This is a genomic window from Actinoallomurus rhizosphaericola (assembly GCF_024055675.1).
GTDB lineage: Bacteria > Actinomycetota > Actinomycetes > Streptosporangiales > Streptosporangiaceae > Actinoallomurus > Actinoallomurus soli.
In genome coordinates this window covers 171,698-229,368 of record NZ_JAMXMW010000010.1, presented here as the reverse complement: position 1 = coordinate 229,368, position 57,671 = coordinate 171,698, and the positions used below count along the sequence as shown (strand labels likewise).

General features: G+C 68.2%; 46 protein-coding genes, 1 pseudogene and 1 riboswitch (1 of these 48 cut by a window edge). Of the genes and pseudogenes, 22 read left to right on the top strand and 25 right to left on the bottom strand.

All coding sequences use genetic code 11. The features are described from left to right. Positions 1-246 precede the first annotated feature (246 nt). Together NE234_RS23185 and NE234_RS46040 are read left to right on the top strand one after the other, a co-directional pair. Positions 247-1,965 (top strand): ParB N-terminal domain-containing protein, encoded by a 1,719-nt coding sequence (locus tag NE234_RS23185; protein WP_252782595.1) that lies wholly within the window; start codon positions 247-249, stop codon positions 1,963-1,965. Between the two features lie 23 nt (positions 1,966-1,988). Continuing rightward, entirely contained in the window at positions 1,989-2,948 is a 960-nt protein-coding gene (locus tag NE234_RS46040) for an HNH endonuclease (protein WP_406567054.1), read from the top strand. Positions 2,949-2,990: 42 nt separating this feature from the next. Here the strand turns inward: NE234_RS46040 and dndE are convergent, their stop codons facing one another. The 4 genes from dndE to dndB are packed head-to-tail and all read right to left on the bottom strand — an operon-like array spanning position 2,991 to position 7,989. Then, positions 2,991-3,368 (bottom strand): DNA sulfur modification protein DndE, encoded by a 378-nt coding sequence (gene dndE, locus NE234_RS23180; protein WP_252782594.1) that lies wholly within the window; start codon positions 3,366-3,368, stop codon positions 2,991-2,993. Further along, the gene (gene dndD, locus NE234_RS23175) at positions 3,358-5,352 is read right to left on the bottom strand and encodes a DNA sulfur modification protein DndD (protein WP_252782593.1); all 1,995 of its coding nucleotides are present in this window, start codon (positions 5,350-5,352) and stop codon (positions 3,358-3,360) included. The genes dndE and dndD overlap by 11 nt, the downstream gene beginning before the upstream one ends. Then, positions 5,339-6,862 carry a DNA phosphorothioation system sulfurtransferase DndC gene (gene dndC, locus NE234_RS23170; protein WP_252782592.1) on the bottom strand — a complete coding sequence of 508 codons (1,524 nt, stop codon included), beginning with the start codon at positions 6,860-6,862 and terminating at the stop codon, positions 5,339-5,341. The genes dndD and dndC overlap by 14 nt, the downstream gene beginning before the upstream one ends. After that, positions 6,859-7,989 (bottom strand): DNA sulfur modification protein DndB, encoded by a 1,131-nt coding sequence (dndB, locus tag NE234_RS23165; protein ID WP_308206917.1) that lies wholly within the window; start codon positions 7,987-7,989, stop codon positions 6,859-6,861. The genes dndC and dndB overlap by 4 nt, the downstream gene beginning before the upstream one ends. Before the next feature lie 64 nt (positions 7,990-8,053). Between dndB and dndA the strand changes: the two genes are divergently transcribed. Beyond that, positions 8,054-9,217 (top strand): cysteine desulfurase DndA, encoded by a 1,164-nt coding sequence (gene dndA / locus NE234_RS23160; RefSeq protein WP_252782591.1) that lies wholly within the window; start codon positions 8,054-8,056, stop codon positions 9,215-9,217. Here dndA and NE234_RS23155 read toward each other — a convergent pair. The 6 genes and pseudogenes from NE234_RS23155 to NE234_RS23135 all read right to left on the bottom strand — a co-directional run bounded on the left by NE234_RS23155 (position 9,214) and on the right by NE234_RS23135 (position 15,970). Continuing rightward, positions 9,214-10,650, bottom strand: a complete 1,437-nt coding sequence (locus NE234_RS23155; protein ID WP_252782590.1) for a DNA phosphorothioation-associated putative methyltransferase — start codon at positions 10,648-10,650, stop codon at positions 9,214-9,216. The genes dndA and NE234_RS23155 overlap by 4 nt on opposite strands. Before the next feature lie 257 nt (positions 10,651-10,907). Further along, positions 10,908-12,611, bottom strand: coding sequence for an ATP-binding protein (locus tag NE234_RS23150; RefSeq protein WP_252782589.1), 1,704 nt, complete (start codon positions 12,609-12,611; stop codon positions 10,908-10,910). 500 nt (positions 12,612-13,111) lie between these two features. Further along, on the bottom strand, positions 13,112-13,765 hold the full coding sequence (locus tag NE234_RS23145; protein ID WP_252782588.1) for a hypothetical protein: 654 nt from the start codon (positions 13,763-13,765) through the stop codon (positions 13,112-13,114). Positions 13,766-14,472: 707 nt separating this feature from the next. Beyond that, complete coding sequence (locus tag NE234_RS23140) at positions 14,473-14,856, bottom strand: transposase (protein ID WP_256529238.1); 384 nt, start codon at positions 14,854-14,856, stop codon at positions 14,473-14,475. A gap of 159 nt (positions 14,857-15,015) precedes the next feature. Further along, positions 15,016-15,174, bottom strand: a complete 159-nt coding sequence (locus NE234_RS46035; RefSeq protein WP_406567052.1) for a DUF397 domain-containing protein — start codon at positions 15,172-15,174, stop codon at positions 15,016-15,018. Then, positions 15,171-15,970, bottom strand: a pseudogene (locus NE234_RS23135) (helix-turn-helix domain-containing protein). Before NE234_RS23135 ends, NE234_RS46035 begins: the two are co-directional and overlap by 4 nt. 860 nt (positions 15,971-16,830) lie before the next feature. Here NE234_RS23135 and NE234_RS23130 point away from each other — a divergent pair. Together NE234_RS23130 and NE234_RS23120 are read left to right on the top strand one after the other, a co-directional pair. Further along, complete coding sequence (locus tag NE234_RS23130) at positions 16,831-17,286, top strand: ATP-binding protein (protein ID WP_252782587.1); 456 nt, start codon at positions 16,831-16,833, stop codon at positions 17,284-17,286. Between the two features lie 337 nt (positions 17,287-17,623). Next, positions 17,624-18,634, top strand: a complete 1,011-nt coding sequence (locus NE234_RS23120) for an endonuclease/exonuclease/phosphatase family protein (protein ID WP_406567056.1) — start codon at positions 17,624-17,626, stop codon at positions 18,632-18,634. 129 nt (positions 18,635-18,763) lie between these two features. Here the strand turns inward: NE234_RS23120 and NE234_RS23115 are convergent, their stop codons facing one another. Genes NE234_RS23115 through NE234_RS23100 form a run of 4 tightly spaced genes read right to left on the bottom strand, consistent with a single transcriptional unit; the run spans position 18,764 to position 21,426 of the window. Next, positions 18,764-19,204 (bottom strand): SMI1/KNR4 family protein, encoded by a 441-nt coding sequence (locus NE234_RS23115; protein ID WP_252782585.1) that lies wholly within the window; start codon positions 19,202-19,204, stop codon positions 18,764-18,766. A gap of 4 nt (positions 19,205-19,208) precedes the next feature. Then, a complete protein-coding gene (locus tag NE234_RS23110) occupies positions 19,209-19,610 on the bottom strand; it encodes an Imm7 family immunity protein (RefSeq protein ID WP_252782584.1) in 402 nt (133 codons plus the stop codon). Between the two features lie 11 nt (positions 19,611-19,621). Further along, positions 19,622-21,145, bottom strand: a complete 1,524-nt coding sequence (locus tag NE234_RS45435) for a restriction endonuclease fold toxin (protein WP_252782583.1) — start codon at positions 21,143-21,145, stop codon at positions 19,622-19,624. Then, the gene (locus tag NE234_RS23100; protein ID WP_252782582.1) at positions 21,130-21,426 is read right to left on the bottom strand and encodes a WXG100 family type VII secretion target; all 297 of its coding nucleotides are present in this window, start codon (positions 21,424-21,426) and stop codon (positions 21,130-21,132) included. The genes NE234_RS45435 and NE234_RS23100 overlap by 16 nt, the downstream gene beginning before the upstream one ends. Positions 21,427-21,689: 263 nt before the next feature. Between NE234_RS23100 and mscL the strand changes: the two genes are divergently transcribed. Then, positions 21,690-22,142: a large-conductance mechanosensitive channel protein MscL gene (gene mscL / locus NE234_RS23095; protein WP_252782581.1), complete on the top strand. Its 453-nt coding sequence runs from the start codon at positions 21,690-21,692 to the stop codon at positions 22,140-22,142. Positions 22,143-22,487: 345 nt separating this feature from the next. Beyond that, positions 22,488-22,736: an ATP-binding protein gene (locus tag NE234_RS23090; protein ID WP_252782580.1), complete on the top strand. Its 249-nt coding sequence runs from the start codon at positions 22,488-22,490 to the stop codon at positions 22,734-22,736. A gap of 659 nt (positions 22,737-23,395) precedes the next feature. Here the strand turns inward: NE234_RS23090 and NE234_RS23085 are convergent. Together NE234_RS23085 and NE234_RS23080 are read right to left on the bottom strand one after the other, a co-directional pair. After that, a complete protein-coding gene (locus NE234_RS23085; protein WP_252782579.1) occupies positions 23,396-24,274 on the bottom strand; it encodes a helix-turn-helix transcriptional regulator in 879 nt (292 codons plus the stop codon). Between the two features lie 147 nt (positions 24,275-24,421). Continuing rightward, positions 24,422-25,327: an aldo/keto reductase gene (locus NE234_RS23080; RefSeq protein WP_252782578.1), complete on the bottom strand. Its 906-nt coding sequence runs from the start codon at positions 25,325-25,327 to the stop codon at positions 24,422-24,424. 135 nt (positions 25,328-25,462) lie between these two features. Between NE234_RS23080 and NE234_RS23075 the strand changes: the two genes are divergently transcribed. The 4 genes from NE234_RS23075 (at position 25,463) to NE234_RS23060 (ending at position 29,081) form a co-directional block, all read left to right on the top strand. Continuing rightward, the gene (locus NE234_RS23075; RefSeq protein ID WP_252782577.1) at positions 25,463-25,606 is read left to right on the top strand and encodes a hypothetical protein; all 144 of its coding nucleotides are present in this window, start codon (positions 25,463-25,465) and stop codon (positions 25,604-25,606) included. 24 nt (positions 25,607-25,630) lie between these two features. Beyond that, positions 25,631-25,687: riboswitch (guanidine-III (ykkC-III) riboswitch) on the top strand. 34 nt (positions 25,688-25,721) lie between these two features. After that, entirely contained in the window at positions 25,722-26,036 is a 315-nt protein-coding gene (locus NE234_RS23070; protein WP_252782576.1) for a DMT family transporter, read from the top strand. A 285-nt stretch (positions 26,037-26,321) separates the two neighbouring features. Further along, entirely contained in the window at positions 26,322-27,668 is a 1,347-nt protein-coding gene (locus tag NE234_RS23065; RefSeq protein WP_252782575.1) for a sialidase family protein, read from the top strand. A 171-nt stretch (positions 27,669-27,839) separates the two neighbouring features. Continuing rightward, positions 27,840-29,081 (top strand): PP2C family protein-serine/threonine phosphatase, encoded by a 1,242-nt coding sequence (locus NE234_RS23060; protein WP_252782574.1) that lies wholly within the window; start codon positions 27,840-27,842, stop codon positions 29,079-29,081. Between the two features lie 27 nt (positions 29,082-29,108). On the opposite strand, the gene NE234_RS23055 is transcribed toward NE234_RS23060, so the two are convergent. Further along, positions 29,109-29,612 (bottom strand): hypothetical protein, encoded by a 504-nt coding sequence (locus NE234_RS23055; protein ID WP_252782573.1) that lies wholly within the window; start codon positions 29,610-29,612, stop codon positions 29,109-29,111. Between the two features lie 278 nt (positions 29,613-29,890). On the opposite strand from NE234_RS23055, the gene NE234_RS23050 reads away from it, so the two are divergent. Together NE234_RS23050 and NE234_RS23045 are read left to right on the top strand one after the other, a co-directional pair. Further along, positions 29,891-30,370: an ATP-binding protein gene (locus NE234_RS23050; RefSeq protein ID WP_252782572.1), complete on the top strand. Its 480-nt coding sequence runs from the start codon at positions 29,891-29,893 to the stop codon at positions 30,368-30,370. A gap of 177 nt (positions 30,371-30,547) precedes the next feature. Further along, the gene (locus tag NE234_RS23045; RefSeq protein ID WP_252782571.1) at positions 30,548-30,958 is read left to right on the top strand and encodes a hypothetical protein; all 411 of its coding nucleotides are present in this window, start codon (positions 30,548-30,550) and stop codon (positions 30,956-30,958) included. Between the two features lie 42 nt (positions 30,959-31,000). Here NE234_RS23045 and NE234_RS23040 read toward each other — a convergent pair whose 3' ends face one another. Next, positions 31,001-35,335, bottom strand: coding sequence for an AAA domain-containing protein (locus NE234_RS23040; protein ID WP_252782570.1), 4,335 nt, complete (start codon positions 35,333-35,335; stop codon positions 31,001-31,003). A gap of 225 nt (positions 35,336-35,560) precedes the next feature. On the opposite strand from NE234_RS23040, the gene NE234_RS23035 reads away from it, so the two are divergent. From NE234_RS23035 to NE234_RS23010, 6 genes are all read left to right on the top strand, one after another. Continuing rightward, positions 35,561-36,223 carry a DUF6000 family protein gene (locus tag NE234_RS23035; protein WP_252782569.1) on the top strand — a complete coding sequence of 221 codons (663 nt, stop codon included), beginning with the start codon at positions 35,561-35,563 and terminating at the stop codon, positions 36,221-36,223. A gap of 247 nt (positions 36,224-36,470) precedes the next feature. Then, the gene (rox, locus tag NE234_RS23030; protein WP_252782568.1) at positions 36,471-37,898 is read left to right on the top strand and encodes a rifampin monooxygenase; all 1,428 of its coding nucleotides are present in this window, start codon (positions 36,471-36,473) and stop codon (positions 37,896-37,898) included. Positions 37,899-38,034: 136 nt separating this feature from the next. Then, positions 38,035-38,562 (top strand): EVE domain-containing protein, encoded by a 528-nt coding sequence (locus tag NE234_RS23025; protein WP_252782567.1) that lies wholly within the window; start codon positions 38,035-38,037, stop codon positions 38,560-38,562. Positions 38,563-38,810: 248 nt separating this feature from the next. Further along, complete coding sequence (locus tag NE234_RS23020; RefSeq protein WP_252782566.1) at positions 38,811-39,473, top strand: DUF4097 family beta strand repeat-containing protein; 663 nt, start codon at positions 38,811-38,813, stop codon at positions 39,471-39,473. Between the two features lie 271 nt (positions 39,474-39,744). Beyond that, positions 39,745-40,119 carry an SDR family NAD(P)-dependent oxidoreductase gene (locus NE234_RS44480; protein WP_308206916.1) on the top strand — a complete coding sequence of 125 codons (375 nt, stop codon included), beginning with the start codon at positions 39,745-39,747 and terminating at the stop codon, positions 40,117-40,119. Next, on the top strand, positions 40,085-40,558 hold the full coding sequence (locus tag NE234_RS23010; RefSeq protein ID WP_252782565.1) for an MmyB family transcriptional regulator: 474 nt from the start codon (positions 40,085-40,087) through the stop codon (positions 40,556-40,558). Before NE234_RS44480 ends, NE234_RS23010 begins: the two co-directional genes overlap by 35 nt. Before the next feature lie 60 nt (positions 40,559-40,618). Here the strand turns inward: NE234_RS23010 and NE234_RS23005 are convergent, their stop codons facing one another. The 7 genes from NE234_RS23005 to NE234_RS22975 all read right to left on the bottom strand — a co-directional run bounded on the left by NE234_RS23005 (position 40,619) and on the right by NE234_RS22975 (position 52,359). Beyond that, a complete protein-coding gene (locus tag NE234_RS23005) occupies positions 40,619-41,236 on the bottom strand; it encodes a hypothetical protein (RefSeq protein WP_252782564.1) in 618 nt (205 codons plus the stop codon). A gap of 576 nt (positions 41,237-41,812) precedes the next feature. Continuing rightward, positions 41,813-42,913, bottom strand: coding sequence for a DUF2399 domain-containing protein (locus NE234_RS23000; protein WP_252782563.1), 1,101 nt, complete (start codon positions 42,911-42,913; stop codon positions 41,813-41,815). Between the two features lie 316 nt (positions 42,914-43,229). Then, positions 43,230-47,768: a coiled-coil domain-containing protein gene (locus tag NE234_RS22995; protein ID WP_252782562.1), complete on the bottom strand. Its 4,539-nt coding sequence runs from the start codon at positions 47,766-47,768 to the stop codon at positions 43,230-43,232. An 11-nt stretch (positions 47,769-47,779) separates the two neighbouring features. Further along, a complete protein-coding gene (locus tag NE234_RS22990; RefSeq protein WP_252782561.1) occupies positions 47,780-48,574 on the bottom strand; it encodes a hypothetical protein in 795 nt (264 codons plus the stop codon). Beyond that, entirely contained in the window at positions 48,571-50,058 is a 1,488-nt protein-coding gene (locus NE234_RS22985) for a hypothetical protein (protein WP_252782560.1), read from the bottom strand. The genes NE234_RS22990 and NE234_RS22985 overlap by 4 nt, the downstream gene beginning before the upstream one ends. 126 nt (positions 50,059-50,184) lie before the next feature. Further along, positions 50,185-51,336 carry an NAD(P)/FAD-dependent oxidoreductase gene (locus NE234_RS22980; protein ID WP_252782559.1) on the bottom strand — a complete coding sequence of 384 codons (1,152 nt, stop codon included), beginning with the start codon at positions 51,334-51,336 and terminating at the stop codon, positions 50,185-50,187. Between the two features lie 150 nt (positions 51,337-51,486). Then, positions 51,487-52,359 carry an RNA polymerase sigma-70 factor gene (locus tag NE234_RS22975; protein ID WP_252782558.1) on the bottom strand — a complete coding sequence of 291 codons (873 nt, stop codon included), beginning with the start codon at positions 52,357-52,359 and terminating at the stop codon, positions 51,487-51,489. A gap of 283 nt (positions 52,360-52,642) precedes the next feature. Here NE234_RS22975 and NE234_RS22970 point away from each other — a divergent pair, with 283 nt between their 5' ends. The 3 genes from NE234_RS22970 to NE234_RS22960 all read left to right on the top strand — a co-directional run. Continuing rightward, positions 52,643-54,589, top strand: coding sequence for a hypothetical protein (locus tag NE234_RS22970; RefSeq protein WP_252782557.1), 1,947 nt, complete (start codon positions 52,643-52,645; stop codon positions 54,587-54,589). Between the two features lies 1 nt (position 54,590). Continuing rightward, complete coding sequence (locus NE234_RS22965; RefSeq protein ID WP_252782556.1) at positions 54,591-56,108, top strand: ABC transporter substrate-binding protein; 1,518 nt, start codon at positions 54,591-54,593, stop codon at positions 56,106-56,108. 139 nt (positions 56,109-56,247) lie between these two features. Further along, a protein-coding gene (locus NE234_RS22960) for an acylase (protein ID WP_252782555.1) crosses the window boundary here: on the top strand, positions 56,248-57,671 show its 5' portion. The gene runs 889 nt beyond the window's last position; 1,424 of the gene's 2,313 nt are visible here — the first part of the coding sequence; it begins with the start codon at positions 56,248-56,250; the stop codon falls past the right edge of the window.

Below are 57,671 nucleotides of genomic sequence, written 5' to 3'. Positions count from 1 at the left end.
ATCAGAGTCCATCGATGAGAAGCCTGCCGGGGGTGGCATCTCCAGGCGACAGCAATGCTGCGAGCACCCCCGGAACAGAGTGGTACCAACGTGGAGCCTTAGTACGGTGGTCAAAATTCAGGCATGCCGGTCGGGAGTCGTGAAGCCGTCGGTCTGCGGTCTTCGAGCTCTTTACCATCAGTTACTCACTCCGCTACGCTGACGCTGGCAGCTGTAGGATCGAAGGCGATCGCCCGGGAGTCGAGTGTGGACCAGGCCCAAACTTACCGGTACCAGGTTTACGTCCTCCAGGAGACCGAATCAAGTAAGCCGCTGCTCTTGTTTGCTGCCAATGCGCTTGAAATCAGCGAATGGGCGGGCATCCCACAACGTCGACGCCTCTCCGGTGAGGAAACGGTCGGCTGGCAGCGCGAGGAAAACCCCGGTCGCTTGCGCGAACTCGCGAAGTTTTTCGATGATGGCAGCAACGTAGTTCAGAACCCGCTTCTTTGTGCCCTGCAGGATCCACAGTGTGTCACCTTCAAGCCGTTGGATGGATTGCCGAACTTCGGTGAGTTGGTGATCCGCGCCTCTGTGAAGCAAGACACGCCCCTCCTCGAGGTACTAGAACTGCTGTCTCAACGGCTGGAAAGCCGAGTACCTAGCCTCAAGGATTACCCGATCGACGCCGATCGGCGAAGGAAAGTCCGGGAGCGCGCAAGGTTCGAAGACGGTCTGCATCCTCAACTACTGTCAGACCCAACCGACCTCGCAGTTCTCGAGAGTGACGAAGATCCTTCGACGCCGCAAGTCGAGGAAAATGAGGCTGAAGATGTAGCCTCTGTTGTACTTACGGAAGAGACGCAGCTGGTCGACTTCTATCAGGAGCTACGGATCCGGATAGAGATCCTAAGAGAACTGCCTGTTGATGCCAGGCCGAGCACGCTAGTCGGATTCTCGGCGGATGCAATGCTTAGCTATCTGCAGCCAGTTGTACTGGTTGATGGACAACATCGCCTCCATGGAGCAGTGCTTTCGGCCAAGAAGAAAAGAGATACCGACAAGCTGCAAGATCTCCTAATCGATCAGGTCAACAAAGGGATAAGTCCTGCCGAGGCGGAAAGAGATGCGTTGCATAACTCCGCCAGAATGCTCCCCGTTTCGTTGCTTTTCGACGCAAATCCGGCGGAACACGTATTTCAGTTCGTCGTGGTTAACCAGAAAGCCACACCGATGGGGAAAGCGCTACTCGGGACAATTGTCTCCACCAGCCTCTCCCGCGAGGAGCTTGAGCCCGTAGCGGACAGATTGCGCAGAGCCTCGATCCCGCTCGACGACTCGCAGTCTGTTTCGTACATGACGCGCGCTGAGGAGAGTCCTTTCAGAGGGCTTGTACAGACCGGAATGGGTGGAGATGATCGCCGACATCTTCAATGGTCTGTTCTTAAAGGCCTTACGCAGATTTTCAGGGAACTGAAGGGTGGAAAGGTTTTCGGCCAGACTAACGATTATGCCGAGCTATGGCAGCAGCGCCACCTGGGGAAGTCGGACCTCGTTAGCCAAGGCGAGTCGCTGGAGGAAAAGTACCGAATTTGGAGAGAGCCGGACGGGCCGTGGCGGTCCGTGTTCGTGCGCTTTTTCAGCATTATCCGTGATCGGTTCGGCGACTCCGATCCGGAAGCGCACAACGCGTGGGGGAATTCGAGTAAGAACCTCTACAATAAAATATCGCTCACAATTCTATCCGCAGACTACTTTCAGTTCCTATGCGAAACAAAGACGGTACTCAACGATTTGAATGACGTCAATAAGTCAGTGGAAGACTGGCTAGAAGGCGTCAATAACCAGTACTTCGCGCGTGACTGGCGCATGGATCTGAAGAAGGATCAGCGTCGAGTTCGCGAAACATGGGCCACAGTATGGGTTGAATACCGCAAAAACCCTGCACGTCTTCCGAGGGTTGAGAGGTATACGCCGTCGTCCTAGGAGGGAGAATTGGCACCGGACCGATGAACCCTTATCTTGTTGGTAATTGGGTCCACGTAGCTGGCGAGGCTTTGGAGACGGGATGGTCGCGTAAGGCGCTTACCGATCTCGCAAAGCTCGAAGTGCCTACCGAAATCCTCGGTGATATGGCGTGGGTCATCCGAGGTGATGCCGCCGCCACCTGGGCCCAATGGTTCCTTGAGTCCTTGATCGATAACGCCCCATACGAAAGCCGTGAAAACTTGGGTTTTGCCCATCTTTACGATGAGCTGCGGCAAATCCTCCGTAACGAACTCCACATGCATCCGATGGACGAGGTTTCGGCGCTCGCTTCGCAGATTGCGAAGGTCGCATGGCGTGAAATCTCATTCCGCCGCGAATCCGGGCTGCGGAAGTCTCCGAGTAAGGAGCAGCGGAGGCGCCTATGGCTTAGCAACGAGCCCGATCCAAGATGTTACCTCTGCGGATACAAGTTCTGTGAAGCGGCAAAGGATAAGTTCCTGAATGGTAGCGATATCCAAAATATCGCCCGCCCTTTGCTCTTTGACTTCATACGTCCGCGCGGACTCCATGTTGTCGATCTGACCATTCAAATTGACCACGTGCGACCGGTACGTGCCGGGGGGGCGACAGAAAATGACAATCTAAGGTTCGCGTGTGGCTGGTGTAACAGGGCGAAATCGGGCCATATGCAGCTCTACGGCGCATCGTCATGGGTGAATCATCGGATACAACACCCTCTTCTAGGATGGGTATCGATACCGAGGCCCCTTTGGGTCGTTCGTATGACACAGCTCCGAGCACGCTGCGAGGACCCGAGTGGTTGCTCGGCGACGCTGGCTACGCATGAGCTATATGTAGCACCGAAGCGTACTACCGGTGCGCTCAATCCGAGTAACTGTCGGGTGTATTGCGACGTCCACGATCCTTGGGCAGGTCTCCGGTTCGTCGGAGAGAATGTCCTTCCGACGAAGGTCTCATAATTATCTAGCCTGCAAAGCCCCGCTGAAGTGGCCAGAGCGGCGCTAGTCCAGCGCTATCTGAATTAGGTCATCGATACCTCTAAGGCTCTTGCGGCCAGCAAGGTGTCCGATACCGCGGTGGACGTGGATGAGCAGAGTGTCGGAGATTGTCTCTTCTGTCGGCTCATTCCCGTCTGCTAGGCACCGTTGCTTGAGAAGAGCGAGGTAAATGTCGCCATAAACGCCGGCGAAGGTTTTCCAGTTCATTTCGACGTTAGAGTCCGGGACGATGTCCCTCACAAGTGGCGGGGACGGGTCCTGTAGCGACAAGGCCAGCGCCCAGCGACACAGGGTGTTCCAGTTCTTGATCCCCGTTATACGCTTAAGTTTTATTAGCTGGTCCTTAGCCGGTTGTGATAGCCGGATACTGTCAAGCGACATCTGAAGCTCCTGCAGTCCACCAGTAGCCGCGTTCGATGGTGGTGGTAAAACGCTTGTCGTCGTGAACCAACATATAGGTATGTGCGATAGAGGGACTCAGCTTCGTTAGGAGGTGCTCGTCGATCTCTTCATCGGTGGAAAGCAGCATGACTTGATGACTCGCGAATGGGAAGTAACGCTCCACCAGCTGCTCCCGGTGCCGACTGTCGAGCCGTCCGAGCGGCGTGTCTACCACACTAGGCAAGCGCTTCCCCGCTACCCGGGCGAGCCCCCACAGAAGAGCGACTGCAAGCAGCTGCCGTTCCCCTGCGCTGAGACGGGACGGATCAAGCTCCTCATCATCGGGACCGACCAAAGTAAGAGTGAACTTGTCGGTGTCGATGCGGAGATCCCGTACCAGATCGCTTTTACGCATAAGCCGATTGAAGCTGTCCAATACTGCGACTTCTAGCCGACTTATGTGTCGCTGAAGGAGTGTAGACCCGAACTTCTCCAGTGTCTCGCGAGCTCGGTCCGCGTATGAGACGATCCGAGTTGAAGATTCCGTCTTGGCGAGCTTTTGAGCACGTCGTTTATACGCACGCTCACGATCGAGCAACAACTGTTGCCTGTGCCGTTGAGATTTGGTGAGCTCTTCCTCGATTGTAGCCAGAGCAGACCGAATTCGGGTTACTCGGTCACGAGCAGAATCTCGCTTCTCAATGAGCGCAGCGATCGCATTCTTGTCCGGGACACCGGCGAGTTGTCGCTCCAGAGTGTTGAGACGCTCTCGGAGCTCTCTTGCCTGCCTGACCAGTTCGCCAGCTCGCGTGGCCTCTTGGTCGAGCATTTGGTCCAGCGAAGACAGTTGGGGAAGAGCACTGGGTGGGAAGTTGATTACTTGAGGCGTCTCTGTGGCTATCTTGGTGCGTTCTTGCCGATCTGCGGATAGGTACTTCTCCGCTGCCGCGACGCTCTCTGAAGATCCGAGTGTCTTGAGTGTTTCGAGGAGCAGGCGATCTCGCTCGTTTAGTAGTTCGATCACCTGGGCGCTCTCTGCGGCTGAATGCTCCTTGCCGACTTGCTCACGAAGTGAAGCAAGGTGCGGCTGAAGAAGAAGAAAAGGGAGCGGCCCGGTAGCCAGAGCGTTCGCGAGTGTCTCGTTAACGCTCCTAAGTATGAACTCTGCTTGTTCTGTCTCCGCCTCTAGCTCAGCGCGCCGGCTGTAGAGGTCACCACCCTCTTTAGAGAAGGCGGTATCGACGGCCGAATAGTCGGCTTCAGCTCTGGCTAGACTGTCGCGAAGGGAAGCGACTCTCTGGTTGAGATCAGCGCATTGCTGGTCAGCCTTCCTGATGTCGTCTTCTATCAGTCGAATGCTTCCGATTGTTTCGTCGTCCTCATCCAGCACCTTCTGCCGGCGCTGCAGAGCGAGCAGATCGGTGCGTAGCTTCTCGACAGTATTGACGCCTAGAAGCGAATGAACTGCAGACTCTATGACTGGGGCAGCGCGCTCTGGGTCGGCGAGAGATTCGATCTTCTCTCCGTCGAAGAAAAACAGCGAAGCGGCCTCAAGCGGAAGAATCTCTTCGATGTGGTCTGCCCAGTTTTCGCTTACGACCTTGTCATGCTCGCCATCAATGAAGACATCGAGAAATTCTCGAACAGCTCTGTCGTAGGCTTCCCAGCTACGACAAACTCTATAGATTCGTTCCTGCCCTTCGAGCGTCGTCGAAAACTCGACGACGACATGCGCATGCTTGGGATCTGCTTCCCTGTTGACGCTGTCTTTGAGGTAAGTTTCATAGGGTCGGTTGCCGCGACCGCTGGTACGCGCACGCGGACCATAGAGCGCTAGCTGGATCGCGTCCAGCAAAGTTGTCTTCCCGCAGCCGTTGAGGCCTCCAATCAGGATGATCGGACGCCCAGGTTCTGTGGTGAGGTCAAGAGACTGTTCGCCTGCGTAGGCGCCAAAATTCTTAAGCGTTACCTTATGAAGCAGCATTCACAGTCTCTTCGCTAAAGAGGGGCAGCTCTGGAACTTCCTGCGCTGCGCGAAGTCGCCGGGCGTAGTCCTCGGCGTCGTCCTTGTTCTCGTAATAGCCGCGACGGATTGTCTTTTCCAACTCTTCAAAGAGCCCAGCTCGACGCCGCATCGTTCGGTACTTACGCTCTACTGCGAGAAGCTCCCGCATCGTGGTGAAGTGTAGCTCGTCGTCTCCGCATACCTCTCGAAGCAGCTCCATCTCATCTCCGGCCAGGGTGAGATGCTCATCGAGCGGCTCGCCGGGGAATTCCTCACCGGTTTCTTCCTCGTAGATGCGCGGGAGGAGGTCTTCTATCTCATGCTTTTCGAACACCCATATACGCCGAATCTCGTGAAGCTCATCCATGGTGATGAGTTCAATATTGCGAACGCTTTCTGGAGCGTTCCTTCGGATCCAGGTCTGTGCGTTAAGGAGCTCGCGCAACCACTGCTCGCGTGCTTGCTGGGTGTACGGGCCATGGACAACGCGGTCGTTGAAGAGCTGGATAGTGCCGTTCATCTTCCGCCAGTCTCTAAGATGCTTGTCGTCGCGGTAGCCTTCCTCGTTACGCACGTCAAGCTTGTTCCGCAGCTCGAGGAGGGGGAGCATCCACTCCTTTTCCTCGTCGTTCTGAATCATCGCCGACATCGACTTGTCCTGGTCGACGAGGGTGCATGTCCAGCAGCCAAACCGACTATCACCGCACGAGGGAGTGGTGTTGTCAACGACCAGCGGGCACTCGCCGTCGCTGGATGCCCCTTGGTACATCGTAAGCAGGTCCTTGTTCTCATGCCCCCATGGGTTGGGCTGCTGCATGAGGAACGTCCAGACCTCGTCGTTGGACCAATCCTCGATCGGGCTATAGACAAGAGAGTTCGGCAGATTGCCGTTCGGGGAGAGCCTGTCCCGTACACGTCGTTTTTCGTGCTTGGCCATCGTTTTCGCGCGCATCTGACTCTCGGCCTTGCGGATGCCCAAAACCAGAATCGTCTCGCCATGCTCACGGACGACTTCGCGGATGAAAGAGTTGGACGGCCGAATCTTCAGTCGTTCAGTGCACCAGCGGAACTTCGGACGCGGCGCGGGGTAGCCGCGGCCGATCAGGCCAACCCAGAACGTGTCCTTGACGTCAGGTGTTAGCCGGTGTGGCGTGATCGGTAGTTGCTTGTCTTCGGCCGCCTCACCCATCGTAACGAGAGATTGCGTCACCCAGCTTGCAACGATCGGGTTCTCGACCAGAGTATCGGTGGAAATCACATGCACTGGCTTGTTGCGCTTCTCGGCAGGTAGCCCTTGGAGAGCGAGCCACACCAGCTGCAGCACTGCCGTTGAGTCCTTACCCCCGCTATAGCCCACGACCCAGGGCACGTCATCGGCTTGGTAGAGCTCCCGTATCTCTTCAGTGAGCTCGGTGACGACGGCTGCGAGACCACCTCGGTCCTTGAAGGGAATGGCCCGGCGAGTCGGGACACCCAATGAGATGCTCATCGATCTCCTCGCAGGTAGGTCGCTTCAACGTGAGCTTCTTCAGGTCCAAGCTCAAGGCCGAGTTTGTTCCTCAGATAGTTCACGGTCAGCACTACGTTTGAATGATTTTTCGAGACCCGGCCTCCGACGATGGCCCGACCCTCCCAGTCCGAATTGGTGCGGGACCAATCGACTCGCTTCAAAGGTTCAAGTCGCGGTTGCCAGGTCTGCTGATCAACAGACTCGCGGAGCAGAGTGTTCCCGAGTCGGCCCAGCGCGTGTAGCGCGATCCCATGGCTGTGGAGATACTGACGCCGGACATCGGCAGCGGACATCTTGCGTTGCCGGACGAGCCGCCACTCAGGTATCAGCTGATCGATGGCCGACCAGAAGGCATCCGCCAACTCGGCTGCGGCGTCCTCTCCGTCAAACTCGACGCCTTGGAGAAGTGAGCGTGTTGCGTAGTAGAGAGCGCTTAGGGTGAAGAGCTTACGGGACCGCGCTGACAGCGTGCTGCTCTCCATCTCGACGAACCCCCGGAAGATCGACGACTTCAGCGCCAGGAGGCGGGCTACCGTGGCGTGTTCGTCGCGGTGGTCGTACAGCACACCGATAGATCGGGCCGGCCGTACCGCGTGGCGATTGAGGTCGGCGAACATCTGCTGGCTGCGGGCGAGCCCTGCGTCCTGGAAGAAGACAACGGCGATCGTCTCATCGCCCAGCTCGGGATTCTCGTTGAGCGCCGCCTCGATCGCCGCACGGCGGTGCTGTCCGTCGTTGATGAGGAACCGAGCCGCCATCGGGATGTGTAGCTGCCCGATCCGCATGCCGGGCCCCTTGTCGGAGATTCCGACGAACTTCATCTCGCCGTCGACGGAGGCCGTCAGCGCACTGAACACGTAGTCGCCAGGGTTGTCGATGATGTACGCGGCGAGGGCTGGGATGCGGCCCTTGTTGAGCACCCGCTGCGCCCGTACCTCAGGAGCAAGCTCATCTTCGTCGAACAGGAAGATCTTGGGGATGAGGCGAAGCGGACACATCGACACGTAGAACTCCCGACGCGCCTGAACCCCTCTGATCGCTGGGAAGACGTACTCGAATCCTGCGGTTGTGCCCGTAGCAGACAGCAGTGATGGCGGTGACCCCACTGCAACAAGGTACCGTATGTACGTCAGTGATTTCACGTGCCTACGTCATGATGGGGATAGAGGGGTGCCGCAGCAGATGGCCGCGTACCTGGACTCAGCAGCGACAACGCGGGTTGACCCACGCGTCGCAGAGGTCGTCCTCCACTGGATGGTTGAGGACTTCGGCAACGCCGGCAGCAGGACCCATGAGTGGGGCACCCGCGCTAAACGAGCCGTGCAGCAGGCACGCGACCAGCTCGCCACGCAGGTAGGCGCTAGCCCGTCCGAGCTGATCTTCACCTCTGGTGCAACCGAGAGTAACAACATCGCACTCCTCGGACTTGCCGCTTACGGGGAAAAAGAAGATCGTCGTCACATCATCACGTCCGCCATCGAGCACAAGGCTGTGCTGGAGCCTCTGGAACATCTTGCGTCTCGGGGTTTCGAGGTCGACTTCCTCTCCCCGGGGCCTTCGGGACGGCTCAGCGTGGAAGCTGTTCGAGAGCGGCTACGCGATGACACGCTGCTCGTCTCTCTCATGCACGTCAACAATGAGACCGGGGTGATCCAGCCGATCGCCGAGGTTGCTGATCACCTGCGCGATACGTCCACCTACTTCCACGTCGACGCGGCCCAGGGCTTCGGCAAGCTGACGGAAGACCTGAGATCGCCGATCGATCTCATCAGCATTAGCGGCCACAAGATCGGGGCGCCTAAGGGAGTCGGCGCACTGGTGATTCGCCGGCGCGGGCGCAACACCGTGCCCCTCACCCCCCTCATGTACGGCGGGGGCCAGGAGCGCAAGCTCCGGCCAGGCACCTTGCCGGTGCCACTGATCGTTGGCTTGGCCAAGGCAGCCGAGATCTTCGAGCGCGAACGGGATCAGTGGTGGGGCGAGGCAATTGCGTTCCGCTCGCGCCTTGTCGGAGCACTCCAGAAGACCGACCTCCACATTAACGGAGAGCAGGAACACGTCGTTCCTCACATCCTCAACGTCTCATTCAACGGTGTCGACGCCGAGGCGCTGATCGTCCAGCTCAAAGAACTCGTCGCCGTTTCGACGGGCTCAGCTTGCACTAGTGCGTCCTACACGCCTAGTCATGTGCTCCGGGGGATGCAACTGCCGGACAGCATCGCCGCCAACGGACTGCGCTTGTCATGGTTCCCTGACCAGGTCGCGGACCTGGACATCGATGAGATGGTTGCCGAGATCGCGGAGTTCCAGGTCGGGACCGCTTCTCTCGGCTAACTACGACGTCGAACCAGGCGATGGCCGCGTAGCTCCCGCCCGCAACGCTCTAGTTCGGCCTCCCAACCTTCCTCGGTGCCGATCAGATGTGGGTTCCGATAGAGACCGGCACGCGTCTCGGATTGAGTCAACCGGCGGTACTTCGAGACGTCCGGGTCGTCAGGGGCGAGGAACTCATGCTTGCGATGAAGGAGCGGTCGGTTCGCTGAGTCTTCGTACGACTTGAACGATGTCTTCAACGTCGTCAGATCCACCATGTACGACGAGTGCAGCTTCGGGTGCGGGTCGGTGTCGAACTCCGGATAGTCCAGCCAGCTCACTGCCCGGCCTTGATGACGCAGTTTGGCGACTGTCCAGGAGGCCGGGCGGCCAGCCGCGATTGAAGCGCAGTGCTCGTAAAGACGTAGCACCGTTGGTATCCGATCGATCGCGCGTCTGTGTACGTAAAGCGCTGTAGGCGTCAGCTTCCCGACCTTCGACGCCTGCATCGCCCCTCTGACGTAGGTGTCGTCGCGTAGCTTCAGCAGCAGGCGGTCGGCCCTCATGCAGGCTTCCTTGTACGAGGAGAAGAATGTCCTGACGTCCAGTTGCAAGGATATGGGGAGGCTGCCGTAGGGCCCACGCCCGTTGAACAGCTCGACCGCAAGGAACAGAAGCGTAGACAGGGTCGACGCCTTAACACCAGCCTCGAGCTTTTCGGTGTCGACCGTCTTCTTGACGATGCGCTGTAGTTCGTTCGACCGGAGATGGGCGAGAAGGTTGGCCATCTCCAACGGCATTTCTTCGAGCCTGGGTAGCCGACCGCGTCGTTCGGTGTAGCCCACGACGGCGGCTATCGCCGATCCGGTATCGTCGGAGGCCAGCCAGTCGGCGTGTGGAACGATTTTTCTAGCTAGGTAACGAAGGCGTGCGTCGTCTTTCTTAAAGGCGTAAACGATGCCGGGGGCCGCAGAGACACAGCGGACACTGGTTGTCTCTTCGACATAGGAACGGAGCTCTGCCGGGCTGAACAGATGTTGGAACGTCTGTCTGCTCGTCAGGACACCGTCCTCGTATTGCCTGCCTTGGACCTTCGATCGGTCCCAGGTGAGTCGTGTCGTTACCACGAGTAGGCGTTTGGCAAGCCCCCATGCGCGTTGAAGCGCCTGGTGTCGCTCTTCGGGGTCCTCGATGACGTTGAGGACATAGGTCATCAGTACGACGTCCGCCGGTCGGGGAGTCGCGTCGGGGGCGAAGAAAGGGTCCCACCCCTGCGCTTGAAATTGCATCCCACACAGACCACGGACATCATCGCCGCGGCCACTACCGTAGTCCAAAACGCTGGTGGACGCGTTCACCTCGCCATCGACGACGGCCTGCCGGGCCGCAACCGATAGTGCTGTACGGCCGATAGCTGTGAGGCGGCGATCGCTCTCCCAGTGCAACCCGGACATGGAAACTCCTACTGCTTCAGCCGACGGCACCTTAATCCATACCGTGACTGCCGAGGTCTCGCCCGGCGCTTGCCGAACGAGACCCCAGTACGATGCAGTCGGATCAAGATTCGAAGTTGGCGTTTCTAAGCCGGCGAGCCGCTCTCCGAGGGTATCGTACGCCGTGCCTTCAGGAGACGTTCTGCCACAGGCGACCGGTTGCGCTCCGGGTCACACTAGCGTGGGCCTTGGTTCGATGCCCTGTCCGATGCGGACGTCTAAATCACGTCCTTAATCTTACCCATCAAGGAACGCAGGAATTTACCCCAGTCATCGCGCAGCTCCAAGAATTTTGTAGGATCCGCATCCATTGATTCGGCTTTTGCATAAGCGATTATTAGCAAAGTCAAAGCTTCCAGTGTCCGGCGCGCAGTGCGAGTCGCCTCATCGCCGCTGACGCTCCCAGGGGGAGCCTCGGCGATGACCCTGATCGGCTGCCAGAGTTCTTGGTAGAACGGGTGTCGCTCATTGAGCCGGACGATTATTTGGTGACTGAGATGCTGGATGTCGATGAAGTTCGCGCCGGGGAAGTCAACTGTTTCTACCACGAACGGAAGGTCGGCTATTCCCTTGAGGTATTCGGCCTTATCCTCCGGGCTTTCGCGTCCAGTGTCCTTGGCGAGCCGGTCGAGAATCTGCTGCTCTTGCTCTGCTCCAGGGCCGGCAACCTTGCTCTTTGCCAAGGTTCGGTCGGCTCTTTTAACGGCATCAAGGATTTGGGCGTGCTCTCCCGAACGCTCCTGAGTTTTCCTTGATGCATCTCCCCAGATCTGCTGGATCTCGCCTCGCGCTTGTGGAATCCACTTTGAGAGACGCTCGCGGAGTAGAGCGCGTAGGTCGCCGTGGGGCTCTACCCCGCGCTTAACATTACGCACGCCCATGTATTCGTCGAGTTCGGGCGTGAATTTAACCTCGATTCCGATGAATCGATCGGGATCTTCTACGCCGCCGGGCAAAATCTTCGGGACATTAGTGTAATTAATTTCGCGGTCCAGGCGAACGAACGATAGCGCTCCTTGGTTGTCGGGCACCCTGAGGCGAAGAGCGAGCTCATCGCCACCCATGCCGCGCCGACGGATAACCTCCGGTGGATAGACGGTCACCCGAAGGCGCACTCTCCCACCGGCGAACGTCAGAGGTTCGTCGGCGATGAGTTTTGGGTCGTAATGTTCTTTGGTATCGAACTTCGGTTCGACGTCCTTTCGTCTGTAGTGCCTGCTGAGCTCGCGGTCTGCGAATGTTCCCTCCAAGAGGTAAAGGGGGTCATGTGCTCGGAGATTTGTGTCGTTTACTGATATTTCTCGGCCACCGTCCAGGAAATAGCGGAACATCCGGGAGAGTTCCTTCTCGATGTCAATGCGAAGCTTATTTGCATCCTCCGCGTGGCGACCTTCTTCGAGTCGATCGATCTTTGACCATACGACCAAAGTTCCTGTGCCGTTCGGGAGAAGGTCGTCGAGTTCCTGTGGGACAGGAGTACCTTTGGGAGGCTCGATGAGGTCGTTACCTGCTGCCTGTTCGGCTGCTTCTAGGTCGAAGTAGACGTGCATCCACGGCGATTCGGCGTTAGTGCGGCTCCATACGTCGAGTCGCTCGCTGAAGTTCAGTGCAGCCAGCTTGGCGCCGACACCATACTTCCCGATTGTAGAATTCGACATATACCTTGTCGAGTAGCCGATCTGTGGGTAGTGGTGGAGGATATCAAAATCCATGCCGGTGCCGTCGTCTGCGATGGCGATGCGGTGGATATGCTTCTTGCCTCGCTTATTCTGACCTTCGTCGAGGCGAATCTTAATACTGTTCGCCTCCGCCTCCAGGGCGTTATCCACGACCTCTCCGATCGCCGCCGCGAGGCTGTAGCCAGAGTCGCGTAGCGACCGCAAAGCCTGACCGGTCAAGATCACAGGAATACGATCAGTCATCAGTGTCTCCTTTTCGATTCTCGAGTTGAGATGGATTCGGCGAACGCTTCTTGGAATCTGATAGTCGCGTCATAGGGCGGTGGCGGGGGCTGATGATGCGTCAGAGGGAAGAGCTCGCAAGAGGGCTTCCCGCTCGAGACGGCCGCCGCTGCAGTAGGGGCAGCGTCGCCTTGACCCTGCGGGTCGGGCAGGATGCAGGCGGTTGAGCACATGCCCATCGGAACGGAGCTCGTGGTACCAGAACGCCTCGACAAAGAATGCCCGCTCCGGTGAAGATACCGTTTCCCACGCGACGTGAGTCGCAACTCCAAGAAGGGGGTGGCTACTCAAACGTCGGCGCAGACAGGTATCCGAACGCCCGACATACAGCGGCTGCCCATGCTTGAGCAGCAGATAAGAGCCAATCGACCGATCAGGGACATACAACCGGACGGTGCCGGGGTCGAAGCTGAAGGCGAGACGCGACCAGGTGCCGTTGGCCAGCTTTACCGGAGCCCCCTTCATGCTGCTATCTCGTCCGCTTCGAAGATCGAGAACGCTACAAGGCGGATCTCCCGCCGGGCGCGATCGATCGTCCGGGTCGAGACGTTCAGACGACGGGCCGTCTCTGAGATGCTCTCCCCGTCAATCATCCCATCCAAGACGTGGACACCCACGGCACCGAGACTCGACTTTATGCTCACCCGCAAGCGCCGCTCGAGATCACCTGCCACCGCCACATCCTCCGGCGTAATCGTCGAGACGAGAGCTGTGCCGGCAACCTTGACCGCTGGCCCGTGGGTACGGACTGACGGCGACCGTGTTCCCCGCGCCTCCGCTGCGAGCGAGTATGTGTTCGAGTCGACGCGACCGCCGAAGGCGATGTGGTCCGGGGCGGTCAGTGTGGCAATCGCAGCAAGTGTGCGGGCCTCCGCGTCGGCCGTCCGCCGGCTCGCCAGTTCTGCATCGTGGAGGACATCATGCTCGAGGAAGGCCGGTTCGGACTGAGTACGGCGCGAAGAGAGCGCGTAATCGATCGCGCGCTCAACGATCAACGAGACTCTACTGCCGGGATTACGCTCAGTAACGACGCCCGATGCAGTGCGTCGCGTTAGTCGTGACTGCAGAGACTGGAGGACGGCGACCTTGGCGTCGCCAAGACGCGACTGATCCATGCTTGACCCCTTTAGCCCGCTCGCCCCGTTCGGTGGCAAACCGGCGATGTCGATGATGGAACTGAGGTAAGGGTAAGTCAGACTTTCCCCTGTTTTCCACATATGTACTGGGCGGCAGGAGTCGAGATCGCGACACGAGAAGCCAACGATCTTGGTGTCGCCTTTCGGCCAGCCGTCTGACCTTAGGTTTTGCAGAGGCCTCACCACATCCAGGCTGTCCCTGGCAGGCGTCCATCCTTCCGGCTAACTATGGGCGGTTGGCCCGCTACTGCCCGTCTGTAGCTGCCTTGCCCATAAGTCATCCGGCTGCCGAAGCAGCAACCAGTTGCCGGGACACAGGTCCTGGTAGGACTTTGTTAGTTCGTCATGGTGGTCGCTGGTGGCAGGTGGGGCAGCGGCCTGTCCAGGTCGCGAGCAGCACCTGGAGTTGTTTGAGGATTTGGTAGAGAGTCAGGCCGCCCCAGCCGCTTTTGGGCTGGTCAGACGAAGCTCGGCGAGAAATTGATGGGCGGCGGAGGCCAAGGTGACGTGGCGGTGCCAGCCGGTCCATGAACGGCCTTCGAAGTGAGTGAGGCCCCAGGCCGGTCTTGAGTTCGCGGTCAATCCGCCAGCGGATCTTCGCCAGGCGGACCAGTGTCTTGATGGGCGTGTCGGGTGGGGGGCGTGGATAGCCAGTAGTCGGTGGGCTCGGCTCCGCCTGGCGGCCATTAGGCCAGTAGCCAGCACTCCGGCAGGCTGCCGTCGTCGGCTCGAGGGATGTCGCGGTTCGCGGACCGGGCCCGGATCGCGATGAAGCGGGAGCGCATCTTGGCGGTGGGGTTGCCTTTGGTCTTCTTGCTGGCCTGGCGCCAGGTCACCCGCCTTAGGTTCGTGCGGCCGGCGGCCAGCACCAGGTCAGGCAGGTTGGCGGCGTTCCCCGCGTAGCGTGGTGGCGGGCGGCTTCGCCCGGAATACGGCGGCGTCTGTGGTGCCGCGTCGCCGGGATAGGCGCTGGTGGTGGCCTTGACCGCCATCACATAGGCCAGCCCCCGTTCGGTCAGGCCGAGTCGGAAGGTGGGGTTGTCCCCGTACCCGGCATCACCGACGACCAGCGGCGGCGCATGCCCTCATACGGCCAGTTCATCGAGCATGCCGAGCGCAAGCTGCCACTTGGGGCATCGTGATCATCATAGATGATCACGGCCTAACAAAGTCCTACTAGCCGTTCGGTTTGCTGTGGTACGACTTGCGCCACTGGATGTGGAGCCTGGTCATGGTATGACGCTCGGTGTTGCCGTGATCGGAGTGCTTTTGCCGCTTAGGGGCACCCGGCCACTGGGCGTCTTCCTCACGATTCGTGCTACCTCGACGCACGATGCGTTTGGCTCACTCCGCTTCGACTTGCGCCATCTCGTGGAAGTCGTCGTCATGTATGGAGTCCTACATCGCTAACGATCTGGTCGGCAAGCTCACTGAGGAAGGTGAGGCTGCTTACTTCCGACAGTGCCGAGGACCGTACGTACTCGTACCTGCGTATGTGGCGTGACACTTCGTTGTGGTCGGTGTGGAAGATATCAGCGGATACGGTCTCTGCGACTGCCATCGGAGGATCGCTTGCGTCCGGGAACGTGAAAAGGACCAGCTGTGACCTCGGCATGAGGCTGGTGGCCATGCCGGTGATGACAGGGAAAACGCGTACTGTTAGGCGAGCATAGGTTTCGACAGTCTTGATGACGTGAACTGGGCGTGCATCACGCTGGGCGGGACGCTGAAGCGGCGGAGGCCTACCTCGTCAAGGATGACCTCGTAATCCGGGCCGTCGTGGCGCAGGACAGTGCGCTGTCGCTGGAGTCGGGCTTCGACGAGGCGTTCGGGGATGTAGGTGATCGGGCCTTCGGCCTTCGCGTGCTCGATCAGAGCCCAGGTGTAGTCCGGGGTCTGGAGGAGGCCGGGCATGGCGCCGGGCTGGTACTCACGGATCGTCTTCGCGCCGGACTCGATGTCGGCGTACAGGCGCTGCCGGTCGCCCATTGCGTCGCCGTAGGAGTCCCACCAGCCGCGCTCGGCGGCGTCGCGGGCGATCTCGTGCCACTTCTCGCCGGTGACTCCTAAGACGTCGAGGATCTTCATCACCTCGGCGAGGTCAGGGCGGATGTGCGCGTTCTCCAGCTTCGAGATCTTCATGCGCGACTGGTGGATCTGGCAGGCGAGCTGGTCGGCGGTCATACCGCGTTGTTCGCGGAGCGTACGCAACTCCGCGGCGAGTCGCCGGCGGCGGACGAAAGGGCTGCTCATCGTCGACCTCCCAAGGGCCGTCGATCACCTGACTGTCGAGTCCGATTACAGCAGGTGTTGTTCGAACACACCCCGGAATCGGCGGACATCGGCGCTGGTGAGCGAGCGAGTACCGTGCCGCGCTCGAACGTTCGGCCATCTGACGTTCCGGCATGGAGCTCGCGGACGGGAGAGGTTCCGCAACAGCGCGTGCGAATCGCGTATCTCCGCGCCGAGGCTCGGTGGCTCGCTGTGAAAGGTCGAGCGGCTGGTGTGAACTGACGGCGACCGGACGGAGCCACGGTGGCCTGTCCTTCGAAGCGCTGGTGAGGATTCCATGGTTGTCGGGACGGCAGGAACGGGCCGCCGGAGGGGGCGACGGCTCACGAGCCACGTGCGCGTCCAGCCCGCTGGCGTGCCCCGGCACGTACGCCCGTCGTCGCCCCTCCCCGTGGACGCGTGCGCCGATTCGTGTGTCGGCTGCAGCCGTCCGTTGCGGGTGGCCGTCACGCTCTTCGGCGACGTCGACGCGCCGCACTGCGCGTCGTGCTGGCCTGCGGTCGCGGCGCTGATCGGGGCGCGCGGTGACCGCGTGTGCTACACCTCCGCCGCTCGCTCCGTACTCGCCGCCCATCGCGGGGATGGCGACGATCCGCCCTGCACGCGTCACCTCGACCTCGAAGCGCTGGGTCGGTGAAGCCGTGCCGCAGGTGATCCCGATCAGGCATGCGTACGCCCGCGGCCACCCACGACCTCAAGGACGCCTGTCGCTCCCTGCAGCCGCTCTCGCCTCCGACGAGCCTGTCACGCCCATGTACTGGCGCCGCGCCTTCCCCGGCGAGCCGGTCCAGGTCGGTGCCGCCCGCGTGTTCGTCGCCTACCTGCTGGCCGGTTTCCCGCCGCTGGACGATGTCCTCCTCGCCCTGGACGAACTCGCCGTCAACGCGATCCGGCACACCGGCTCCGGGCGTCCAGGCGGCGCGTTCGCCGTGGCGGTCTACCGCGACGCGGCGGGGGTGACCGTCAGCGTCACCGACCAGGGCGCTTCGACCGAGCCCCGCGTAAAGGGCCTCGCCGGCGCCATCGACCCGGTCGATCTCGCCGAGTGCGGCCATGGGCTCCTCACCGTGACGGCCCTCGCCATCACGTGGTACTGGAGCGGCGCTCCCTGCTCCCGTACCGTGCACGCGACCTTCGCCGTGACGCACCTCCGGCGCGACCACACCGCCACTCCGGCAGACCCGCTGCCTCCAGAAGCGGCGCTGTGAGCATGGTCGGCAGCGGTGTGCATGAGGATGGGCATGCCGCCGCCGATGGCGACGATGCGTTCGGTGATCTCGTCATCGGAAGGGCCGGAGGTGTGTACTCGACGACCAGACACGCATGCTCTCGAAGCCAGGAGCGGGCGCATATCGTCGGCATATCGAAAATCGCATACGTGCTCGCAACACCACGCTGTCTTGACTAGCGGTATGGCTCGAACCCGAGGATGCCGCAGTGACCGGCAGTGAGCGAGAACAGACGATCGCGCCGGTGGACCCGGCGGAGGGCGGACAGTGCGGCACCGTCCGCCGGGATACCGGCTCCGGCACCCGGCGCGCGGGCATCCGCCGGGCGATCCGCGCCGGCTGCCGGCCGGGGCCCTGGAAGCGCGGCCTGGTCCTCGCGGCGCTGGCGCTGCTCCTCGGCCTGGTCATGCTGCTGCACGCGCAGATCCCGAACCGGATCGGGAACCTTGGCAGCCTGGTGGAGACCTTCCTGCCGTGGTTCGGCCTGTTCGTCCCGGTGCTGCTGGCCGGGGCGCTGTGGCGTCGCTCTGCCTCCGCGGTGGCCGCATTGCTGCTGCCGGTCACGGTGTGGCCGGCTCTCTTCGGCGGGCTGCTCAGCGACAAGTTCCACCCGGGCGGCGACCTTACCGTGGTCAGCCACAACGTCAGCGCCGATAACCCCGACCCGGCCGGGACCGCCCGAGACCTGATCGCGTCCGGGGCGGACGTCGTGGCGCTGGAGGAGCTGGCACAGAGCGACGCGCGGCTGCTGGTCGACCCCACCGAGCTGCGCGCCCGGCAGGCCACGGTCACGTACGAGAAGGCGTTGGGGAAGGTGTACCCATACCACACGATGCAAGGCAACGTCGGGCTGTGGAGCAAGCTGCCGCTGTCGGACACCCGGCCGCTCGACATCGGCGGCGACCCGGCGACGCACGCGGTCCGGGCACTGCGCACCACGGTGACCACGGACCAGGGGCCGCTGGCGGTGTACGTGGCCCACCTCGGATCCGTACGGGTGATGCCCAGGCGCGGCTTCTGGACGAGCGAGCGGAACGCCGGCGCGCACGCGCTCGCCAAGGCCGTCGCCGCCGAGCAGAACAAGCGGATCGTGCTGCTCGGCGACCTGAACGGCGCCGTGGACGACCGCGCGTTCGCCGGACTCACCGCGCGGCTGCGTTCGGCCCAGGACGTGGCCGGGGACGGCTTCGGCTTTACCTGGCCGGCGAGCTTCCCGATGGTGCGGGTCGATCAGATCCTGGTCCGAGGTGTGCGGCCGGTACGTTCGTGGGTGCTACCGGCCACCGGCAGCGACCACCTCCCGGTCGCGGCCGGGATCAGCTGGTGAACTCCTTGGAAGCGCCGGCTCTCTGAGTCCTCACACCGGCCTTTGCCGCGGAACGGGACCGCGCGACGGGCTGCGGCGAGCCGGAGCACGCTGTGTACGGTCCCGTCCCGAGGTTCGAATCCTTTCGAATCAACCGAGCGAGCGCTCCGCCTGGAGTTTGGCCTGGAGGTAGCGAAGAAAGTCTTCTGCGATCTTCTGCGGCTTCTCGTCTCCCTCGGTGTACAGGTAGACCGCAGGTGAATTCGGCTCGAAGAAGTACAGTTGATATCCCTGGTGGTGCGCGAAGAAGAAGCGATCGTCAACCTTCAGGTCGACCTCGTTCTCGAGGGCCACCTCGCGCGCGTAATTGTTGGTCTCCAGGGGCTGGGGGAAGAAGATATCGGTTCCGCGAAGCAGGCGCCCGGCGCCATGCCCGAATGCGCGCAAGAATGCGACGTAGTGTGCGGGCGGCTCGAACGGAGCGGCCTTGATGACCAGCTCGACCTCCGCTTCGGTGCAACCGCGAAAATCCCGTGGGGCTGCCAGTCCATCAGCGATCAGGGCGTCGGCGACAGCGGAAACCTCTCGCAAGGGATCAGTCGTCCGTATCCTCGATCACTGGAACGCAAGGAGAGAGGAAGGGGTCGGATTGCTGTGAGACCTGGCCACGGCGCATGACCAGGACCTGGAACTCGTTGCCATTCCCGGCCGGGTCCTCATCGTCGAGAATGTAGAGCAGACCGTAGGAACCGGGTGCGACCTCGCCAACCCGATTGAACGCGTCGATCACACTCTGACCCTCGCCGGCTCGACGATTGAGGAGCCCTGAGATGTGAAGTTGGGACATGCCGTTGACCCAGCGTAGGTCCACGAGGCTGGTCCCGCCGCGCAGTAGCTCTAGTTGCTTCTCGACGCGAGCATGTGCCGCCTCCAAATCGGCGAGGTCTTCATCGCCGGCGGAGCTTTGGATTGTTATCCAGCCATGGTACTCGAACATTATGTAGCTTCCTAGTGGAAGGGGTCGGTGTCGATGGTGACCTTGATGCCATAGCGTTCAGAATACTCTTGAAGTTTTTGTATCACCATGGGGTCTGGCGGTCCATTGAAATGATAATAAACAGATCTCCCGCTTTCTTGGGCGGCGTCGAATGTTGCCTTAGCCTGCATGCGGAACTTCTTGTTCACGACAAAATCGGCGGGCTTGGCTTGGGCGATGTATTCATCACTCACTGCATCGAACTCTCGGCCGCTCGGATCGTTCTCGAACCTGACGCGTGACTCGCCACCGATACGTTGTGCGAGCATGTCGGCGTCGGGATCCGGTTTGCCGACCTTTATTAGGTTCCCCGAGTATATGGAACCGGACTGCCCCGCCGCCGCAGTCCCGGCCTCGGTCGCAGCCATCTCTTCTTCGAGAGCGGGCTCGAGCTCTTCTTCGACCTCGGTCTCGATCAGGGTGATGGTCGGAATGGTGCTTAACGCGATGGTGAGGGCGCCGATGATGTCGCCGGACAGCAGGGACAGCATCATGGCGGTGACCGAGCTGACCAGTTCATGGGCGGTGGGCGAGAGGACCGCGGTGACCTCGGCGGCGTCCGCGACGCCGGCCGCGGCGTCGGATCCGCCGCCGGTGGGCGCGGTGAGGATGAGGCCGCCTGCGGTGGTGAGTGCGACGCCGATCCCGGCGCCCACCAGTTCCCACTTCATCTTGGTGCGGGCGCCGCGAACCTTCCCGGCGTACTGCTCGCACGCGTCGGCCATGGCGGAGCAGGCGTCTTCGAGTTTGCCGAGCACGCCACCGCCGCCCGGGGTCCAGATCTTGTCGTAGTAGTCGTACATCGCATCGATGTCCGGACCGCTGCTGGTGTCGGTGATCGTGCCGATCGTCCAGTTCAGCCAGTCACCGATCGAGTGGATCTCCTTGGCCGCCGCTCTCCAGACCCCGGCCGCGGCCTTCAGCCGGGCGACCGAGGCGTTGGGCCACAGTTTCGCCAGCGGGCCGGGCAGCCCCGACCCGCCCCGGCCCATGGCCGGGGCCGGCATGGCCATCGACATGCTCGGGTACACCCGCGCGAACGGCAGCTTCACCGCGCTGCCGCCCGGCCGGTCCGCACGCGAATGATGGTCGGCCTTCAGATGGTTGTTGGCCATATGGGTCAGTCCTTTGGACGTGCCGCCCAGGTGGATGATGCCGGCGCCGAAGCCCTTCCAGATCGTCTTAAGCGCCGCATCGTACTTTCCGGCGAACGCCTTGGCCGGTTCGCCCGTCCCGGCCATGCCTGCGTTGGCGTCCAGCCCGGACCGCAGCCGCATCCAGGCGTCGGCCAGGTGCTGCTGGCCGGTCGCGAAGTTCTCCGCCGCGTGCTGCACCGACTCGGGTGTGATGTCGACGCGGGCGGCGATTCCCGGCGGCAAGGGCGTCGGCCGCCCCTCCACCAACCGGGCGAACTTCGGTGGCGAACCCGGCACGGCACCGGAACCGGGCGCGGAAGGCGGCACCGGCGGTCGCGGAGGCGTCATGCGCCGCGCCACATCCGTACATTCGCCGACAGCGACCGGCCGTAGTTGCGGTGCGCGACTCCGATCACTTTCTTCAGTCCGTCCAGCCGGTGGGCCATGTCATCGGCCGCAGCCCGCCATGCTTCGCGGCTGTGCTCGTACGCGTGCCGGGCGTCCCCATCCCAAGAGTCCAGATCGGACGACAGGTCGCGCTCCAGATCGGCCAGCGTCTTCCGCAGGGACTTCAGAACTTCCGCGAAGGCCCTCTCGCCCGCTTCCAAGGCCGCCAGCTCGGCGCGGATCCGGTCGCTCATCCACCTCACCCCGCCGCAAAGCGACATGTCCCGCCCAGAACTTACAAGCCCTGACTCGGGATGTCGACGGCCTGCAGCCCGTCACTCCGGCGGCGGGCGAGGCGATGAGCAGCCCCGCCGGCGGAACGCCGGGCCGCGCCGTCGGGCCACGCGACCTGCAGGTCCGCTCGGCAGAACGCCTTGACCTACGCCATACCGAACCGCCAACCTGTAGCGCGCCGGTCCGGTCACGGGTACACCGCGCTGTCTGGGAAGGTAAACAGGTGCTCAAGGGGTTCAAGGACTTCATCTCTCGCGGCAACGTCATCGAGCTGGCCGTCGCCGTGGTGATCGGCACGGCGTTCACGGCGATCGTCACCGCGGTCACCAAAGGCGTCATCCAGCCGATCATCAACGCCCTCGGCGGCGCCCACGCGGCGCAGGGGCTGGGCTTTCGCGTCTGGCACCACAATCCGTCGACGTTCGTCGACCTCGGCTCGGTGATCAACGCCGCCATCAACTTCCTCATCGTGGCCGCGGTGCTGTACTTCATGTTCATGCTGCCGATGAACGAGCTGCGGGAACGACGCAAGCGCGGCGAGGAGCCCGGCCCGGCGGAGCCCCCGGACGTCGAGCTGCTCCGGGAGATCCGGGATCTGCTCAAGCAGCAGCGCCTCGACGCCACGGACCACGGAGGACCCTCCACCCCTCCGCGCAGCACCCTGCCCCCGCGCTGACACCGTCAGGGCCGAGCGTTCGGCCCGGTGACCGTGCGGCCGGGTGACGCGCCGGCTCGGCACGTCGCACGGCCGCGCGTGTGAACCGCGGGTCACCGTGCCTTCCGCCGCGTACGGACTGCGGGAGATGCGTCGCCTGCGGTTGAGCCGAGGAGCGTGCCCGCGGCCCGGCGACGGGCGCCGACGAACTCCTCGGTGAGGTACCCGATGCCGCTCGCCCTCTGAAGTCCGCCGAGCCCGTCCTGTACTGGCGGCGGACCTTCCCCGGCCGTCCCGACCAGGCCCGCGCCGTACGGCGGTTCGTCGCCACCCTGCTGCCGCTCCGGTCACGGCGGGTCGTTCACGGTGGGCGTTCGCCACGCCGCGGGATGCACGGCCGTCTCGGTCGCCGACGAGGGCGGCCCGGCCGCGCCGGTCGTCACCGACGCCGGCGATCTCGACGAATCCGGGCGCGGCCTGCGGACGGTCGCGATCCTCGCCGACAGCTGGGGCCGGCACGGCGATCACACCGGCCGTACGGTCACGGTGATCTTCGCTCCGGCTGGTCGCCTCAGGACTTCACGGTCAGAAGGTCCCTGCGCCGATTCCTGGTAGAGCGGGCCACCCGGCGGACCTCATGGGTGCACCCGTGGGGGTGGAGGCGGGGGTTGAGGCAGGTGTCGCGCTCGTACTCGTCCGCCTCCCAGCTCTCCGTCACATACTGGGGGGCGGTTAGGGAGCCGGTGGACTCCTGCTCGGTGGCGGCCGAGCTGAGGAGGCTCGCGAGCCCGTCGCCGAGACCGGAAATGTCTTTATGGCCGGGTTTGTGCTCGAGGCGGTTAAAGGCGAGGACGGCTCCCCCCAGCACAACCGTCGCGCCAACGACGGCACCCACTTTGCCAGTGGCTCCGAGGCCGTTCCATCGGTCAGCGATGCGCTGACGGATGGACCTGTCGCTGCCTTCTGGTGTCGGGGCGGAAGGGTCAGGATCACCATTAGCAGGGTGGGGTGTCTCGTCCGGTTCTGCCATCTGACAAGTCGTCCTCTCTGCTCGCGGAATCGGCAGTCTAGATGCTGGTCAACCTCGTGCGGCCCGGAATCGTCGGACCCGGCTCCGCCGGCGACTACCAGCCAGCGGAGCGACTCCCGGCATGGCTCGGAGACCAAGCCGGGTCGTGCACTCGTAGCCGGCGCGCCAGCCCCTATGCCGCCGCAGTCCGGGTCGCCAACGCTTCATCGCGGAGCGTCAGCGCTGTACCACTGATCGCGTCGACTCAGTGTTCGCCGGGAGTAGCGCTCGGGTGCTGCTCCTGCGTCGCGGCCCAGCTCGCGAGCATGCGCAGGGCGTCCTCGGAGGTGGAGCCGGCTTCGGCGGTGTAGGCCAGGAGCGTGAGACCCGGGTCCGAGGCGAGGTCCAGGGCCTCGAAGGACAGGGTGAGATCGCCGACGACGGCGTGGTGCAGCTTCTTCGTGCCGGTGCGATGGAACCGGACGTCGTGCGCCGCCCACCGGGACCGGAAGTCCTCACTGCGCGTCGAGAGTGCGCCGATGAGGTCGGACAGGTCACGGTCGTACGGGTTGCCGCCGGCGGCGGAGCGCAGGATCGCGACGGTGTCGTCGGCGGCCGTCTCCCAGTCAGCGTAGAAGTCCGTGCTGCGGGGATCGAGGAACGCGAAGCGCGCGAGGTTCGCGGGCCGGCCGGACTCGCTGAACGCGTCGGCGTAGAGGGCGCGTCCAAGCCGGTTGGCCGCCAGGATGTCCATCCGGTCGTTCAGGATTCCGGCCGCGGCCTCCGTCATCGCGTCCAGCAGCTGCTGGAGGGCCGGACGGACACCTCGCGGGGTCGTGCGGCGCCGCTTGGCTGGGGTGGCGTTCGCGGCGCGAGCGAGGTCCCGTAGGTGTGCGTGCTCCGCCTCGTCGAGCCGCAGGACACGTGCGATCGAGTCCAGCACGTTCTCGGACACGCCCCGGAGGCGGCCGCGTTCGAGACGGTTGTAGTAGTCGACGCTCACGCCGGCGAGCAGGGCGACCTCTTCACGGCGCAGTCCCGGCACCCGGCGTATCCCGCCATAGACCGGAAGACCGGCGTCGTCCGGGGTGATCCTGGCGCGACGGGAGGTCAGGAAGTCGCGTACTTCGTTCTCCAGGCCCATGGATCGAGGCTAGATCAGGCGTGACCGCGTGCGGGAGGTACTGGCAGTACACCCGAACGCGGCCGCTGCGGCCCCGGCGCCGCGCAGGGGGCGCACCCTGAAGGCGAGCCCTCCGCGCGGCGCGGCTGACGTGGACGGGTGCGCCGGTCACGCCTCCGGGATCGGCCAGTCGCCGGTCTCGAGCGTGACGGCCGCCGAATCGGGGCCACTGCGAACGCCCTTGTCGAGGGCGTCGAGCGCCGCCAGTTCCTCGGCGCTGAGCTTGAGGTCGAAGACGTCGAAGTTCTCGGCGATGCGCGCGGGCTTGACCGACTTCGGAATCACCGAGCGCCCCTGCTGCAGATGCCAGGCGAGCATCACCTGAGCGGCGGTCCTGCCGTGCGTTTCGGCGATGCCGAGGATCACGGGCTCGGCGAGCGTGCTGGTGCGGTTCTCGGCGGCCCAGCCGAGCGGGTCCGGGTAGAAGGTGACACCGCCGATGGGCGACCACGCCTGCGTCAGGATGCCGTGTTCGGCGTGCGCCTGCCGCAGGTCGCGCGGGCGGAAGTATGGGTGCAGTTCGACCTGGTTGACGGCGGGCACGATCTCGGTGCGTTCGAGGAGCGCCTCGAGGTGGTCGGCGGTGAAGTTGGAGACGCCGATCGAGCCAACCCTGCCGTCGGCGAGGAGCTTCTCCAGCGCCCGGTAGGAGGCGATGGTCCGGTCGAAGGCCGAGGGCAGCGGCTGGTGCAGGATCAGCAGGTCGATTCGGTCGACACCCAGCTTCCCCGCGCTCTTGTCGAACGCGTGGAGGGTCTGCTCGTAGCCGTAGTCGGTGATCCAGATCTTCGTCTCGATGAAGACCTCGGACCGGTCGACGCCTGAACGACGAATGCCCTCCCCGACCTCCCGCTCGTTGAAGTAGACGGCCGCGGTGTCGATGTGGCGGTAACCGGTGGCGAGCGCGGCCTCCACCGCCGCGATGGTCTCCTCCGGTGCGCTCTGGTACACGCCCAACCCGAACGCCGGCATCGTGACACCGTTGTTCAGGGTGAGCAGAGGTGCAGCGGTCATGACGGTCCTTCTCTCGTTCCGGGATCGGGCCCCAATGGAGGAGCGGAGCCCGCACCTCCATTGGGCACCGCGGCCCGCACGCCGCGGAAGGTCGTGCTCATCCAGGTACTGCGAGTCCACCCCACGGCCGCGTCGATGACCGGTCGGACGGTCCTGGCCGGCGATCTGCCCTGCGAACGCCGCGAGCTGCGGCCGATCGACGGACTCGCGGCGGTGCGCCTGTGGCCACCGCCTGAGCAGGTGGCCGGCGGTGGCAGCACCTACGTCCGTGCTTGCTAGCCTCGGAAGTGGCCAGCCCCTCGCATGTCCCGGCCGGCCCCGGACGAGCACGTCGTACCCGGCAGGACAAGACGACGTAGTCACTAGTCAGTCTTCTCCCCGGAGGTACGTCGTCGTGGCATGGATCGTCCTCATCGCTTCAGGTCTCATGGAGACCGTCTGGGCCGCTGCCCTGTCGTCCTCGCACGGCCTCAGCCGCGTACGGCCCAGCGCGCTGTTCTTCGTCGCGCTGATCGCCAGCATGGCCGGCCTGTCGTACGCCCTGCGCGGCATTCCGATCGGCACCGGGTACGCGGTGTGGGTGGGGATCGGGGCGGTCGGCACGGCCGTGTACGGGATGGCCGTCCTCGGTGAGCCGGCCACCGCCGCCCGCCTGGTCTGCCTGGCGCTGATCATCGGTGGCGTCCTGGGGCTCAAGTTCCTGCACTGACACACCTCGCCGCGAGCGTCCGCAGGGCGTCTTCGTCGATCACGCTGAGCCAAGACGGAGACGAAGATGATCTTGAACCTGTAACGTCGGTCGCGCCGTTCGGCGCGTGCCGGCACCACGTTGCCCGGTCAGGTGGCGCTGCCACCTGCGCAGACACTCCCATCGAGGATGAGGAAGGCACCGTTGAAACGACGTTCCAGGTCAATGATGGTGACGGCGGCCACCGTGTTCGCCTGCGCCGTTGCGACCCAGCCCGCGTTCGCGGATGGTTCCGACCCTGCCAGTGTGGTGCGGGTATCGGGCACCAGTGCGCTGCCGGCGGGTTGCGGGCAGCCCGAGGGCGACGGCTACGTCCTGAACCCGAACACCGAGGTCCAGCCCATGGTCGCGCGGGACCCGAAGCGGCCGTGGCATCTCGTCACCCTCTACCAGCAGGACCGCTGGAACCGGTACGGCAGCAATGGAGCCGTCGCCGCCGTGTCCGACGACTACGGCGCGACGTGGCATCCGTCGGCGAACCAGCCCGCGTTCTCCCGCTGCAACGGCGGCACCGCGGCCAACGGCGGGGACTACGACGTCACGACGGACCACTGGGTCACGATGACACCGTCCGGCGCGGCGGTGGCCGCATCGTTCTCGCTGTCGCGTACCGGTGAGGTGACGGCGATCCTGGTGTCGCGGTCCGGGGACGGCGGCAAGCACTGGGACGCCCCGACGACCCTGCAGCGGGACGACAATCCCGAGTTCTTCAACGACCGCCCGTCGATCACCGCCGACCCGTACCACCCGGGCGTGGTCTACGCGGTCTGGGACCGGGTCGACACTCGGTCGGACGGGAGCTGGGTCCAGCCGGTCTACCTGGCGAAGTCGACCGACGACGGGCGCACCTGGAGCACGAAGAAGGTGTACGACGTCCCCACGAACAGCGGCGCCATCGGCGCCGAGCTCGTACCCATGGCGGACGGGACGCTGCTGATCGGCATGCACGACGAGACCGACACCACCGCCGCCACCCAGGTCATTCGCTCGACCGACGGCGGCGTCACCTGGTCGGCGCCGACGCTGAACGTCGCGGCCCCGTTCACCGTGGGCACCAAGATCCCGGACCCCGACAGCTCCGGTGACCCGGTGCGCAACGCGACGCTGCCGTTGCTGGCGGCCCAGCCGAACAGCACGGTCGTGAACGCGGTCTGGCAGAGCCAGGACGCCGACGGCACCTTCCACGTCGCGTACGCCCGGTCCACGGATGACGGGAAGACCTGGTCCAGCCCGGTTCGCGTGGACCGGACGCCCACCGGTTCGGCCGCGGTACCGGCGGTCGCCGTGTCGCCCGGCGGCACCGTGGCGGTCACGTACTACGACTTCCGGAACAACACCTCCGCCTCCGGCCTGCCCACCGACTTCTGGGCCGTGACCTGCGCGAAGGACTGCACGACGTCCGGATCGTGGCGCGAGCAGCACATCGAGGGCTCGTTCGACGCGCGGAAGGTGCCGTCGACGAGCTCCGGCCGGATGCTCGGTGACTACACCGGCCTGGTCTCGACCGGCTCGGCGTTCGTGGCCGTGTACGGCGTGGCCACCGGCGACACCGCCAACCCGGTGGACCTTCACAGCGCGACCTTCTACAACTGATCGGCCGGTGCGGGCCGCCGGAGCCGGAGACGCCGGCGGCCCGCACCTCCCGCCGACCCGATCACCGGTGGTGTCGGGGGTCTGAGGGAAGGAGCAGGGGCTCAGAGGATCACCGCACCGTCTGAATTAGCATTTTCTGTGGGTGCAGTCGTCGGGGACGGGCAGGACTCCGTGAGCACTGCGAAGATCGATTTTGGAGCGATGTTCGCCGTCGCTCCGACTCCTTATGCGGTGCTGGACCCCCACCTGGTGATCGCGGAGGTCAATCAGGCGCTTCTCGAGGTGACCGAACGGACCCGGGAGGAGTTGATCGGGAAGGACCTGTTCTCGGTCTTCCCGGCCGATCCCGCAGGTCCCTCCGGCGGTGGGAAGCGCAGGCTGGAGGACTCGCTGCGCTGGGTGGCGATGTCGCGCCGGCCCGACACGATGGCGCCGATCCGGTACGACGTCGCGGTGCCGGGGCGGTCAGGGGAGTTCGAGGAGCGCTGGTGGTCGTCGACCATCACCCCCGTGGCCGGCCCGGACGGCACGTTGGCGTGGTTCCTGATGCGGACCGTGGACGTCACCGCGTTCATCGACTCCTGCGGCAGCGGTGACCGGCCGTCGTACGAGAACCTGAGCGGGCGGGAGCAGGCGCTGGCCGCCGAGCTGTTCGACCACGCGCTGGAGTTGCAGCGGCTGAACGACGAGCTGCGCCGGTCGTACGCCCGCGAACGCCAGGTCGCCCTCGCCATCCAGGACCGCATGCTGCACGCCCCGGACCTGGCCCGGCACCCGGAGATCGCGGTGCGGTACGAGCCGGCGACCGAGTCACTGCACGTCTGCGGCGACTGGTACGACGTGGCGGACCTGGTCGACGGAGTCTTCTCCATGGCGGTCGGCGACGTCGTCGGCCACGGGCTGGAGGCCGCCGCCATCATGGGCACGCTGCGGTTCGTTCTGAGCGGCGCCGTCCGGAACACCCACAGCCCCGCGCAGGCGCTGCAGTCGCTGGACCAGTACGCCGGTTCCGTGGAAGGGGCGCTGGGCGCGACCGCCGTCAAGGCCGTGATCCATCCTCGCAGCCGTGTCATCGCCTACAGCAGCGCCGGTCATCCGCCGCCGGTGCTCGCGCATGCCGGCGGCGGCCACGACCTGCTCGATCGGGCGACCGACCCGCCGCTGGGCGTCCGCGCCGAAGCCGTCCCCCGGCCCCAGGCCACCCTGCAGTACCGCCCGGGCGACACCCTCGTGCTCTACACCGACGGGCTCATCGAACGCCGCGGTGAGGACATCGACATCGGGCTGGCCCGGCTGACCGCCGCCCTCACCGAGTACCGGGAACTGCCGCCGCAGGAGCTGGCCGACGCACTGCTGGACCGTCTCCGCTGCGGCGCCTCCGATGACGTCGCCCTGGTGGTCGTCCGCCTCTGACACACCGGCCGGAGGCCGGTCCACCGATCAGGGGATGACGTCGGCGGCGATCGTGACGGTCGAGGTCCGGCAGGTGGACATCCGGCCGGTGAGGTTCGCCTGGGCGGCCGAGTTGCTGGCACAGCGCCAGCCGCGAACGGTCGCGACGCCCGCGCTGCCCTGCTTCGGAGTGTCCCTCCGGTAGTAGGTGCGGAAGACGGTGACGGCCGCGGCGCAGTCGACGTGTCCCTTGAGCACGCCGATCACGGCCGCCGGGCCGTTGCCGGGCGGCTGAACGGTGCCGCAGGTCTTACCCGGCCCGGCGAGTGCCGGCGTGCGGGCGGCCCGCGAAGCAGAGGCGTGGTGCGACTTCGTGGGCGCCGGGCTCGGGGCGGGACCGTCCGTCGTCGGGGTGGCCGTGGCGCTCGGCGCCGGCGAGGTGGCGGCGGACGACGGCGATGCCGACGGGGCGGCGCCGGCCCCGCCGTCGTCCCGGCAGGCGCTCAGGGCCAGCAGAACGAGCGGGAGACAGATGACGGCCCGACGATGCATGCGAGAACTCCGGAGACAGACTTCAAGATCCACATAGTCTCCCAGGCGCGCGGTCCGTCCCGTTCCGTCCAGTCCGAGCGCGAGCCGACCGCCGAACGTTCGACGCGGTGACGCTCGGACACGGTGCTCGCCGTACGGCGGCGTGTCCCGGCCTGACGTGCGAACTCCCGTTCCGGACGCCCGCGTCGGCCTACCGAATGCGACGACCCATGTGCCTCGTGTGAGCTGAGAAGCACTCCGGCGGTACGCCGCCGATCCTCCACCCCCACGAGGTGTCCATGCTTCTCCCGCAACCCGAACCGGCCACCGCCGCGCCGGTCATGTACTGGCGGGCGGTCTTCCCCGGCACCCCCGACCAGGCCCACGCCGTACGGGCGTTCGTCGCCACCCTGCTGCCCGAGCGGCCGCGGCTCGACGAGGTCCTCCTGGCCGTCGGTGAACTCGTCGCGAACGCCTTAAGGCACACCCGCTCCGGGCAGGGCGGCTCGTTCACCGTCGACGTCTACCACGCGGCCGGCCGTACGGAGATCTCCGTGACCGACCAGGGCGGCCCGGCCGAACCGGCGGTCACCGACGCCGACGAGCTCGCCGAGTGCGGACGCGGCCTGCGCACGGTCGCGCTCCTCGCCGACGGCTGGGGCTGGCACGGCGACGACCAGGGCCGTACGGTCACCGCCGTCTTCACCGCGGAACCGCCCGCGGCGGCCGGCCACTCCTGCCCCGAGTCCGGGTCCCACGCGACGGCCGGGGGGAGGTGAAACCATGGAATACCAGCTCAGCGGCGTGTCATGGCGCAAGACGACACGGTGCGGCGGCTACACGGGCGAGGACGGCGAGGCATGCGTGCTCGTCGCCGTCGTCGAGACGGGCCGGCCGTGAGCGACGGGTGGCGGCCCCGGGGCTCGCCTCGGGCCGCGCCCACGGGAGGGGGCGCCGTGCACTTCCACGCGTACGGCTACCGGGGACCCGGCGAGGCCGTCCGGCCCTACGACACCGTACGGTCGCCGAGCGGGAGCGGGTTCGAGACCTCGCCCGTCCCGCCGGAGCGGACCTCCGCCTGGCTCGCCAAGCCCGCCCGCTTCATCAGGGGCACCTGGGACGACCCGGCCGACGCGGTCGCCTGGCTGGAAGGGCAGCACGCCGAGCTCGAGCCGCTGATCGCCCATCCCGACCTGCGACGGCACGCCCCGACCGTACGGGCGATGGCCGCGACCGCCCTCGACACCCTCCGACGCGGCAACGACGTGGTCTGGGCCTGGTGGCTGACGGGGGGCAACTTTGCGAGCGTCGCCGTCATCTGCTGCCCCAACCGTGACCTTGAGGCACGCTGCCCGCTCGACCGATGATGATGCGGGGCGTCGCGCGGTGGTAGCGGCGTTCGGTCTCGTTCATTGTTCGTCTCCGTCGTCTGCGGGCCGGATGCCCAGCTCGTCCAAGAGGGGCCACAGGGATGCCATCGCGGTCTCCGGTGAGCGGTGGAAGGCGCTGCCACGGACGCGCCAGAAGCGCCAGCCCAGGCGTTCGAGGACGCTCTGGCGGCGCAGGTCGTCCTCCCACTGCTCCGGGCCGTGGTACTTGTCGCCGTCGCACTCGATGGCGAGCCTGCGGCCGCCGCCGCGGACGACCAGGTCGATGCGCAGGTTGCCGACGTGGTGCTGCGGGGTGACGAGGTAGCCGCGAGTCAGCAGCATGCGCAGGACGCGGCGCTCGAAGTCGGACTCGCAGCGGGCCTCGAGGTCCTGGCCGAGGTCGCGGGAGCGCTGACCGTCCTGGGCGTACCGGATCAGCGCCGCCCGCTGGTCGTCCGGGTGGAGCTGGTCGGGCTGGACACTGTGGAACACCCACATCTGGTCGCGGGCGCGGCTGGCGGCGACGTTGATCCGCTGCTCGTACGCCCGGGAGGTGAACGCACCGCGCCTGTCGTCGGCGACGACGCTGATGAAGATGACGTCGCGTTCGTCACCCTGGAAGCTGTACGCGTCGCCGCAGCGCAGCCGGCGGCGCTCGTACTCTTCCGGGCCGAGCTTGTCCAGCAGTTGCTGGTCGATGTACTGCGCCTGCCTGCTGGTGCTGCCCAGCAGAGAGATGACACCCATGGTGCGGCCTTCGTAGACGGGGTCGGCGCAGCATTCGACGAGCTTGTCGACCAGGGCGTTCGCCTCGGCCTCGTTGACGTTGCCGATCGCGAAGTCCTGGCGTACGCCGTCGGGGACGTGGACGGCGCGGACGACCGGGCCGGGCAGGCGGTCGGCGGACTCCTCCCGCAGCGGCTGGATCTCGCCGCCGTAGTAGTGCTGGGAGGAGAACTCGATGATCTGCGGCAGGCAGCGGAAGTGCTCACGCAGCCGGACCACGCCGGGGAAGAGGCGCGCGGACGCGTCGTACAGGCTGGATTCGAGGTCGAGCAGCAGCGCGTTGGGGAAGCCGTCCAGATGGTTGCGGATGAGCTCGTCGACCCGTGCGCGACCGGTGCCGATCGCGGACGGGCTGATCTGCCGGTCGTCGCCGACCACGACGACCTTGTGACCGAGCCCGAGCAGGCCCAGCGCGAACGTGTCGCACTGGCTGCTCTCGTCGATGATGACGACGTCGAACGGCGGCGTGACCGTCGGATCGAACGACTCGACGACGCGGTAGTACGGCATGATCCAGACGGGGACCGCGGTCATCGCCAGGGGCATGAGCCGCTGGGCCTCGGCGCGCCACTTGTTCGCGCCGGCGCCGGTGCCCTTGCCGATCTTGCGGAGTGTCTGCAGCCAGCCCATGAGGGCCTGACGCTGCGTGTGGCCGAGGCCCTGTTTCATCGCCAGCCAGGCCGACCGGCGGGTGAGCTCGAGCGTGAGCCCGCGCTGATTCTCCTGTGCCTCGTCCAGGCGCCGCTGCACCTCCGCGAGGTCGTCGGCGTCGATGATCTGGGCCAGCCAGGTCTCGGCGCGCCGCCACTGCCACAGCTGGGCGAGGCCGCCCGGGTCACCGCACTCGGCCTCGTCGCCGCCGGTGTCCCGGATGCGATCGGCCCATCGGGGCGCGACCGTGGCGAGCCTGCCGTGCAGCTCGATGAGGCGGGCGACCTCCGGGCGGAGCGCGGTGAGGCGCGCGGCGGTGGCCAGGGTCGCGTCCCAGCGCTCCCAGTCGCCGGCGCGGAGCGCGGTCAGCAGGTCGGTCCACAGCGGGCTCGCTCCCGTACGGGCGGCGGACGCCGAGAGCGACTCACCCAGGCGGGCCAGCTCGTCCAGGAGCGACCGCTGCCGGTGCCGGGCGCGCAGGCCGCCGAGCACGCCCGCGATGCGGTGCAGGTCATCGGGTGACGGCCGGGCGGGTACGGCGCCGGCGGTCAGGAGATGGGAGAGCGGCTCGCGCAGGCGCGGCCACGTCTCGGCCTCCCAGCGGAGTGCCTCGGTGATCTGCTGGACGCGTTCGTCGATCCACGTCTCGACCGCGGTCAGGCCGGCGGGGACGCCGGGAGCGGACAGCGCCGCGGCGAACTCCTGGCTCCACAGCCCGGCCAGGGCTCCGCGCAGCCTCCGCAGCTCGACGTACGCGATCAGCTTGTCGACGTCCTCGACCGTACGGGGCTCGTCACCGTCGACACGGAGTGTCCTGAGGAACTGGGCGAGGGACCGGTTGACGAGGGGGGAGACCTTCTTGTTCTCGGCGTAGCGGCGACGCAACTGCCCGAACCGGTCCAGGGCATCGCGGTACGCCAGATCGGAGGGCACCTCGATCTGGGCGCCGGCGAGCGTGGCGCGCAGGCGCGCGCACTGGTGAGCGTCCTGCCGGAGCTTCTCCGTGTGCCCCGACCAGAGGATCAGCCACTGGCGGTCCTGGGCGACCTGCAGACGGAGCCGGGCCAGCCATCCGTCCTCCAGCGCGGCGAGCGTCGTGGCGGCACGGCCGAGGTCCTCGGCCAGCCGGTCGAGGACCTCATCGGCGAACGCGTCGATCCGCGCGGGATCGGCCACGACGTCGCGGTAGCCGGCCAGCACCTCGCCCAGTCGGCGCAGCTCGTCGTGCCGGTGCGCCAGCTCGCTCCCGGACGGCAGCCCGCCTGTAGGCGGCAGCTCGGCTCGGCAGGCGACCGCGTCCGCGGCGCCGATCCGGCGGGCCAGGGCGAACAGCTCGGTCAGCTCGGCGGCCCCGAGCGGGCAGCGCGCGTCGACCGGCAGGGCGTCGGGGATGCGGGCCAGCGCGTCCTGGTGCCGGGCGAGCCAGTCGGCGACCTCGCCGGCCCGGCGCCGGTGGCCGTCCAGCTCCAGCGTGGTCTGCTCGCGTTCGAGCCCGTCACGCAGGCGCTTCCTCAGGACCAGCACCTCGGCCCCCACCTCGTCGAGACGCCGGCGAAGGTCCCCCACGGCTTTTGTTTCGCGTACCTCGTCCACACGGTCTGCGGCCGACGTGATGGCCTGGACGGAACGCTGCAGGTCGGTGAGGTGGGCCGACGAGGAGCCCAGCACGGCCAGGGACAGGTCGCGGAGCTCCTCGGGGATCTTGTCGCGCAGCACGGTGAGCGCCTGGTCCTTCTGCGCCGTGACCAGCACGCGCTTGCCGTGCGCCACGAGATGGGACACGAGGTTCGCGATCGTGTGGCTCTTCCCCGTGCCGGGCGGGCCCTGCACGGTGACGCCGCTGTGCGTGGCGAGCTTGCGCGCGATCCGCTCCTGCTCGTCGTTGGCGGGCAGCGGCATGAGGAGGCGTTCCGCGACCGGCGCCCACTCGTCCGTACGGTCGCCGAGCTCCCGCCGGGCCGCGTCCTCGCCCGCCGCGAGGGCGACCATCGGGGCGGGGAGCGTGTCCCGCTCCGCCACCGCCGTCTTGAGCTGCTCGAAGAACCTGAGGAACATCACGCGGCGTTTCCGGACCACCAGCCGCCAGGTGTCGCCGATGACCGGCGAGTCGGTGACCTCGGGCAGCTCCGGGCCGTCGTCGAGCCGGTCGTCCAGGCCCAGCGGCGCCGCGATCCTCCGGTACAGCGGGCGCATCTCGTCGGGGGACCAGACGTCCACCGGCGCGCCGCGCAGCTCTTCACCGATCCGGGTGATCCCGGTCAGGTTCGGGACGCCGAGACCCTGCAGGCAGTCGAGCTCCAGGGCGGGCACGCCGTCGGGGACCACGGACAGATCGCCCGACTCGTCGTCGAACACGATGCGCACCCGAGTGACCAGCAGCGGGTGGCAGATGCGGTGCCCGCCGAACCGCCAGCCCAGGATCCCGTGCCCCCAGACCAGCTCGTACGTCGCCTCGTCGGTGCGCATGCGCTGTCTGAGCTGGAACAGCGTCTCGTACAGGCGGCGTGCGGCGACCGACGGCCGCGCCCGCTCCGCCCAGGGCTGCCACACGTCGGCCACCCAGGCGGAGAACGCCGCCTCCGCGCGGGTACGAGCGCCGTCCGTGTCATCCTCCGGCAGGCCGAGGCGCGCCGCCAGGTTCGCGGGCGGCCGTGGCGGTGCGTACGGGTCGTCGACGGTGACGCCGCGGAAGCACGGGGCCAGCGCGCGTGGCACGGCGGGAGCCTCCGGCCTGGGCGTCTTGGCCACCCGCAGCCACGCGTCACCCGCCGCCGGGCCCAGGCGCACCGACGGATGCGACGGGACGTCGGCGGGGGCGATCGGCACGTCGTAATCCCCGACGTGCCGGATCGGTTTGGCGTAGACCTCCTGGGCCAGCGCGCCCAAGTAGTCGTAGAGCCGCGTGATGCGGTCGCGGGTCTGCGCGCCATCCGTCATAGGCTCCCCCGTCCGTGTCCTCGACCTCCGCGTCCAGCTTCGCATCGGTCACCGACACCTCTGACGTTCCAGACCGCCCATCGGTGCACAGTAAGGCGTGAAGCGGGCGCTGATCGTTACGAATTCGAACGCCGGAACGGGTGAGAGCGGTTCGGCCCGTCGTGCCGACAGGCCCGGACCGTCGGCCTGGACGCGGGCCGGACGGCCCAGGTCACCATGGAGGGCATGAGCTTCCGCATGCCGCAGACACCCGAAGAGCTCGCCCTGGTCCGCCGGTACGTGATCTGGTCCGAAGGTCCTGGCGCTCCTCGTTACCTCAACCTCCTCCACACCAACGCGCTGCGGGAAGACGAACCCGATCGCGATGCCTTCATCGCTGCGCTGGCCGAAGACGCTCAGGACATCAGCGACGCCGAACTGACCGAACTGCTCGGATTCGAGTGGCGTGCCCGGCTCACCGCCGCATGGCTCATCGGCATCGACCGGCGAACCGGATTCCGGCGAACACTCGGCGACCTTCTGCTCGCCAGCGAACTCGTCTACGCCGGTCAGGGGTACTGCTTCGCGCTCGCGCGTTTCGGTGAACCCGAGGACGCGGAGATCCTGACCGCCTACCTGGACCGGTACCTGCCGAGAGAGGACTGTCACTACAACCAGGACTCGGCCATCGGTGCGCTGCTCCATCTCGACGCGAGACTCGGAACGACCCACGCCCGGCGGTATCTCGGCGCCGACGGTCTTTGGAACCGGTCATCGTTCGCCGCACAGGATCCGCTCGACGCCCGGCGCGACATCGAGCGCCTTTGCCTGTTCGCCGAACGGGTCACCGATCGTGTCGAGGGAGACCCGGGCCCTCTCGAACGACCGGTCGCCCGCGAGGTCGAGTAGGTCATCCTCAGAGAGACGGAGCGTCGGCCATGCGACTCATCACGTCGAATTCGGCCGAGTCCGGCAGGCGAATGGGCGGAATGTCCGCGATGTGGGAAGGGATTTATTCACTCCCCTCCAGTTTCAACGTATAGCGCACAGGGGGGCTTGCGGCAAGACCCCCGTCGCACCGCAGAATCGTCGACCGAGACCGGAACCTGCGGCAATTCGACGTCGCACGTCAGGTCCGATTGGACGGGGGGTTTCCATGATCGATGTGATCGTGGTCGGAGGCGGGCCGACCGGTTTGATGCTGGCCGCCGAGCTGCGGCTGCACGGTGTGCACGTGGTCGTGCTGGAGAGGGACGCGGAGCCGACGAAGATCGCCCGCTCGCTCGGTCTTCATGTGCGCAGCATCGAGGTGATGGATCAGCGCGGCCTGCTGGAGCGGTTCCTCGCGCACGGCAAGCAGTACAAGCTCGGCGGTTACTTCGCCGGTATCAGCAAGCCGTGGCCCGGACGGCTCGACAGCGCCCACGCGTACATCCTCGGCATCCCGCAGCCCATCACCGATCGCCTGCTGGACGAGCACGCGATCGAGGTCGGCGTCGAGATACGGCGCGGTTGCGAGGTGGTCGGGCTGAGCCAGGACGACCAAGGGGTGACCGCGGAGCTGGCCGACGGCACGCGGCTGCGCTCGCGCTATCTCGTCGGGTGCGACGGTGGCCGCAGCACGGTGCGCAAGCTGCTCGGCGTCGGCTTCCCCGGCGAGCCGACCAGGGCCGAGTGGCTCCTGGGTGAGATGGAGGTGTCCGAGGATCCGGAGACGGTCGCCGCCGTCGTCGCGGAGGTCCGCAAGACCCATCATCGGTTCGGCCTCGGGCCCACCGGGGACGGGGTGTACCGCGTGGTCGTGCCCGCCGAGGGGGTGGCCGAGGACCGTACGGTCCCGCCGACCCTTGAGGAGGTCAAGCAGCGGCTGCGGGTGTTCGCCGGCACGGACTTCGGCGTGCACTCACCGCGCTGGCTGTCCCGGTTCGGGGACGCGACGCGGCTGGCCGAGCGTTACCGGGTCGGCCGGGTGCTGCTGGCCGGCGACGCGGCGCACGTCCACTCGCCGCTGGGCGGGCAGGGGCTCAACCTCGGCGTCCAGGACGCCTTCAACCTCGGCTGGAAACTGGCCGCAGAGGTCCGCGGCTGGGCACCGGAGGGGCTGCTGGACAGCTACCACACCGAACGGCACCCCGTGGCCGCCGACGTACTGGACAACATTCGCGCGCAGTCCGAGCTGCTGTCCCTCGAGTCGGGTCCCCAGGCGGTGCGCCGGCTGCTGGCGGAACTCATGGACTTCGAGGAGGTCAACCGGTACCTGATCGGAAAGATCACCGCGATCGACATCCGCTACGACTTCGGCGAGGGGCATGAGCTGCTCGGCCGGCGGATGCGGGACGTGGGGCTGAAGCGGGGCCGCCTCTACGAGCTGATGCGCGGTGGTCGTGGGCTGCTGCTCGACCAGACCGGGCGGCTGTCGGCCGCCGGGTGGGCCGACCGTGTCGATCACGTCATCGATGTCAGCGAGGAGCTGGACGCGCCCGCAGTGCTGCTGCGGCCGGACGGCCACGTGGCCTGGGTCGGCGAGGACCAGGCGGATCTGCTCGGCCCGATGACGAGGTGGTTCGGCGCACCCGTCGGCTGAACGGGCGGCTCTGCTTTCACGGTCATGGAGAAGGTGTCCGTTGTTCCGAACGGCCCGGCCGGGCTCGGCCGGGCCGTTGCGGGGGCCCGCGGTCTTTCGCTGATCGCTCGGAGACCGGGATCGTTATCGTGGGCGGGTGAGCGAGTCGTACCTGCTGATCCTGGGGGACCGCCAGGCCATCGCCTGGGTGCTGCGGGAGCAGCGGATGGCGTTTCCCGCGACCTATCGCGCCGAGGTGAATCGGCTCGCCGTCGGGGACGAGCTGCTGATCTACACGACGCGCGGCGCGTACCGGAATCCGACGCGGGATCGGGGCCGGGTGATCGGGACGGCGACCGTGGCCTCGGCCGTCGAAGCGCTCGACGTTCCGGTGAAATTCGGCGGCCGGGAGTTTCCGCGCGGTTGCGGGATAACGGTCACGTCGCTGGCCTCATGGGGGCGAGGTGTGGAGCTCCAGCCGCTCGTCGATCGGCTCGCCGCCTTCCCCAATGCCAAGGCATGGAGCATCCAGCTGCGCCGGCCGCTCCTGCACCTTCCGCGAGAGGACGCCGAGCTCATCGGGGAACTGCTCCGGAAGCAGACGGGGGACCGCCGGGAGCACCTGGATGGCTACCTCGCCCACGATCGGCCGCCACTGACCCAGGCGACATCGACCCGCCGCTGAGCGGCAGACCGCTTATCGGGGTCCTGCGTGGACGAGTACATGAACGCCGTCCGGCCCCATAGCGTTCACGGACACTTCATCGCAACGAACGCGTGGTCCTGGTGTTGCGTTAGTCGCAGCTCTATTGCAATGATTTCAAGCCAGTGAGCTGCGCTGATGCATCGAAGTCGCAACGAGCTTGTTGAGGAGATCGGAAAAGCAACGTAGCGTTTGCGTTGTTCGAAACAACGAGCCGCACGGAGCACACCATGCAGAAGTACGACACCCCCACCCCGATCACCACCGCCATCGACATCCCCGCCGGACGCCTGCAGATCATCGCCGCCGACCGCACCGACACCACCGTCCAGGTCCTGCCCGCCAACCCCTCCAAGAGCCGCGACGTCAAAGCCGCCGAGCAGACCACCGTCACCTACGCCGACGGCGTCCTGCGCATCCAGCTCCCGGCGAACAACCAGATCCTCGGCCCCTCCGGATCCATCGAGGTCACCGTCCAACTGCCCGCCGGCTCCCGCATCGAAGGCAAGGCCGCCGCCACCGAACTACGGACCGTCGGCCGCCTCGGCGACGTCACCTTCACCGGCGCCTACCGCCACACCAAACTCGACGAAACCGCCAGCCTGCGCCTCACCGCCACCGACGGCGACATCCAGATCGGCCGCCTGAACGGCCCCGCCGACATCACCACCGCCCGCGGCGACATCCACATCACCGAAGCCACCGGCGGCAAGGTCATCCTCCGCACCCACTCCGGCGACATCACCATCGGCGCCGCCACCGGCATCTCCGCCGCCCTCGACGCCGGCACCCCCAACGGCCGCATCACCAACACCCTCAAGAACGACGGCACCACCGAACTCGACATCCACGCCACCACCTCCAACGGCGACATCACCGCCCGCAGCCTCTGAGGCACGACCATGCGCGTGCCGGCGCGGGGCGAGCGCGACAACGACGCGCTCGCCCTGCGAGGGCGCTCGGTGACGGCGGCCTCCGCTCACTGAGGACCTTGATCGGCCCGCTCCAGCCGCCCATGCCGCCCCTGCTCGCGAGACGGCGAGCCCGGCCATCGGTACGGCTCCACACGCATCATCAAGCCGATCGGCGCGACGGTCGCCCGGGCGATGGCGGCGCTGAGCAGTTTCTACGGCGGCGCCCACGACGCTGAGACGGTGCGGCGCAATGGACAACTCGCAACGCTTGATCGCGAGCGCGCGATGTTATAGCCACCGATGCGAGGTGTCCAGGGAGCATCACTCCGCGGACAAGGCCGCCCTTCTGGTCCGGCGGTGGCCAGGCGATTCTGACCTCATGCCTCGAACCTCGATAGATATCCCTGTCCCCGACCTCAGCGGAAAGATCGCCCTGGTGACCGGCGGGAGCGACGGCATCGGCCTGCACATCGCTGCGCGCCTCGCACGTGCCGGCGCCGAAGTGGTCCTTCCCGTGCGCTCACAACCCAAGGGGGCCGCTGCGATCCGGCAGATCCGCACGCAGACGCCGGATGCGAAGCTGTCAGTGCGTGCCGATCGGCCGCGAGGGCGATCTGCGTGGTGATGCGAGCGCCGCCGGCTCGCAGCAGGGGCAGTCGCGGATCGCCGCATACCGGTGGTTCACGGATCCCTCGGCCCGCGACGCATACCCGCCGGAAGATCACGCGAGGCAGTCCGGGATCCTCACGGCGGACCTTCGCGCCGCGTACGGCGCCCTCGGGCCGTCGTCCGTCGTGGGATCCGTCGTTGACGCTCTGCTCATCGAGAGCGGCGAGTTCGCGGACCTGTGGGCGAAGCACGACGTGACGACGGCGCACTCCTATGAGAAGCGGCTCCAACACCCCGAAGTCGGGCTGATGACCCTGCACTGCCAGATCCTGCATGATCACCAGCAAGGACAGTCCCTGATCGTGTTCACCGCACTGCCGGGAAGCGATAGCCAGCAGAAGCTGGACCTACTCGCCGTGCTCGGGGGCCAGCGATTCGCTCCGGAACCTCATTGAGCGTCACGCGCCCGCCCCTCCGTACGGTGCCGGCGGCGGCGTCGACCTCGGCGTCCGGCTCTAGCCGCGCCAGGGCGGTGCCGCGTGGAACGCCGGATGCACCTCGATCGTCGGGGCCATCCTCTGGAGCAACCGGCGGGCGCGGGACAGCGGATGGTCCGGGAAGTGCTGGTCCCACCACGGGTCCTCGGACCAGTTGCGAGGGAGACCGCCCTGGACCTCGGGTGCGTACGGGTGCTGGGCCCAGTACCGCATCATCTCCTCAGGGGAACGGCCCTTCCCGTGCTCGGTCATGAAACGGTCGAGCGCCATCGCGTCCCGCATCCCGGTCACCCCCTGTTCGACGCACAGGAACTTGAAGACCAGGCTGCGGTCGGCCCGTGGCAGGGTGAAGGACGGGATGTAGGCCACGCCGGGCCGGTCGGGCAGCGGCAGCTTCACGATCTGCTGGAACGCCGGCAGGCCGTGCAGGGTGACCGGGTCCAGCTCGATCAGGCCACCGCCGGAGGCGGCAACGCGTGCCACCGCATCGCGCCGGAGCGCGTCCAGGTCCTCCAGCGGCGCCGCCAGGTCGGGCGGGATGTCGAAGACGTGCAACTCGGCGATGTCGCCATCGGAGTTTCGGTAGGCGCCGGGCTGCAACTGCTCCCAGCCGGTCTGGTCGAAGCGAATGGTCATGCGTCGGGAGCTTAGAGGTATCGACAGGACGCTCAGCGTACGAAGCACCCCACCGTTGAGGGCGGCAGGCCGCTCGCGGACGCTTCAAGGCCAGCGAACCGAGCTCGATGTCGCGACGTCGTCCCTGGCGAATACTGCGTCCTAAGAGCAGCGTCCGCCAAGGATCACCGCGGCGTGGCGTGCGCTGGTCGTCCGGGCCCCCGGCAAGGCCGCATGCTTTCCCGCGGGCCTTTGCTCTGCTCACGCCGGGTATGCAGTGGACCGCTCCAGCTGCATACCCGGGGTGAGCAGAGCAAAGGCGGTTGGAAGGTGGGCCGGTGCGCTGCGCTGCGATGCGGTGTGGACGGAACGGTGAGCGGTGAGGGCGCCCAAGCCGGAGTCGTTTACGGGAATCGAGCCAGAATCAGAACTTCTCGCCTGGGTAGACGGCGCGAAACGCGGTGGGGGCACCCGGCGGGCGATAGCGGTGCCGAGGTCGGCTCAGGGGCAGAAGCGCCGTCCACCGCTGATCGCTCGGCCGAACGATTCGGCGGCGCGTGGGTGTGGCGGAGCGGCAGGGGTGGCCGCCGGTGCGTCTCAGCGGGGGTACAGGTCGGTGGCCCAGGTGTCGGTGGCCGTGAGGTATTCGCGGCCGACGGCCTCCTGGGCGGCACGCTCGCCCGCCATAAGGAACTCGCGGACCCGGGCGCGGTGCGGCGGGTCGAGCCAGGCGGTGACCTCGTCGGCGGTCGCGGCCGTGAGCTTGCGCTGCCCGCCCTGCGGGCGTGCCCGCTCCAGCAGCGCGCCGTACAGGCCGGTGGCGGGACGGACGGCGGGCAGGCCCTCGGCGGCGGCGAGCGCGGCGGCGTTCGCCGGGATGCGCAGGCCCTTCTCGTCCAGGTCGCCGAAGTAGGCGACCTCGGCGACGGGGAACGACAGCCGGGCGATGGACAGGACGGACGCCTCGAACGCCGCGCCGGCGCCCCAGGCGACCGCGCCGACGCGGTGGCCGGCGCGGGCCCGGAGCGCGTGGACCAGCGAGTCGAACGTGTCGGCGTTCTCCACCACGAGCAGCAGGTCGCCGGAGCCCACGGTCTCGCTCGTGAAGCGGACGGCCGCGCGGTACGTGACGAGCAGCTCCAAGTCCAGCTTGCCCGGTCCGAACAGGCCGGTTCGCAGTAGCCGGTCCAGGACCTTCTCGTCGCCGAAGACCTCCAGCGAGCGTTCGCGCAGCGGGGCCGGAGAGGCATCGCGCCGGGCCGACTTCAGCCACCGGTCGACCGCTTCGAGGCGGTCCCGCTGCGCGGGCGTGATCCGGGTCTCGGGGACCCAGTTCAGGTCGTGGTGCCACACGACCTGGTGGCGTACGGGCGCGGGCGTTCGCGGGGCGGGCAGCGTGACGAAGCGGGGGAGCGGCGGGTGCTCCGTACGGTCGTAGGAGCGTTCGCCGGGCAGGGTGAGCAGCCCGGCGCCGGCCAGTTCGGCCAGGACGTCGGCGAGGACGGAGCGGCGGCGGGCGTCCGTGCCGAGGGCCGGGTCGGCCTCGTCGAGGATCGCCCAGAGATCACGCAGGTAGACCCGGCGGCCCTTACGGCCGCGCAGCAGGCCGGCAAACCGCTGCGCACGAACACCGACCCCACCGCTGCCCGCGCCGACGCCGCCGCCCGTGCCAGCGCCGGCCCCGTCCGTGCCGTTCACGCCAGTCCCGAGCCCGTCTGTGCCGCCTGAGCCGGTGCCCGCGCCGAGCCCGTCTGTGCCGCCTGAGCCGGTGCCCGCACCGAGCCCGTCTGTGCTGCCCGAGCCGATGCCCGCACCGGCCGTGCCGCTCGCGTGGGGCCTGTCGGCGGCGGAACCTTGCGCTCCTGCCGTCCCGCTCCGTTCCGCACCGGAACGCCGTGCTCTGGCGGTCCCACTCCGCTCGGCGCCGGAGCCCCGCGCTCCGGCGTTCCGCCGCGCTCGGCACCGGTGGTTTCGCTGCGGTCGGCGCCGGTCGTGCCGGGGCGGTCGGGGGTGGTCATCGCGCGTCCTCGGCGGCGATCGGGTCGGGCGCGCCGGCGCCGCTCTCGCCCACGCCGGCATCGCCGGGTCGGCCGGCGTCGGGTGTCGGCGGGCGGGTGAAGCCTCGGGTGGCGGTGACCTCGCCGGTCTCGTCGGGGGCGGGGAGGCCGTCCAGCGAGCGGCGGATCGTCTCGTCGACCGACAGGTACTTCAGGCCGGCGCGCAGGTCGGCGTCGTTGCGGAGCCGGATGATGAGCGGGAACACGCTCAATGCCCCGGTGTCGAACAGCCCGGTCGTGTAGACGAGCTGCACGCCGAGCGCCTCGGCGACGGCGATCTGCAGTTCCAGGAGGTAGCCCGCCGACGCGCGGCCGATCGGGTTGTCCAGGAACAGGACGCCCGCGTGCTGACGGCGGGTGTGGCCGCGGTCGTTGGCGCGCAGGGCCGCCATCGTGCAGTAGAGGATGATCGCGGCGGTGAGGAGCTGGCCGCCGGAGAAGACGTCGCCGATCTCGGCCACCCGGACGCGCTCGGTGCGCAGGACCGCGTCCGGTTTGAGCATGTCGACGCGCACCCCCTTCGGCATCGCCGCCCGTACGCCGCGCAGCAGCAGCGTGCGGCCGTCGCGGCGGCCGGCGCCCTTCGCGCGGGCGGGGTCGGCGGAGGTGGCGTCGTCGATGACGGCGCCGAGCGCCTCGTCGAGCAGGTGCGGCTCGGCTGTCTCGAAACGGATCCGGAGGAACTCCTGACCGGACCACTCGCCGAGGCCGTCGGGCAGGGTGGACAGCCGCCGGGAGGTTCGCAGGATGGCGAGGGCCTGGTCGACCATGCCGCGCAACCGGTCGACGATGGCGGAGCGGTGCCGGTCGATCTGGGCGAGCTCGTCGGTGAGGCTGCGCAGGCGGGGGCGGAGCGCGGGCTCCCACTCCTCGGCGTACTTCGGGAGGCTCTCGCGTTCGACGCCGACGATCTGGCGGCGGACCGGGCTGTCGACCTGGGCGAACCTGTCGTCGGCGGCGTACTTGGCCAGCGCGTCCGCGGCGTTGCGCACGGCGCGGCCGGCGTCGTCGGCCGCCTGCGCGGTGTCGCGGACCTTCCCCATGACGTCGTCCAGACGGGTCTCGGCCTCGTCCATCGTGCCGCGGAACGGCGCGGTCCCGGCGTCGATCTCCTGCGGCACGAGCTCGCCCAGCCGGTAGGCGTACGCGGCGAGCCGCTCGACGGTACGGCCCGCGGACTCCACCTGGCCGGCGAGGCGCTCCTGCCCGGACCGCAGCTCCTCGTGGGCGCGGCGGGCGGTGTCCCATTCGGCCTCGGCGCGGGCGACCAGCTTCTCCGCCTTGCCGATGGCGGTCGGGCGCTCGTACGGGGCTTCGAGCGTGATCTCCTGCGGCGGGAGCCGGCGGTACTCCTCCTTCAGGCGGGCGTGCACGCCCACCTGCGCCTCGTGCTCCTCCTCGCGCGCCGTGATGGTGCGTTCGGCGCGGCCGGTGGCGGCGGCGCGGGCGGAGGCGTCGGCGCCGTCCGGGCCGGCGAGCAGGCGTTCGGCGAGGTCGCGGACGCGCGCGTCGATGTTCTTGACCTCGGCGCCGGTCTCGCGTTCGCGGGTCTCGGCGTGGGTGAGGTCCTCGCGGAGGTCGTGGCCGATCCCGGCGCGTTCGTACGCCCGCGCGGCGGACTCGTACGCGTCGCGCAGCACCTGCACCGGCTCCTCGGGCGCGGGGGCGGACGTGTCGAGGGTGCCCGCGCCGGGGATGCGGCTGAGCTCGTCGCGGGCCGTGGTGGCGACCCGCCGCTGGTCGTCGCCCTCGCGGCGGGCCTCGGCGGCGGCGGCGCGCAGGCGTTCGGCGGTCCGCCGGTGTTCCTCGGCGGCCTGGTCGTGGGCGTCCGCCGCCGCGCGGGCGCGCTGCACGGTCTCGCGCCACTCCGGCAGGCGGGCGGCGGTCTCGGCGAGCCGGGCGAGCCGCCCGGCGGCGCCGGCGGCCGCCGACTCCTCCTCGCGCCAGGCGGGAAGGCCGCTCTGGATCTCGTCCTCGGCCTGCTCGATCGAGGCGATCCGGCCCTCCAGGGCCTCCAGCCGGGTCTCGGCGGTCGCCAGGGCCTCGTCGGCCTCGGCCTTGTCCGTGCGCAGGCGCTCCAGCGTGCCGGCCGGGTGGGCGTGTTGCCACTGGCGCAGGCGTTCGCGCAGGTCGCGGTCGCCGTGCAGGCGGTCGGTGAGCGCGGCGAGGCGGTCGGCGCGTTCGCGCTGCCGGTCCGCGATGGCCGCGCGCTCCTCTTCGGCGCGTTCCTCGTCGTACATGGCCGGGTTCGGGGGGACGAGGAACCCGACTCCGGCGGCCGGGGGCGCGTCGGGGTCGCCGAGGTCCGCGGTGGTGCCGACGGCGACGAGCCCGGGCGGCAGGATCCGCGCCGCGGTGAGGACCTCCTCGGCGCGTTCGAGGTGGGCGGGGTTGTTCAGGACGATGCCGTCGACCAGGTGCGGGTGGGCGGCGAGCACCCCCTCACGGTCCTGCGGCGGGAGCGTGGAGAGGTACCGCCAGCCGGACCAGGCGGTGATCTTCTCGTGCTCCAGGACGGCGAGGGCCTCGGTCACGTGGGCCGCGGGCGGCAGCAGGCCGCCGGCGCCGAGCGCGTCGAGGACGCGTTCGTCGGCCGCCGCCTCCATCCGCAGGTCGGCCTGCTCCCGCTCGGCCTCCGTGATCGCGCCGTCGAGCAGGTCCAGCAGCACCGGCGCGTCGGTCTCGGGGTCGATCGCGTCGGCGCCGAGCAGCTCGGCCGCCCGCCGGTCACCGGCCAGCGTCCGCGCGGCCGTCTCGGCGCGGTCGAGGGCGTCGGCGGCGGTCTGCGCCGCGCTCTGCCGTTTCCGTCGGTCCTGCTCGGCCGCGCGGACCTCCGTGCCCAGGCGCTTGCGGTCACCGGCCATCCCGGACAGGTCCCGCAGGGCCGCCGCGACCCGCTCGGCGGCGTCGGCCGCGCGCTCGCGCGCCTCCTCGGCGGCGGCGCCCACGTCGGCGTCCGCGCCGGGCAGCAGCCCCTCCTCGACGGCGGTACGAACGTCGGCGAGCGCGGCGGTGACGCGCTCCTCGGCCTCGGCCGCCCGGCCGCGTTCGCGCGTCGCCTGCGCGATCGCGTCCTCCAGCGCGGCCTCCTCCTGGCGGGCCTGGCCGGCGCGTTCGCCGGCGGTCCGGTCGAGCCGGCCGGCCTCGTCCTCCGCTGCGGTGGCGAGCGCGGACAGCCCGCGCGCGAGACGCCGGGCGGCCTCGTCCCGCTCGGCCAGCAGCGGAGCGGCCTTCGACTCGCCCTCGGCGACCAGGCGGCGTACGCGTTCGGCGTCGTCGTACGCGCGGCGGTAGGCCAGCAGCGTCTCGGCGGCCCGCCACGCGGTGAGGGTCTCGCGGGCCTCGTCGCGCCGCGTGCGCAGGTCCTCCAGCTCCGCCGTCGCCGCCTTCAGGCGCAGGCCCGCGAGCTCGCGGCGGAGCTCGGCGTGGATCCGGCCCAGCCGCCCGGCCCGGCGGCCGGCGTCCTGCTCGCGGTCCACGGCCGTGCGCTCGCGTGCGGTGAGCTCGGCGAGCCGCTCGGTCTCCTGCCGGTGCCGTACGGTGATCGCGGCGCCGAACGTCTCCGCCGCGCTCCGGGCCTGATCCCGCGCGGACTCGGCCTCCCGCCGCGCGCGAGCGGCCTCCGTCAGCGGTTCGAGGCGGTCGAGCGCGCCCTGGACGAAGTCGCGCTCGGCCATCAGCCCGTCTCGGCGCGCCAGGCCGGCGGCGTACTGCTCGACGACGTCGCCGAGGCTGCGCAGGTCGTCCTCGTCGAACACGGCGGTCAGCAGCCAGTCGACGAACGCCTCGTCGCTCTTGAACGCGAACGCGTCGGCGGCCTCGCCCTCCCCGGCGTTCATCTTGCGCTGGTAGTCGAACAGCTCCGGGTCCAGCCCGAGGTTCGTCAGCCGCATCCGCCACTCGCCGTGGTTGGTCTCCCAGACCACCTGCAGGTGCGGCTCGGCCTTGCCCGCCTCGCCCAGCCGGTCGCGGAACCCGCTCATCGACACGACCCGGCCGTCCTGCGTGAAGGGCAGGGCGTCCAGGCCGAACGACGCGGTCGGGCTGAAGGAGTACCAGGCCTCGTTCAGGCGGTTCGGGTCCGTGGACACGACGTGGTCGCGCCAGGCCGACACCTTGCCGACGACGACCCGGCGGCCGGTCCGTACGTGCTGCCACTCCAGCGCGACGTGCGCGACGTCCTGGGCCAGCACGAACTTGTCCAGCACGCGGGTGCCGCGCGCCCCGACCACCTGCCGCCGCCCCGGCAGCATCACCGAGAAGATCAGCTTGATGAGGACGGACTTGCCGCCGCCGTTCTCCAGGAACAGCACGGTCGCCGGGCTCGGCCGGCGCGGCACCGCGCGGCCCGGCTCCTCCGCCATCAGGTCGAACAGCGCCTCCCGCTCCGGCCGGGCGACGGGCGCGCCGACGTCCCGCAGGTCGAGCGTGACGTTCTGGTACCGGGCGCCTTTCGGGCCGACCGAGAACAGCCGGACCCGTGCGAGCTCGTACACCAGGACTCCGTTCAGAGAGTGTCGGGGGAGACGGCGCGCAGCGTGCCGTGTCCGTCGGTGACCGTGACGACGCCCAGGTCGAGCAGCTCCGCGAACGCGCGGTCGGCGGCGAGTTCGCGCACCTGGACCTGGTAGCGGGGCGTGGTGCGGTACGTGCCGCCGCCCTCGCCGCCCACCTGCGACAGGAACCCCTGCTCGGCGAGGAACCTCAGCGCCTTGTTGACCATGGACCGGGTGGCGTCCGGGGCGAGCCGGCCGTCCTTCGTCGCCGCGGCGGACGGGCGGCGCGCGTAGACCCGCCAGGTCTTCTCCAGGTCGGGGGCCTCCTCCAGCGGGTCCAGGCTCTCCTCGGCCGCGGCGGCCTTCTCGTCCAGGACGCGGCACGCCTCGCGTACGACGGCGTCGACCTGCTCGACGCTGACCCGGCCGATGTAGGAGTCGTTCGCCAGGTCGGCCGGGCGCGGGTAGGCGACCGCCGCCACCGCGAGGTGCACCAGCCCGTGCAGCATCCTCTCCCGGCGGTCGCGCGTGGCCGCGCGGCGGGAGTAGTCCTCCATCTTGATCTCGAACAGCGATCCGTCCGTCGCGGCGAGCACGAGGCCGGTCTGCTGGGAACAGGCGAGGACGGCGAGGCCGAGGCCGTTCGCGACGGCGTTCGTCAGCTCGGCGAACGTCTCGTCCTCCCGGTACCGGCGCACGTAGTCGCCGTAGGCCAGGTCGCGGGCCGGCAGCAGCCGGGGCCGCATGCCGAGGGTGATGAACTTCGCGGCCTCGGCGGCGTCCGCGATCGGAACATTCACGCTCACGCGACCGCTCCTTGCTGAGACTCGTCGGATACGCGGGCGAGACCGACCAGCAGGTCGGCGCCGCCGAACTCCGGGTCCTCCAGCCGCGTGCCGTCGTCGACCGCGACCAGCACCCGGTCGTCGCCCTGCCGGACCGCGACCCCGATTTCGGGGGACACGGCGTGCAGCACCCGCAGGAGGAGCAGGTGCGGTAGCGCGGGGTCGTCGGCGCGCGCCTCGGCGAGCAGCGCGGACAGCCGCCTTGGGGTGTCCGCGAGGTCGAGCAGGTCGTCGGCGCGCGTCCACTGCTCGTCGCTGAAGACGTCCGGGTCCGGCGGGGGCATCAGGTCGGGCTCGGGCAGCGCCCCGGCCAGGTCGTCGCGCTCGGCGGCGGGCGCGATGAGCATGCGGACCACGTCGCGCAGCCGGACCACCGTGGGCGTCGCGAGCCCGGCACCCCCCTGGAAGAACGCGCCGGCGGGGCCGGCGGCGTCGGCCACGCTCAACTGCAGCGTGGGGCCGAGCAACTGCCCGAACAGGTCGACGGTCGCCCGCTGCGGCGGCCCGGAGAACTGCTGGCGGTCCTGCTCGGCGCGGAAGATCGCGTTCGCCTCGATCAGCCGGGCCTGCAGCTGGGTGTGCCGCTTCACGCAGTCGGCGACGATGTCCACCAGGATCGCGGCCCGCCGCTTGCGCTCCGGCTCGGTGGCCTCGTCCCGGGCACGGCGGATGTTCGCCAGGATCGCGGTCTCGGCGCGGTACCGGGCGGTGACGTGGGTGAGCGCCGCGTCGATCAACTCGGGAATCTCCTCCTCCCAGTCGACCGACCGCACGTCCCGGCGGGTCGCCTCCAGCTTGCGGCGCAGCCGCTCGGCGTACTGCACGGTGGCGTACCGGGCCTGCTGCGCGGCGGCCTGGGCGTCCGACAGCTTCCCGCGCTCGATCAGGTTGCCGAGCTTGATCTCCGCGGCGATCTGCGCCGACTCGACGTCGGTGTCCAGCGCGCCGATGAGCACGTTGATCGCCTCGTCCGAGGCACGCAGGTACACCTCACCGTCGGCGTCCGCGAGCTCGGTGAGGAGCTTGAAGTCGAACGCGAGCCGCTGGTACGCGCCGTCGGCGGCGAACGTCCCGTAGAACACGCGGAAGCCCCGGTCGACGCTGCCGACGTTGATGAGGTTCTCCAGGACCCAGCGGGCGACCTTCTCGTGCTCCTGCGGCGCGCGGTCCGGCGCCTGCGCGGCGATGAACGGCAGCACCCGCGCGATCACGGCGTCGTGGTTCGCGCCCCGGTCGAAGTCCATGGTGATGGTCACCTGGTCGATGATCTGGAACGCGATCTCCGCCATCGCGTACACCGAGGCGTCCGCGAAGTCCAGCCGCGTCTTGCGGGTGTCCAGATCGTGGAGAGGCCCGGTGCACGCGAGCGCCTTGAGCCGCCGGACGAGACCGTCGTCGAGCAGGGCCGCGGCGGCGACACTCCCGGAGTCCGATTCGTCACTCACGAAGAGTGACTCTAGTGGCGACGAGTGACACCGGTGACCGGCTTGCCCCGCCCCGTCATCCCGCGAGGTCGGCCCCGCGCCCCGCGCCGCCTCACCCTGCGAGGTCGGCCCTCACCCGGCGCCGCCTCATCCGGCGAGGTCGAGCCGGTCGCGGGACGGGCCGCCGCCGGGGGTGAGGGCGACGAGGGCGGGGTGGCGCTGGGCGGCGAGGGCGCCGCGGACGATGGCCTCCTTGTACAGGGCGGCGATCCGGCCGGTGAGGACCAGCCCGACCGGGCTGTCGTCCGCCCGTACGTACTGGATCAGGGCGTCGCGGCGCCCCAGGCTGATGCACTGGTTGACGTACCGGAACCGGAACGGGCTCGGCGCGCGCCGGCCCAGGCCCTGGCGGATCGCACGGGCGACGTGCTGGGCGGCGGGCAGGCCGGTGGCGCACGCCATGCGCAGCTCCTGGCCGCCCTGCCGGTGCATCGCCGCCGCGTCACCGATCCCGTACACCTCCGGGTGCGACACCGAGCGCAGTGCCGCGTCGACGAGCATCCGGCCGTGCTCGTCCACCGCGAATCCCGCCTGCCGCGCCAGGTCCGGCACGCGGAATCCGGCGGTCCACACGACCGTGCCGGCGGGCACGAACTCGCCTCCGGTCAGCAGCACGCCGTCCGCGCGGACCTCGGTGACCCGCGCGTCCTCCCGGATCTCCACGCCGAGCCGGTCGAAGACGCGACGCAGGTGACGGCGGCCGCGTTCGGACAGCGCCGCGCCGAGGCGGCCGGCGGTCAGCAGCCGGACCGTCAGGTCCGGCCGCGCCTCGGCGAGCTCGGTCGCCGCCTCGACGCCGGTCAGCCCGCCGCCGACCACCGCGACGGCGCCGCCGTCGGCGAGCCGGTCCCGCAGCCGTACGGCGTCGTCCGCGGTGGCGAGCGGGCGGGCGTGCTCGGCCGCGCCGGGGACGCTCTCGACGTCCGACCGGCTGCCGAGCGCGTAGATGAGGGTGTCGTAGCCGAGCCGCCGCCCGTCGGCCAGCTCGGCCTCGCGCTTCGCGGCGTCGATCGCGGTCACCCGGCCGACGACGAACTCGACGGGCGCTCCGCCGAGCAGCTCCGCGATCGGCCGGGTCCGTACCTCCTGCCCCGTCGCGACCTGGTGCAGCCGGACCCGTTCCACGAAGCGGTCGCTCGCGTTGACCAGGGTCACCCGGGTGTCGCGGTGCCGTGCGGTCAGCTGTGCCGCGACCAGCCCCGAGTAGCCTGCGCCGAGGACCAGAATGCGTGCCGCCATCTCAGTCATCCCTTCGCCGACGGTGTGCCGTCGAAGGGGTGACTCGGCGGCGCCCCTGGTTCGTGACGGTCGGCGCGGTGACCGTGGTCACACTTCCTGCGCCGCCCCGGTGGCCGTGGTCGAGTTCCCGCGCCGGCCCGGTGACCGTGGTCACCGCTCCTGCGCCGCCGCGTAGGCGAGCTTGTCCGGGTTGAGAACGGCGTTCACGGCGGTCACGCGGTCTCCCGCGACGTCGAACGACACGATCATGCAGAGCTCACCGGCCTCGTACAGGACGAGCGCCGGTTCGCCGTTGACCGTACGGATCGCGATGTCCATGCCGGCAATGCGCGGCTGGGCGGCCAGGCCGACGAAGAAGCGTGCCACCTGGGAGGGGCCGACGACCGGGCGCCGGGCAGCCGTGACCTTGCCGCCGCCGTCCGACCAGGCGACGACGTCCTCGGCGAGCAGCTTCTCCAGGCCGGCGAGGTCGCCCTCCGTGGCGGCGGCCAGGAAGCGGAGCACGATCTCCTCGCGGTGGGCGGTGCTCGGGGCGAACCGCCGCCGGGGTTCGCTCACGTGCGCGCGGGCCCGCCGGTACAGCTGCCGGGCGTGCGCCTCGTCGACGCCCAGCACGTCGGCGATCTCCGCGTGCCGATAGCCGAACGCCTCCCGGAGGACGAACGCCGCGCGCTCGGGAGGGGACAGGCGTTCGAGCAGCATGAGGACGCCGAGTGAGATCGACTCGCGCTGCTCGACGGTCTCCAGCGGGCCGAGCCGGCCGTCCTCGGTGAACACCGGCTCGGGCAGCCACGGCCCCACGTACCTCTCCCGGCGGGCGCGGGCGGAGCCGAGGCGGCTGAGGCAGAGGTTCGTGACCACCGTGGTGAGCCAGGCCGCGGGGACGTCGACCGGTCCGCTCGTCTCCCAGCGCAGGTAGGCGTCCTGCAGCACGTCCTCGGCCTCGGTGGCCTCCCCGAGCAGCCGGTACGCCAGGCCGAACAGCCGCGCCCGGTTCTCCGTGAACTCCGCCAACTTGTCCATGACTCACCCCGTACGACGCTAATGGACCGTATTATCCACCATTCGCAAATATTTGGACAACGTGACCGGCGATTTCTAGCCCAACCGAAATATCGCCGAGCGAATTCTCGGAACCGAGTGAACGATCCGGTATTCGCGGCCGTCTTATTGATGTCCAACAAAGCCGACAGTTAGGGTGTGGCCACTCTACGGGGATGTGCGGAAGAGGAGGATACGGGGTTGATGATGCTGCAGTGCGCGGCCGTGCCCTCCGGCCCGGCCACCAGGTCGTCCGGGGGAGTCGGTGCCGGGTAGGGGAGCGCGGCTGTTCGGGCGCGACCGGGCCGTTCTCGTCGTACGAGAGTTCATGGAGCGGCCCGAGCAGGGGCGCAGGCGCACAGCCCGCGAGACCCCGATTTTGATCTTCGAGGGGCCTGCGGGCAGCGGAAAGACCGCGCTGCTGGATTGCCTCGAGGACGCGCTCGAGAACCGCGTTCCGTACGCCCGGGTGGATTTCGCGAAGATCGGCAACATGGCCGTGTACGAGGTGCTCGCCGCGCTGGCGTTCGAGCTCAATCGTCGATGCGGCGACTACGGCCGGCTCGGGTTCCCCCGGTTCATCGTGGGCCGGGCGGTCATGGAGGATCAGGCGATCGATCTCACCAACCGCGTGCGAGCCCGCGCACAGGTCAAGGCACTCCTCGAGAAGTACCGGAACATCGCCGCACTGCGGGCGCTGATTCAGCGCGTCGCGCCTCCGCTGCAAAAGATCCTCGGCATCCCACAGCAGATTCCCGTCACGAGCTTCGCCGACCTCCTCGTCGACGGTCTCATGGCGAGCGGGCGGTGGGGCCGCCAGATGCTGCTCGGCGCCGGCCAGGACTGGTACGGCGACCAGGACCTCGGACTCGGCGCCGATTCCATCGACGAGCTGGTCCAGCTGAACGCCCGGTTCCGCGCGTACGAGACCGACGGCAACCGGGGGATGGTCGACGGGCTGCTGCTGGCGGCGTTCACCGCCGACCTGCGGGAGGCCTTCAAGAAGGGACGTGCCGCCAAGCGACAGTTCTCGGCCGCCGTGCTGCTGGACAACGCCGACCTCCCCGACGGCCAGCACTTCCTCGTCGAACTCGCGCGCATCCGCGAGGCGCGGGCGGCGGGCGACTCCGCCGTGCCGCTGGTGTTCGTGGCCACCAGCCGCGGCCTGCTGACCGCCCGAGTCGCGCGGAAGGCCCGTCCCTACGCGCAGCCCGAGACCGCCGGCTGCACCGACCATCTGAACCGGGGGCCGACGGCGCGCTGGTGGTACCCGATCGTGCTGCGCGACCTGAGCGAGAGCGAGGTCGAGACGATGGTGGCCGCCCTCGGCCTGCACGGCGCGCCCGACCGCCGCATCGCCGCGATGGTCTATCACTTCACCGGTGGCCATCCCGGCGCGACCCGGTCCCTCCTCGACGCGATCGCGCGGCAGCCCGAGGGCCCGTACGACGTGCGCGCCCTGCTGGACCGCACGGACGACCACGGCGGCACGCTCGGGGAACGGCTGCTGGGCGACCTGCTCGCCCACTGCACCAAGCGGCAGGCGGACAAGCTCGTCATCGCTGCGGCCGCCCGCGACCAGGACGAGTCGGACCGGCTGATCACGCCCCGCGGCCTGCTGAGGCCGGCCGACGTGGCGAGCCTCTACACGCCGGACCTGTGGGGCGGCGGCGACCCGCCGGAGCCGGCGGTCCTGCACCCCGTGCTGCGGCGCCTGATGAGCCGTCGCCTGGCCGGGACGGAGGGCCAGGCCAACTGGGTCACCGTGCACCAGCGCCTCCGCGTCGCGGCCGAGGCCGAGGCCGACGAGGCGGGGGAGCTGTACCACGCGCTCGCGCTCGGCGAGATCCCGATCGTGACCCGGCGGCTCGCCGCCCGGCTGACCGCGCTCGACGGTGACGCCTGGCTGGCGCTCCTCGACGCGGTCGTCGCCGCACCACGGGCGGCGAGCCGCACGGACGACCCCGCCGACGAGGCGCAACTGCTGGCCGGCTGGGCGGACGCCGAGGCGGACACGACAGTCCAGGCGCTCGCCCCGCTGGTGACCGGGCTCTGGGTGGTGACCGACCCGCTGACCGGCGCGCACCGCCGCGACCTCCACCTGGACATCGCCGCGGGCTATGACGCGATCACGCGCTTCTCCCCGCGCCGGCGTCAGGCACTGCGCCAGCGGGCGCAGGACCACCAACAGCAGGCGCTCCTATGGGACTGACATGAGCACTGACGAAAAGAAGCCGATTTTCCCGCCCGCGCGCCGGCACCGGCGGGCGTGGCTGATCGCCGGGGCGGTCGCGCTGGCCGTCATCGTCGCGGTGGTCGTCATCGCCGTCGTCCTCAGAGACGAGGGGCGCTGCTCGGGCGACGTGGCGCGCGTGCACGACGAGTGCATCGGCGTGTCCGACGGGCGCGACCACGAGCACCCGTGGTTCGCCACGCACGGCCAGGAGAAGGCCTGGAAGCCGATCCTCAATGCCATCTGGGCCGAGAACGAGCGGGTGCGCCGCAGCGGCAAGCAGTACGTCACGGTGGCCTACCTCGGACCGCTCTCGTTCACCCCGGACCGGGACCTGACGACCGGCCGGACCATCCCCGAACTCGAGGGCGCCTACGTCGGTCAGCTACGGGCCAACCGCGGTGAGGGCGGCGGTGACCACCCGCAGATCCGGCTCGTCCTGGCCAACGAGGGAAGCGACCAGAGCCAGTGGAAGCGCGTGGTCGACCGGCTCAAGGACATGACCGGGGCGCCGGACCACCTCGTCGCCGTGGCCGGGCTGGCGCTCAGCACCCAGGCGACCGTGCAGGCGACCCTCGCGCTGTCCAAGGCGGGGATTCCCATGGTCGGGGACGTCGTCACGGCCGACGGCTTCGACAGCACGGGCGCGGTACGGGCCGCGGTCGGCCTGGGCGGCGGCCGGATCCCCGGTCTCACCCGCGTGAATCCCCAGGTCGGCGACGAGCTGGCCGCGGTCGGCCAAGTGCTGGCCAAGCGGCACGATCTGCGCACGGCGACCCTGGTGACCGACCAGCGGGCCACCGATCTGTACGCCAAGTCGCTGCGGGACGACTTCACCAAGGATCCCCTGCTCGCCTCCTATCTGCAGCGGCAGCACGCCCTGGAGGAGACCTTCACCGCGGACCGGCCGGACGAGCCGGGACTGCCGAACCAGTTCTCCGTGATCGCCAGCAACATCTGCGGCTCGAACCAGCCGGACATGGTGTTCTATGCCGGCCGGCAGAAGTTCATCAAGGCGCTGTTCGGCTACCTCGCCGAGCGCTGCCGCCGGCCGATCACGCTGGTCACCGGCTCCGACGCCTCGGCGATGACGACCTACCCCGGGCCCGGCTCGATCGTCTACGCGGCGCTGGCCGACCCGGACGTGCTGGCCGGCGACCGCAACCCGTCCCGCGCCGCGTACCTCGGCTTCCTGGCGGAGTTCCGGCGCCATTTCGACGTCGCGGATCTGCGCAGCGGATGGGCGATCATGGCGCACGACGCGATGCTCACCGCGGCGCAGGCGATCCGCCGCACCACCGGACCCGCCGCGAAGGACGATCCCGTCCCGGAGAACGTCCGGAACATGCTCTACGCCATGCACGCCGCGAACCGCGTGCTCGGCGCGTCCGGCGACATCGACCTCGGTCCGGACGGCGACCCGGCGCACCGTCTCATCCCGGTGCTCCAGATCGCGCCGGACGGACGGCGCACCGTGCTCGACGTCCACCGCTCCTGACGCGTCCCGGCGCGCCCGAAGGTCTACGCCTACGGGCGTACGGCCGCCCGCGGTCATCCGTCCGGCGGACGCGCGGACCCGCCGGAGGGCCGATGCGGGGCCGCGATCCGGGGCGGAGCATGAGCCCGAGGTGATCTCCATGAAGAGATGGAAGCTCGTCACATGCGCGGTGGCGTCGCTCACCGCGCTTCCCCTGGCCGTCGCCGTACCGGCGGGTGCCGCGCCCACCGGGCGGTACCGCGCTGAGATCCGGCGGACGGCGTACGGGATCCCGCACGTCAAGGCGGCCGACTACGCCGGCCTGGGATTCGGCGAAGGGTACGCGTTCGCTCGGGACAACGTGTGCGTCGAGGCGTCGCGCCTGGTAACGCTGGCCGGGGAGCGGTCGCGGTACTTCGGGCCGGACGCCGCGAACGACGACCCCCTGACCGGCACGTCGAACCTCGACAGCGACGTGTACGAACAGGCCGAGCTGCGGTCCGGCGTCGTACGCCGGCTGATCGCACAGCCCGCGCCGCTCGGGCCGACGCGGGAGGTGCGGGACGTCGTCCGCGGGTACGTCGCGGGCTACAACCGCTTTCTCCGCGACACCGGCGTCTCACGGCTCCCGGACCCGACCTGCCGCGGCGCGGCGTGGGTGCGCCCGATGACGGAGCTGGACGTCTACCGGGACCTCTACCACGTCGTTCAGCTGGAGGGCGCCGAGCAGGCCATCGCGCCGATCGTCAACGCGACCCCGCCCACGGCGGGCGCGCCCGCGCGGGCGAAGCCGCCCGTCCTGCCGAAGGCCGACGCCGGCAGCAACGCGTACGGGCTGGGCCGGGACGCGACGCGCGGCACGGGCGGCATGGTGCTGGCCAACCCGCACTTCCCGTGGAACGGGATCGGCCGGTTCTACCAGGTGCAGCTCACGATCCCCGGCCGGCTGAACGTCACCGGCGCCGCGCTGTACGGGACGCCGCTCGTCGAGATCGGGCACACCGAGCATCTGGCCTGGAGCCACACCGTCTCCACCGCCGCGCGGGCCGTGTTCTACCGGCTGACGCTCGCGCCCGGGGACCCCACCGCGTACCTCGTCGACGGGCACCGCGAGGCGATGACCCGGCGGACCGTGACGGTCCAGGTGCGCGGCGCGGACGGGCGGCTCAGCAGCGTGAGCCGGACGCTGTACGACTCCCGCTACGGGCCGGTGCTGGCGGACGGCTGGACCACGACCTACGCGTACGCGATCCGGGACGTCAACGCCCGCAACGTCCGCGCGATGAACACCTGGCTCGCGATGGACCAGGCCGACAGCGTCGCGCAGCTGCGCACGGCGCAGGACACCTACCAGGGCATCCCGTTCACCAACACGATCGCGGCGGACTCGACCGGGCAGGCGTACTACGCCGACGCGTCGGTCGCGCCGCACGTCACCGACGAGCAGCTGAAGAGCTGCGCGGTCGACGGCCCGGAGCCCACGCTGGACGGGTCGGCGTCCCGCTGCGCGTGGGGGAACGACCCCGACGCGATCGAGCCGGGCATCTTCGGGCCCTCCCGCGCGCCACGCCTGTCCCGTACGGA

Bases quoted from the DNA above. Each gene is read 5' to 3' on its own strand.
- NE234_RS46040 (WP_406567054.1), top strand. From the start codon at position 1,989: ATGAACCCTTATCTTGTTGGTAATTGGGTCCACGTAGCTGGCGAGGCT.
- dndE (WP_252782594.1), bottom strand. From the start codon at position 3,368: ATGTCGCTTGACAGTATCCGGCTATCACAACCGGCTAAGGACCAGCTA.
- dndD (WP_252782593.1), bottom strand. From the start codon at position 5,352: ATGCTGCTTCATAAGGTAACGCTTAAGAATTTTGGCGCCTACGCAGGC.
- dndC (WP_252782592.1), bottom strand. From the start codon at position 6,862: ATGAGCATCTCATTGGGTGTCCCGACTCGCCGGGCCATTCCCTTCAAG.
- NE234_RS23155 (WP_252782590.1), bottom strand. From the start codon at position 10,650: ATGTCCGGGTTGCACTGGGAGAGCGATCGCCGCCTCACAGCTATCGGC.
- NE234_RS23150 (WP_252782589.1), bottom strand. From the start codon at position 12,611: ATGACTGATCGTATTCCTGTGATCTTGACCGGTCAGGCTTTGCGGTCG.
- NE234_RS23145 (WP_252782588.1), bottom strand. From the start codon at position 13,765: ATGGATCAGTCGCGTCTTGGCGACGCCAAGGTCGCCGTCCTCCAGTCT.
- NE234_RS46035 (WP_406567052.1), bottom strand. From the start codon at position 15,174: ATGACGACGACTTCCACGAGATGGCGCAAGTCGAAGCGGAGTGAGCCA.
- NE234_RS23130 (WP_252782587.1), top strand. From the start codon at position 16,831: ATGTACTGGCGCCGCGCCTTCCCCGGCGAGCCGGTCCAGGTCGGTGCC.
- NE234_RS23110 (WP_252782584.1), bottom strand. From the start codon at position 19,610: ATGTTCGAGTACCATGGCTGGATAACAATCCAAAGCTCCGCCGGCGAT.
- NE234_RS23100 (WP_252782582.1), bottom strand. From the start codon at position 21,426: ATGAGCGACCGGATCCGCGCCGAGCTGGCGGCCTTGGAAGCGGGCGAG.
- NE234_RS23085 (WP_252782579.1), bottom strand. From the start codon at position 24,274: ATGGGCCTGGAGAACGAAGTACGCGACTTCCTGACCTCCCGTCGCGCC.
- NE234_RS23080 (WP_252782578.1), bottom strand. From the start codon at position 25,327: ATGACCGCTGCACCTCTGCTCACCCTGAACAACGGTGTCACGATGCCG.
- NE234_RS23075 (WP_252782577.1), top strand. From the start codon at position 25,463: ATGACCGGTCGGACGGTCCTGGCCGGCGATCTGCCCTGCGAACGCCGC.
- NE234_RS23055 (WP_252782573.1), bottom strand. From the start codon at position 29,612: ATGCATCGTCGGGCCGTCATCTGTCTCCCGCTCGTTCTGCTGGCCCTG.
- NE234_RS23050 (WP_252782572.1), top strand. From the start codon at position 29,891: ATGCTTCTCCCGCAACCCGAACCGGCCACCGCCGCGCCGGTCATGTAC.
- NE234_RS23040 (WP_252782570.1), bottom strand. From the start codon at position 35,335: ATGACGGATGGCGCGCAGACCCGCGACCGCATCACGCGGCTCTACGAC.
- NE234_RS23035 (WP_252782569.1), top strand. From the start codon at position 35,561: ATGAGCTTCCGCATGCCGCAGACACCCGAAGAGCTCGCCCTGGTCCGC.
- rox (WP_252782568.1), top strand. From the start codon at position 36,471: ATGATCGATGTGATCGTGGTCGGAGGCGGGCCGACCGGTTTGATGCTG.
- NE234_RS23020 (WP_252782566.1), top strand. From the start codon at position 38,811: ATGCAGAAGTACGACACCCCCACCCCGATCACCACCGCCATCGACATC.
- NE234_RS44480 (WP_308206916.1), top strand. From the start codon at position 39,745: ATGGACAACTCGCAACGCTTGATCGCGAGCGCGCGATGTTATAGCCAC.
- NE234_RS23005 (WP_252782564.1), bottom strand. From the start codon at position 41,236: ATGACCATTCGCTTCGACCAGACCGGCTGGGAGCAGTTGCAGCCCGGC.
- NE234_RS22980 (WP_252782559.1), bottom strand. From the start codon at position 51,336: ATGGCGGCACGCATTCTGGTCCTCGGCGCAGGCTACTCGGGGCTGGTC.
- NE234_RS22975 (WP_252782558.1), bottom strand. From the start codon at position 52,359: ATGGACAAGTTGGCGGAGTTCACGGAGAACCGGGCGCGGCTGTTCGGC.
- NE234_RS22965 (WP_252782556.1), top strand. From the start codon at position 54,591: ATGAGCACTGACGAAAAGAAGCCGATTTTCCCGCCCGCGCGCCGGCAC.